Annotated in this window: 52 protein-coding genes and 2 pseudogenes (2 of these 54 cut by a window edge); 23 read left to right on the forward strand and 31 right to left on the reverse strand. The window is 59.7% G+C overall.

The genetic code is table 11. The annotated features are described in order from the left end of the window. The 3 genes in view from ACRQ1B_RS03665 to ACRQ1B_RS03675 are tightly spaced (at most 11 nt apart) and all read left to right on the forward strand, a layout consistent with a single transcriptional unit that may run on beyond the window. Positions 1–229, forward strand: partial view of a heavy metal translocating P-type ATPase gene (locus tag ACRQ1B_RS03665; protein ID WP_432292308.1) — the final stretch only. 2,213 nt of this gene lie to the left of the window's left edge; 229 of the gene's 2,442 nt are visible here — the last part of the coding sequence; the start codon falls outside the window, past its left edge; the stop codon is at positions 227–229. Next, positions 226–657 (forward strand): Cu(I)-responsive transcriptional regulator, encoded by a 432-nt coding sequence (gene cueR / locus ACRQ1B_RS03670; protein WP_432292309.1) that lies wholly within the window; start codon positions 226–228, stop codon positions 655–657. The genes ACRQ1B_RS03665 and cueR overlap by 4 nt, the downstream gene beginning before the upstream one ends. Before the next feature lie 11 nt (positions 658–668). Then, positions 669–866, forward strand: coding sequence for a heavy-metal-associated domain-containing protein (locus ACRQ1B_RS03675; protein WP_432292310.1), 198 nt, complete (start codon positions 669–671; stop codon positions 864–866). A gap of 17 nt (positions 867–883) precedes the next feature. Here the strand turns inward: ACRQ1B_RS03675 and ACRQ1B_RS03680 are convergent, their stop codons facing one another. Further along, on the reverse strand, positions 884–1,147 hold the full coding sequence (locus ACRQ1B_RS03680) for a hypothetical protein (protein WP_432292311.1): 264 nt from the start codon (positions 1,145–1,147) through the stop codon (positions 884–886). A 141-nt stretch (positions 1,148–1,288) separates the two neighbouring features. Next, entirely contained in the window at positions 1,289–2,386 is a 1,098-nt protein-coding gene (locus ACRQ1B_RS03685; protein ID WP_432292312.1) for an AbrB family transcriptional regulator, read from the reverse strand. Positions 2,387–2,706: 320 nt separating this feature from the next. Between ACRQ1B_RS03685 and ACRQ1B_RS03690 the strand changes: the two genes are divergently transcribed. Beyond that, positions 2,707–3,315, forward strand: a complete 609-nt coding sequence (locus ACRQ1B_RS03690) for a DUF2026 family protein (protein WP_432292313.1) — start codon at positions 2,707–2,709, stop codon at positions 3,313–3,315. Between the two features lie 140 nt (positions 3,316–3,455). Then, a complete protein-coding gene (locus tag ACRQ1B_RS03695; protein ID WP_432292314.1) occupies positions 3,456–5,003 on the forward strand; it encodes an MFS transporter in 1,548 nt (515 codons plus the stop codon). A 69-nt stretch (positions 5,004–5,072) separates the two neighbouring features. Here the strand turns inward: ACRQ1B_RS03695 and ACRQ1B_RS03700 are convergent, their stop codons facing one another. Then, positions 5,073–5,741: an outer membrane protein gene (locus tag ACRQ1B_RS03700; protein WP_432292315.1), complete on the reverse strand. Its 669-nt coding sequence runs from the start codon at positions 5,739–5,741 to the stop codon at positions 5,073–5,075. Positions 5,742–6,114: 373 nt separating this feature from the next. On the opposite strand from ACRQ1B_RS03700, the gene ACRQ1B_RS03705 reads away from it, so the two are divergent. After that, a complete protein-coding gene (locus ACRQ1B_RS03705; protein WP_432292316.1) occupies positions 6,115–7,008 on the forward strand; it encodes a DMT family transporter in 894 nt (297 codons plus the stop codon). Positions 7,009–7,099: 91 nt separating this feature from the next. Here the strand turns inward: ACRQ1B_RS03705 and ACRQ1B_RS03710 are convergent. After that, a pseudogene (locus tag ACRQ1B_RS03710) lies at positions 7,100–9,021 on the reverse strand (methyl-accepting chemotaxis protein). A gap of 334 nt (positions 9,022–9,355) precedes the next feature. Further along, positions 9,356–11,314 (reverse strand): methyl-accepting chemotaxis protein, encoded by a 1,959-nt coding sequence (locus tag ACRQ1B_RS03715; RefSeq protein WP_432292317.1) that lies wholly within the window; start codon positions 11,312–11,314, stop codon positions 9,356–9,358. A gap of 393 nt (positions 11,315–11,707) precedes the next feature. Between ACRQ1B_RS03715 and ACRQ1B_RS03720 the strand changes: the two genes are divergently transcribed. The 3 genes from ACRQ1B_RS03720 to ACRQ1B_RS03730 all read left to right on the forward strand — a co-directional run bounded on the left by ACRQ1B_RS03720 (position 11,708) and on the right by ACRQ1B_RS03730 (position 14,538). Then, positions 11,708–12,751, forward strand: a complete 1,044-nt coding sequence (locus ACRQ1B_RS03720; RefSeq protein ID WP_432292318.1) for an SMP-30/gluconolactonase/LRE family protein — start codon at positions 11,708–11,710, stop codon at positions 12,749–12,751. 126 nt (positions 12,752–12,877) lie between these two features. Beyond that, on the forward strand, positions 12,878–13,267 hold the full coding sequence (locus tag ACRQ1B_RS03725) for a YciI family protein (RefSeq protein WP_432292319.1): 390 nt from the start codon (positions 12,878–12,880) through the stop codon (positions 13,265–13,267). Continuing rightward, complete coding sequence (locus ACRQ1B_RS03730) at positions 13,264–14,538, forward strand: RNA polymerase sigma factor (protein WP_432292320.1); 1,275 nt, start codon at positions 13,264–13,266, stop codon at positions 14,536–14,538. Before ACRQ1B_RS03725 ends, ACRQ1B_RS03730 begins: the two co-directional genes overlap by 4 nt. A 2-nt stretch (positions 14,539–14,540) precedes the next feature. On the opposite strand, the gene ACRQ1B_RS03735 is transcribed toward ACRQ1B_RS03730, so the two are convergent. Continuing rightward, complete coding sequence (locus ACRQ1B_RS03735) at positions 14,541–16,388, reverse strand: ABC transporter ATP-binding protein (protein ID WP_432292321.1); 1,848 nt, start codon at positions 16,386–16,388, stop codon at positions 14,541–14,543. Between the two features lie 100 nt (positions 16,389–16,488). Further along, positions 16,489–16,734: pseudogene (locus tag ACRQ1B_RS03740) on the reverse strand (DUF1905 domain-containing protein); the annotation flags it as partial. A gap of 221 nt (positions 16,735–16,955) precedes the next feature. Between ACRQ1B_RS03740 and ACRQ1B_RS03745 the strand changes: the two are divergent. The 5 genes from ACRQ1B_RS03745 (at position 16,956) to sbmA (ending at position 22,227) form a co-directional block, all read left to right on the forward strand. Next, the gene (locus tag ACRQ1B_RS03745) at positions 16,956–17,417 is read left to right on the forward strand and encodes an SRPBCC family protein (RefSeq protein ID WP_432292322.1); all 462 of its coding nucleotides are present in this window, start codon (positions 16,956–16,958) and stop codon (positions 17,415–17,417) included. Positions 17,418–17,681: 264 nt separating this feature from the next. After that, entirely contained in the window at positions 17,682–18,743 is a 1,062-nt protein-coding gene (locus tag ACRQ1B_RS03750) for an LLM class flavin-dependent oxidoreductase (protein ID WP_432292323.1), read from the forward strand. A 54-nt stretch (positions 18,744–18,797) separates the two neighbouring features. Next, the gene (gene map / locus ACRQ1B_RS03755) at positions 18,798–19,553 is read left to right on the forward strand and encodes a type I methionyl aminopeptidase (protein ID WP_432292324.1); all 756 of its coding nucleotides are present in this window, start codon (positions 18,798–18,800) and stop codon (positions 19,551–19,553) included. A 104-nt stretch (positions 19,554–19,657) separates the two neighbouring features. Further along, a complete protein-coding gene (locus ACRQ1B_RS03760; RefSeq protein ID WP_432292325.1) occupies positions 19,658–20,827 on the forward strand; it encodes a YbfB/YjiJ family MFS transporter in 1,170 nt (389 codons plus the stop codon). 128 nt (positions 20,828–20,955) lie between these two features. Further along, positions 20,956–22,227 carry a peptide antibiotic transporter SbmA gene (gene sbmA / locus ACRQ1B_RS03765; protein ID WP_432292326.1) on the forward strand — a complete coding sequence of 424 codons (1,272 nt, stop codon included), beginning with the start codon at positions 20,956–20,958 and terminating at the stop codon, positions 22,225–22,227. An 84-nt stretch (positions 22,228–22,311) separates the two neighbouring features. On the opposite strand, the gene ACRQ1B_RS03770 is transcribed toward sbmA, so the two are convergent. Both ACRQ1B_RS03770 and ACRQ1B_RS03775 read right to left on the reverse strand, forming a co-directional pair. Continuing rightward, the gene (locus ACRQ1B_RS03770; RefSeq protein ID WP_432292327.1) at positions 22,312–22,665 is read right to left on the reverse strand and encodes a VanZ family protein; all 354 of its coding nucleotides are present in this window, start codon (positions 22,663–22,665) and stop codon (positions 22,312–22,314) included. 54 nt (positions 22,666–22,719) lie between these two features. Next, on the reverse strand, positions 22,720–23,760 hold the full coding sequence (locus ACRQ1B_RS03775) for a polysaccharide deacetylase family protein (RefSeq protein WP_432292328.1): 1,041 nt from the start codon (positions 23,758–23,760) through the stop codon (positions 22,720–22,722). Positions 23,761–23,988: 228 nt separating this feature from the next. On the opposite strand from ACRQ1B_RS03775, the gene ACRQ1B_RS03780 reads away from it, so the two are divergent. From ACRQ1B_RS03780 to ACRQ1B_RS03790, 3 genes are all read left to right on the forward strand, one after another. After that, positions 23,989–24,660 carry a tetratricopeptide repeat protein gene (locus ACRQ1B_RS03780; protein ID WP_432292329.1) on the forward strand — a complete coding sequence of 224 codons (672 nt, stop codon included), beginning with the start codon at positions 23,989–23,991 and terminating at the stop codon, positions 24,658–24,660. Between the two features lie 48 nt (positions 24,661–24,708). Further along, positions 24,709–26,133: a ribosome biogenesis GTPase Der gene (der, locus tag ACRQ1B_RS03785; protein WP_432292330.1), complete on the forward strand. Its 1,425-nt coding sequence runs from the start codon at positions 24,709–24,711 to the stop codon at positions 26,131–26,133. Between the two features lie 347 nt (positions 26,134–26,480). Beyond that, positions 26,481–26,834, forward strand: a complete 354-nt coding sequence (locus tag ACRQ1B_RS03790) for a hypothetical protein (protein ID WP_432292331.1) — start codon at positions 26,481–26,483, stop codon at positions 26,832–26,834. Between the two features lie 347 nt (positions 26,835–27,181). On the opposite strand, the gene ACRQ1B_RS03795 is transcribed toward ACRQ1B_RS03790, so the two are convergent. Then, positions 27,182–28,222, reverse strand: a complete 1,041-nt coding sequence (locus tag ACRQ1B_RS03795; protein ID WP_432292332.1) for a glycosyltransferase family 4 protein — start codon at positions 28,220–28,222, stop codon at positions 27,182–27,184. Between the two features lie 198 nt (positions 28,223–28,420). Here ACRQ1B_RS03795 and ACRQ1B_RS03800 point away from each other — a divergent pair, with 198 nt between their 5' ends. Beyond that, complete coding sequence (locus ACRQ1B_RS03800) at positions 28,421–28,969, forward strand: fused DSP-PTPase phosphatase/NAD kinase-like protein (protein ID WP_432292333.1); 549 nt, start codon at positions 28,421–28,423, stop codon at positions 28,967–28,969. 328 nt (positions 28,970–29,297) lie between these two features. On the opposite strand, the gene ACRQ1B_RS03805 is transcribed toward ACRQ1B_RS03800, so the two are convergent. The 7 genes from ACRQ1B_RS03805 to ACRQ1B_RS03835 all read right to left on the reverse strand — a co-directional run bounded on the left by ACRQ1B_RS03805 (position 29,298) and on the right by ACRQ1B_RS03835 (position 36,502). Continuing rightward, complete coding sequence (locus ACRQ1B_RS03805) at positions 29,298–29,813, reverse strand: hypothetical protein (protein ID WP_432292334.1); 516 nt, start codon at positions 29,811–29,813, stop codon at positions 29,298–29,300. Between the two features lie 44 nt (positions 29,814–29,857). Continuing rightward, positions 29,858–30,769: a sugar kinase gene (locus tag ACRQ1B_RS03810; RefSeq protein WP_432292335.1), complete on the reverse strand. Its 912-nt coding sequence runs from the start codon at positions 30,767–30,769 to the stop codon at positions 29,858–29,860. A gap of 154 nt (positions 30,770–30,923) precedes the next feature. Next, the gene (locus tag ACRQ1B_RS03815; RefSeq protein WP_432292336.1) at positions 30,924–31,934 is read right to left on the reverse strand and encodes an ABC transporter ATP-binding protein; all 1,011 of its coding nucleotides are present in this window, start codon (positions 31,932–31,934) and stop codon (positions 30,924–30,926) included. Beyond that, the gene (locus tag ACRQ1B_RS03820) at positions 31,927–32,934 is read right to left on the reverse strand and encodes an ABC transporter ATP-binding protein (protein WP_432292337.1); all 1,008 of its coding nucleotides are present in this window, start codon (positions 32,932–32,934) and stop codon (positions 31,927–31,929) included. Before ACRQ1B_RS03820 ends, ACRQ1B_RS03815 begins: the two co-directional genes overlap by 8 nt. 1 nt (position 32,935) lies before the next feature. Continuing rightward, positions 32,936–33,853 (reverse strand): ABC transporter permease, encoded by a 918-nt coding sequence (locus ACRQ1B_RS03825; protein WP_432292338.1) that lies wholly within the window; start codon positions 33,851–33,853, stop codon positions 32,936–32,938. Beyond that, the gene (locus ACRQ1B_RS03830; RefSeq protein WP_432292339.1) at positions 33,850–34,773 is read right to left on the reverse strand and encodes an ABC transporter permease subunit; all 924 of its coding nucleotides are present in this window, start codon (positions 34,771–34,773) and stop codon (positions 33,850–33,852) included. Before ACRQ1B_RS03830 ends, ACRQ1B_RS03825 begins: the two co-directional genes overlap by 4 nt. 148 nt (positions 34,774–34,921) lie before the next feature. After that, positions 34,922–36,502, reverse strand: coding sequence for a peptide ABC transporter substrate-binding protein (locus ACRQ1B_RS03835; protein WP_432292340.1), 1,581 nt, complete (start codon positions 36,500–36,502; stop codon positions 34,922–34,924). A gap of 287 nt (positions 36,503–36,789) precedes the next feature. Between ACRQ1B_RS03835 and bglA the strand changes: the two genes are divergently transcribed. Continuing rightward, positions 36,790–38,433 (forward strand): beta-galactosidase BglA, encoded by a 1,644-nt coding sequence (gene bglA, locus ACRQ1B_RS03840; protein WP_432293800.1) that lies wholly within the window; start codon positions 36,790–36,792, stop codon positions 38,431–38,433. 3 nt (positions 38,434–38,436) lie between these two features. On the opposite strand, the gene ACRQ1B_RS03845 is transcribed toward bglA, so the two are convergent. After that, a complete protein-coding gene (locus ACRQ1B_RS03845; protein ID WP_432292341.1) occupies positions 38,437–39,342 on the reverse strand; it encodes an AraC family transcriptional regulator in 906 nt (301 codons plus the stop codon). Between the two features lie 232 nt (positions 39,343–39,574). On the opposite strand from ACRQ1B_RS03845, the gene ACRQ1B_RS03850 reads away from it, so the two are divergent. Next, positions 39,575–39,697: a hypothetical protein gene (locus tag ACRQ1B_RS03850; RefSeq protein WP_432292342.1), complete on the forward strand. Its 123-nt coding sequence runs from the start codon at positions 39,575–39,577 to the stop codon at positions 39,695–39,697. A 90-nt stretch (positions 39,698–39,787) separates the two neighbouring features. On the opposite strand, the gene ACRQ1B_RS03855 is transcribed toward ACRQ1B_RS03850, so the two are convergent. The 4 genes from ACRQ1B_RS03855 to ACRQ1B_RS03870 form a co-directional block, all read right to left on the reverse strand. Further along, a complete protein-coding gene (locus ACRQ1B_RS03855) occupies positions 39,788–41,029 on the reverse strand; it encodes a saccharopine dehydrogenase family protein (RefSeq protein ID WP_432292343.1) in 1,242 nt (413 codons plus the stop codon). 66 nt (positions 41,030–41,095) lie between these two features. Beyond that, positions 41,096–42,193 carry a carboxynorspermidine decarboxylase gene (locus tag ACRQ1B_RS03860; RefSeq protein WP_432292344.1) on the reverse strand — a complete coding sequence of 366 codons (1,098 nt, stop codon included), beginning with the start codon at positions 42,191–42,193 and terminating at the stop codon, positions 41,096–41,098. Between the two features lie 108 nt (positions 42,194–42,301). Next, positions 42,302–42,556, reverse strand: a complete 255-nt coding sequence (locus tag ACRQ1B_RS03865) for a type II toxin-antitoxin system RelE family toxin (protein ID WP_432292345.1) — start codon at positions 42,554–42,556, stop codon at positions 42,302–42,304. After that, the gene (locus ACRQ1B_RS03870; RefSeq protein WP_432292346.1) at positions 42,553–42,753 is read right to left on the reverse strand and encodes a hypothetical protein; all 201 of its coding nucleotides are present in this window, start codon (positions 42,751–42,753) and stop codon (positions 42,553–42,555) included. The genes ACRQ1B_RS03865 and ACRQ1B_RS03870 overlap by 4 nt, the downstream gene beginning before the upstream one ends. Positions 42,754–42,944: 191 nt before the next feature. Here ACRQ1B_RS03870 and ACRQ1B_RS03875 point away from each other — a divergent pair, with 191 nt between their 5' ends. Beyond that, the gene (locus ACRQ1B_RS03875; protein WP_432292347.1) at positions 42,945–43,787 is read left to right on the forward strand and encodes an alpha/beta fold hydrolase; all 843 of its coding nucleotides are present in this window, start codon (positions 42,945–42,947) and stop codon (positions 43,785–43,787) included. Between the two features lie 199 nt (positions 43,788–43,986). On the opposite strand, the gene ade is transcribed toward ACRQ1B_RS03875, so the two are convergent. Further along, on the reverse strand, positions 43,987–45,681 hold the full coding sequence (gene ade / locus ACRQ1B_RS03880) for an adenine deaminase (protein ID WP_432292348.1): 1,695 nt from the start codon (positions 45,679–45,681) through the stop codon (positions 43,987–43,989). A gap of 142 nt (positions 45,682–45,823) precedes the next feature. Here ade and ACRQ1B_RS03885 point away from each other — a divergent pair, with 142 nt between their 5' ends. Both ACRQ1B_RS03885 and ACRQ1B_RS03890 read left to right on the forward strand, forming a co-directional pair. After that, the gene (locus ACRQ1B_RS03885) at positions 45,824–46,249 is read left to right on the forward strand and encodes a thiol-disulfide oxidoreductase DCC family protein (RefSeq protein WP_432292349.1); all 426 of its coding nucleotides are present in this window, start codon (positions 45,824–45,826) and stop codon (positions 46,247–46,249) included. Next, a complete protein-coding gene (locus ACRQ1B_RS03890) occupies positions 46,249–47,883 on the forward strand; it encodes a saccharopine dehydrogenase family protein (protein ID WP_432292350.1) in 1,635 nt (544 codons plus the stop codon). Before ACRQ1B_RS03885 ends, ACRQ1B_RS03890 begins: the two co-directional genes overlap by 1 nt. 58 nt (positions 47,884–47,941) lie before the next feature. On the opposite strand, the gene ACRQ1B_RS03895 is transcribed toward ACRQ1B_RS03890, so the two are convergent. From ACRQ1B_RS03895 to choX, 8 genes are all read right to left on the reverse strand, one after another. Then, positions 47,942–49,045 (reverse strand): branched-chain amino acid ABC transporter substrate-binding protein, encoded by a 1,104-nt coding sequence (locus ACRQ1B_RS03895; RefSeq protein WP_432292351.1) that lies wholly within the window; start codon positions 49,043–49,045, stop codon positions 47,942–47,944. Positions 49,046–49,331: 286 nt separating this feature from the next. Further along, positions 49,332–51,053, reverse strand: a complete 1,722-nt coding sequence (locus ACRQ1B_RS03900; protein ID WP_432292352.1) for an ABC transporter ATP-binding protein — start codon at positions 51,051–51,053, stop codon at positions 49,332–49,334. A gap of 181 nt (positions 51,054–51,234) precedes the next feature. Beyond that, positions 51,235–51,582, reverse strand: coding sequence for a DUF2185 domain-containing protein (locus ACRQ1B_RS03905; RefSeq protein WP_432292353.1), 348 nt, complete (start codon positions 51,580–51,582; stop codon positions 51,235–51,237). Positions 51,583–51,878: 296 nt separating this feature from the next. Beyond that, the gene (locus ACRQ1B_RS03910) at positions 51,879–52,196 is read right to left on the reverse strand and encodes an ArsR/SmtB family transcription factor (protein ID WP_153359791.1); all 318 of its coding nucleotides are present in this window, start codon (positions 52,194–52,196) and stop codon (positions 51,879–51,881) included. A gap of 137 nt (positions 52,197–52,333) precedes the next feature. After that, positions 52,334–53,068, reverse strand: coding sequence for a HugZ family pyridoxamine 5'-phosphate oxidase (locus tag ACRQ1B_RS03915; RefSeq protein ID WP_432292354.1), 735 nt, complete (start codon positions 53,066–53,068; stop codon positions 52,334–52,336). A 51-nt stretch (positions 53,069–53,119) separates the two neighbouring features. Then, complete coding sequence (gene choV / locus ACRQ1B_RS03920) at positions 53,120–54,208, reverse strand: choline ABC transporter ATP-binding protein (protein ID WP_432292355.1); 1,089 nt, start codon at positions 54,206–54,208, stop codon at positions 53,120–53,122. Further along, positions 54,205–55,047, reverse strand: a complete 843-nt coding sequence (choW, locus tag ACRQ1B_RS03925) for a choline ABC transporter permease subunit (RefSeq protein WP_432292356.1) — start codon at positions 55,045–55,047, stop codon at positions 54,205–54,207. The genes choV and choW overlap by 4 nt, the downstream gene beginning before the upstream one ends. A gap of 77 nt (positions 55,048–55,124) precedes the next feature. Next, on the reverse strand, positions 55,125–56,021 hold the 3' portion of the coding sequence (gene choX / locus ACRQ1B_RS03930) for a choline ABC transporter substrate-binding protein (RefSeq protein ID WP_432292357.1). The gene runs 57 nt beyond the window's last position; the window shows 897 of its 954 coding nt (coding positions 58–954); the start codon falls outside the window, past its right edge — the gene reads right to left on this strand; its stop codon occupies positions 55,125–55,127.

Genomic DNA, 56,021 nt, shown 5'->3' on the forward strand with positions numbered 1-56,021 from the left:
TTCCGCCATCGCCATCAGCCGCGCGACGATGAAGAACATCCGTCAGAACCTGTTCTGGGCTTTCGGTTACAACGTGGCGCTGATCCCGCTGGCATCAGGTCTGTTTTATCCGGCTTTCGGCCTAACCCTGTCGCCGATGATCGGTGCCGCCGCCATGGCGTTGTCCAGCACATTCGTGCTCGCCAATGCGCTCAGACTGAAGACCGTCAGGATTGGAGGCGAAACATGAATATCGGACAGGCTGCCGAGGCTTCCGGCGTTTCGGCCAAGATGATCCGCTATTACGAGGAAATCGGTCTCATCGCGCCGCCCGCCCGCACCGGCAACAATTACCGGGTTTACGGCACGGAGCAGGTGCATGTGCTGCGTTTCATCAAACGTGCCCGTTCGCTTGGATTTTCGCTCGAAGAGACCGAGACGCTGTTGACGTTATGGCAGGACAAGAGCCGCACCAGCGCCGCCGTCAAGGAGGTCGCCACAAGCCATATCAATGACCTCGAGCGCCGTATCGCCGAAATGCAGGGCATGGTGAAGACGCTCAAGACCCTTGCGCATTGCTGCGGTGGCGATCACCGACCTGATTGCCCGATCCTGGACGATCTGGCCGGCGACAGCACCGCATCGGCCGACAATCAATCTCATATCCATTATGCATAAGGAATTTTGACATGACTGCCATCTTTACCGTTTCCGACATGACCTGTGGCCACTGCGAAAAGACTGTGCGTGGAGCGCTGGCGGAAGTCCTGCCGGGCGCGACCGTTACCGTTGATCTGTCCGCTCACAAGGTGACGGTGGAAGGTGACGCGGCGACGGCGGAAGAGGCGATCCGCGAAGCAGGGTATTCACCGGAACGGGCCGGGTAAGCGCAAACCTTCACCCGTCACATCCGCAACATCGTGTAATTCGTATAGGCACTGACAAACAATGCCCGCGCCAACGCACGATCGATTTCGCGGCTCATGCAACGTTCGCAGGCATCGATGGCCAGTTCGTAATTGCTGACCGGCGCAATTGCGGAGCAGTCGCGCAGGTAACGAAGGGCATCATGTGGTCCGAATATCGGCTTTTCGGCGCCGTCGTCACTCAAAACGTAGACCGGCATGCTCCATCTCAGCTCGAAATCTACTCTGACGATAGCGTCCATAGCCGAAACCTCCCCGGGGCCATACGCTTCCAAATCAGTCACTCGCAAATCAGTTGTACCCTTAAAATACCACGGGTTGATTCCGCTGTCTTCTTAAATTCGATTTATCTAATAAATTGCCGAATAAGAGTATTTGTCAGATTATCCGTCGGTCTTCGTGCTGCGGGAAAGTAATCGTGCGGTGGCAGGTCCGGTAATCACAACGAAGATGAAGCGGGTGACCTGCATCGCCATGACAAATGGCACGTCGACATTGGTGGAGGCGGCGATGATGGCGACGCTGTCGGCGCCACCGGGGCTGGTGGCGAGGTAGGCGGAGAGCGGGTCGATGCCGGCGAAGTAGACGAGGCCGGCCGCAAAACAGCCGCAGATGGCAATCAGCGAAAAGACCGAAAGAAGCACGCGAGGCAGGGCGCGCGCGGCGTGCGCCACCACATCGCGGGTAAAGCGCATGCCGATCCCCCAGCCGATCACCGCAAAGCTGAGAGCCAGAATCCAGGGCGGCAGAACGATCGGCATCACGCCGGAAAACTTGATTGCCATGCCGACGGCCAGCGGCAGCAGAAGCGCGCCGCCGGGCAGTTTCAGCCGCATGCCGATCCAGCCTGCGAGCAAGGCCGCCGCAACGGTCGCGGCAAAGGCCAGCCAGTCGACCGCGGGAAACCAGAGGATCGATTGTTCTTCCACCACCGTCACGCCCATGAAACGCGCAACCACGGTTGCCGCCAGCACCACGCACACGACCCGCACATACTGCATGAAGGCGACGAGGCGCATGTCGGCGCCATAACCGGCGGACATCAGCGTCATCGCGGCGGCGGCACCCGGAGAAGAGCCCCAGATGGCAGTCGTGCCGGGAAAAAGCTTGGTGCGCGCCATCAGCCAGCCGAGAAAGGCTGCGGCGGCAACGGTGGAAAACACGCCGACGACAAAGATCGGCCAATCGGACTGCAGTTCGCTGAACAGTGAAGGCGGCATGTTGCTGGCGATCATCATGCCGACAATCCCCTGCGCTGCCGTAAAGCTCCTGCTGCCGATGCGCACACCGCCGCCCAGCGTCGCCATCAGCACCGCCGTCGCCATCGGACCCAGCAGCAGGGCTGCGGGCAGGTGCACCAGTTCAAGCAGGAAAACGAAAACGGCGGATACGAGCAGCAGCGCTGCCCAGCGCAGCCCAACAGGCCAAGTCACAGGGCGCATCATCTGGAAGGCGCGGCCGGCTGGATTTTTGTCTGTCAAAACATGCTCCGTCGGTGGCGGCGGGATCCGGCACCAAGGAGAAACCGGCATTTCGCATCAGCAGGGAAAGCCGGGCTTTCTCCGGTTGCTTTCGTCGTAACCATGTTCTTGGAACAGGCGCAAGGCTGGGATGCGGTGAAATCGATGTCATGCCAACGATCGGGTGTCGGACTGATGCTGCGGCGCCGCAAAATATGTCGTTGTGGTTGTGCCCGCATGCCTGTGCAGCGATTTGCGCGCGCTTTGCTGTTCGGCGGCGTTTACTTCCGCTCTGCTCTCGCATAGTCAGCGCGCTAGAAACAGATTTCTGGATGAAGACCATGTTGATAAAGCAGAGTGATTATCACCGGATCTACAGGGTGATCCACAGCCTGCTGACCGCCAATAACGCCGATCCGGCGACAGCATCCATGTATTTTTCCAGTTTTGGCGCCTTCATTCTGGAGCATCATTTCAAGGTGAAGGCCAAACCGAAGGGCGGGCTTGCTGCCTATAATCTCGGGGGTAAGCTGATGCTGTTTGCCGATCACCGCGAGGACGGCCATGTGACCGGTGCCGGCGAAAACTTTCACTGCTGGGTGGAGGCCGACGGCTGGGCGATCGATTTCATGGCGCCGGCCTTGCCGCAGACTGCTCCAGAATTGCAGGTACCGGCAAAGATGTTCCAGCGACCGCTGTCGGCGATGGCGCAAAGCATCAATGATCTCAAGCAATCCGGTGATTTCTTCTATCAGACGGAGCCGGAGGCGATGGCCCGCCGCTTTGCCGAATGGCACAAACATGCCGCCATCGGCGATCTGGCATCCGTTGCCGCCGGCTGGTTCCGCAAATCGCCGCGCCAGATGCCGGCGACGCTTTCGGTCTCCGATCGCGATGGCAAGGCGCGGATGATTGCGTTGTCGGGCAACATGCTGAGCGGCAGCTGGTAGGCTGCTTGTTTCCCGGTAGTTTTGCTTCTCTGCCTTAACGCGCACCTCGGTTTACTGCTCGCTTATGCCTCGCATTTTGCTGCTTGACCTCAACTGCGGTTGAGGTCGTAGTTTCCGCGGCCTGATCGAAAGGACAGGTCATGGATTTGGTGGAAGAAAGTGTGCGACGGCGTATCAGCGCGCGGAGCGAGCAGCTGACGGCGCGATATCAGCTCGGCGCGGCCGTCGCACAGGCCGAAGGGAGCGAGCGGATGGATGGCGTGGCAGTGGCCAAGCGTGATGGGGTTTCGGTGGAGGAAAGCTGGCCGGTGCTTCTGTCCGGCCGCAATGCCGTCATGCTGGCGCTGGTTTCGACCGGCATTGGCCTGCACGCGTTCAACCAGTTTGCAATCGTTGCGGCCATGCCGCTGGCTGCGGCGGAACTCGGCGGCACACATCTGTTCAGTTGGGCCTATGGGCTTTATTTCATCGGCTCCATTGCAGGTGGCACCGCGGCTGCCGCGTTTCGCGACCGCGCCGGTCTGACAGCATCGATGATCATCTCCTGCCTGATCTTCGCCGTGGGCGGTCTGGCCGCACTGGCGGCGCCGACTTTCGGTTTTATTCTGGCGGGGCGTCTGCTGCAGGGCGTTGCCGATGGTTTGATCGTCGCCATTGCCTATAGCCTGATCCCCGGCAATTTTCGGCCCGGCCTGATCGCAAAGGTGTTTGCCGCCGAAGCAATGGTGTGGGCCGTTGCATCTGTTCTGGGGCCGCTTGTTGGTGGTTGGCTGACCGAAACCTTTTCCTGGCGCATCTCCTTCCTTGCGGTCGGGCCCTTCCTGCTGCTGCTCGTGGTGCTGACGCCGATCGCCAAACCGGCGTCGTCAGGGCAGGCCAGGGTGGCGGTTGCGCCGTTTGCGATCGGCCTGCTGATCGCCGGATCGCTGGTTCTCTCCCTGTCTTCCATCACGTCGATGGGGTTGGGTCAGGCATTGGCGGTGGTGTGTGGCGCGGCATTGTTTGTCGTGGCCATGGTTCTGGATGGGCGCATCGGCCCGAAATTGCTGCCGCCAGGGGCATTCCAGGCAAAGTCTGTCTTCGGTTGCGGCCTCTGGGTGTTGCTGCTGATGTCCGCCAGCCACTCGGTCGGCGCGGTTTATCTGGCGCTGGCGATTTCGGAGATTTGGGCCTATCGGCCGACCATCGTCGGGGCGCTCGTCCTGCTGATGGCGCTGACATGGAGTGTTGTCGCCGTTTTCTCCAGCCGCAACCCCTCGGCAGACCGCCAGGATGCCCGCACCCGCATGGGACCGCTGTTTCTGGTCGTGGGCTTTGTCGCCATTGCTTTTGGCCTGACCGCGCATTCCATCGCGATGGTCGTGATCAGCCAGATACTGATCGGAACCGGTTTCGGATTGGCTTGGGCGAATGTCAACCGGGCAGCGCTCGCCGATACGCCGGTCGATGAGCGCGATCGGGCAGGGGCATTGCTGCCGACCGTCTCCACGGCCGGTTATGCCATTGGCGCCGGTCTTGCCGGACTGGTGGCGATGGCCACGGGTCTGGTGGCAAAGCTGGAAAGCATTGCACCGGATGCGGCACTTGTCCCCTCGATCGCGCTGCCATCGTTGTGGCTTTACGGTCTGGCTGCCGGCGGCGCCGGGATCGCGTTCCTGTTCTCTTTGGGCGTGAAACTGCCGCGATGAACCTTAGGCATTGCAAAAGGGCAGCGAAACCAGTTCGCTGCCCTTCGAGTTTTGACGATCGATCGACGATCAGAATTTCACGCCGATACCGACATTGACGATATGCTGGTCGAAATCGACATTGGTGCCACCGAGGTTGCCGCTACCAAAGTCGTTATAGCGGTACTCGGCACGGCCGAAGATGTTGTCGGTGAAGGCATAGTCGAGACCTGCGCCGATGGTCCAGCCATGCATGGTGTCATCGACATCGACGCCTGAACCTTCAGCCTTGAAGTTGGATGCGGTCCAGCCACCTGCAATGTAGGGCAGGGCGCGGTCCATGGCATAGCCGAGGCGAGCACGCGCAGAGCCGGAAAAGCCGCTTTTGCCATCGATGCCGGGACCAATGCTTTCTTCGTTCCAGTCGTAGTTCACGTCACCTTCGATACCGGCAACGAAGCCGTTCGACATCTGCCAGTTATAACCGACGAAGCCACCGAAACGACCGCCATCGAAGTTTTCCGAAAAGCCGCCGGTAGCGTCATTGAAGTCGCCGTTACCCCAGCCATAACCGCCATGCAGACCGGCATAAGGGCCGCTCCAGGTGAACACCGGTGCCGTTGCCTCGATCGCAGCAGGCGCTTCCGGAATCTGCTCGACGGCATCAGCGGCGCGCGCAGCCGAGGTCGCAGTCATCGCGACGGCAGCTGCAAAAATGCCGGCCAGAGCGGTGCCGGCTGCGGGGGAGAATTTCTTCATGGATTTTTCCTCTCGGGTATCGTGACAGGCAGATGCCTTTGTTGTTCGAACACTCCAACCGCGGCTCCCAAGCCAAGTCGCGACGGACGATCACGGTGCGCTAACTACGTAGGTGGCCATTTGGTTCCATGCCACCAGGATCGCGCTGGTGTGATCAAACGTGCAAAAAGCGGCATTTTTGCGCGCAAAAGCTGAAAAGCAGATCACAGCAAACGCATTGGCGAACTGATCGATAGGGAAAAGACAGGCGGGGTGTACCCTTTGCAGGGGCTGTGAACTGGCGCATCATGTTCGGAAGGTATAGGGGCAGGATCAGTAAACCCGGGTCGCTTCCTGCCCCTATATCGTATCCTCCGTTGCAAGTATCTCACCCATGAACAGCAAGACACTGGGCTATCTTTACGTCCTTCTGGCCATCACGATCTTCGCAGGTCAGGATGCCTTTTCAAAACTGCTGGGCGATAAATACCCGCCGATCATGGTGACGATGATCCGCTTCTGGGCTTTCGCTGTGTTCGTGACATTGCTGGCCGCCACTTCTCCCGGTGGCCTGCGCCGCGCTGTCGTGACCAGACGGCCGGTGCTGCAGGTCATTCGCGGCATGCTCCTTGTCAGCGAAGTCGTGGTCGTGGTGATTTCGTTCACGATTGCCGGTCTGGCGATGACGCAATCGATCTTTCAGGCGACACCGCTGATGATCACGCTCCTCTCCGTGCCTTTGCTTGGCGAAACGGTGGGCTGGCGCCGCGGCGTGGCGCTCGGCGTTGGTCTTGTCGGCGTGCTGATCATCCTCAACCCGACCAATGTGCATTTCGACATTCGCCTGCTTCTGCCATTGGGGGCCGGGTTCATGTTCGCCCTCTACAGCATCGCTACACGCGCGGTCAGCAGCACGGACAGTGCTGTAACGAGCGTGTTTTATGCGGGTGTTGCCGGTGCGGTTCTCGCCACCGTCATAGGTCCATTCTACTGGACACCGATTGCCATGGAAGATTGGCCGGCCATGGCGGCGCTGTGCATCTGTGGCGCCACCAGCCATTATTTCATGATAAAGGCCTATAGCCTGCTGAGCGCTGGCGAAGTTCAGCCGCTCACCTATCTGCAGCTGGTCATGGGCGCTGCGGTGGCAGTCATTTTCTTTGGTGAGACCATCACCATCAATATGGCAATCGGCGCAGTCATCGTCGTGGGCGCCGGACTGTTCACCGTCTGGCGTGAACATCGCCTTGGCATCCGCAAGGAAGAGGCCGAGATTTCCAAGGCGTGAAGACGCCAGGGTGCAGGCGTTTGAATAACGAAAAGGGCCGCGGTTTTTCATCCGCGGCCCTTTTCCGTCTGACTTTCACGACTGTCGCCGATTAGTCCTGATCGTCGATCGCCAATGCGGCATTGCCCGAGAAGGCTGAAGTCAGCCTGCGGCCAGCATGCGCGCAGGGGAGGCGACCGGTGCCTCACGTCTGTCTGCGGGACGAACCGTTGTACTTTTCTGTGTGCCGTAACCCGACAGGTCGAATTGCGAAAGAAGCGCGTTCAGAGACACCACATCGCGGGCGAGGCCGTGGCTGGCTGCCGTCTGCTCTTCCACCATGGCGGCGTTTTTCTGGGTGTCCTGATCCATCGCGTTAACGGCGGTGTTGATCTGCTGCAGACCGGAAGACTGTTCCTGCGCGCTCTCGACGATCGATGCCACGTGGCGGTTGATCTCCTGCACCTCGGTGACGATGGTTTCCAGCGCCTTGCCGGTTTCACCGACAAGGTGCACGCCGTTCTGGACCTGCTCGTTGGACGTGTTGATCAGCGCCTTGATTTCCTTGGCGGCGTTGGCCGAGCGCTGGGCGAGTTCGCGCACTTCCTGTGCGACGACCGCAAAACCCTTGCCGGCTTCACCGGCGCGCGCGGCCTCGACGCCTGCGTTCAGGGCCAGAAGATTGGTCTGGAAGGCGATATCGTCGATGACACCGATAATGTTGCCGATCTCGCCCGAAGACTTTTCGATCGCTTCCATGGCCTTGACGGCATTGGCCACGACGTCGCCGGATCTTTCTGCGCCCTGGCGGGTGCGGGCAACGAGATCTCCGGCTTCCTGGGCACGACGGGCGGCATCCTTCACCGTCGTGGTGATCTCTTCGAGTGCTGCCGCGGTTTCCTCAACCGACGCTGCCTGCTGCTCGGTGCGCTTGGCCAGATCGTCGGCTGCCGACTTGATCTCGCCGGATCCGGCTTCGATGCTGCGGGCGTTTTCAGCCACCTGTTCGAGGGCGTGCTGCAGTTTCGATGCAGATGCGTTGAAATCGTTGCGGACGCCGTCGAGGCTTGCCGCGAAACTCTGCTCGATACGATAGGAGACCTTGCCATCCGAAAGGTTGGAAAGTGCTTCGGCGAGATTGTCTACGGCGAACTTGACCTCGGCAGCTTCGCGGGCCTTTGCCGCTTCACGGTCGATACGCTCCTGTTCCGAGAGACTGCGGTTATCTTCGGCTTCCTGCTCCAGACGGATACGCTCCAGCGCATTGTCGCGGAACACGGCGACGGCTTCCGCCATCTGGCCGATTTCGTCCTTGCGCTCCAGGCCATCGATTGGGGCTTCCGTTTCACCCATCGCCAGTGACGACATGCGTTCGCGAAGACGTGTCATCGGCGTCACAACACCCTTCTGAGCGATGAACATGGCCCAGACAACGGCAATAGCGATGCCAACCAGCATGCCGGCCAGAGCAAGCATGATCGTGTTGGACACTTCATCGGACAGTTTTTGGGCACCATCCTTGATCAGGTCGGCCATGGCGCCATTATTGGCGCCCGACTTTGCAGACATATCGACCGTCAGCTGTTCCAGTCGGGCCGACATTTTCGCGAACTGATCCTTGTTGCCGGTAGCATGGGCCTTGATCAGCTCACCGCCGACGACCTTGAGTTCGTCGAAACCGGCAAGCAGTTCATCAATGGCGGCCTTGCGGCTGGGCACGATTTCCGGGATCTGCGCAAGGCGGTTGCGGGCACCGGTCATCTCATTGCTGAACTTGGCGGAGAATTCCGTGAATGCGTCGGATTGCGGATCCTGGGAAACCGCCCGGTTCATCCAGTTAATGGCGGTCCACATTCCGGCAGCGCCACGCGGCCCAAAGGTTGCGGCCATGCTCTCGTTGAGCAGAAAATGAGAATAGGCTTCGTTGGCGGCGTTGAAACGTTGGGTCACGAAGGTCAGGCCTGCCAGCGATATCAGGCTGAGGATGGCGATTGCCATCAGGAATTTTGTCTTGATCTTCAGATTTTTGAGCATGAGGTAACCTCTTAAAGGCGCGAAAAGGGTGGAGGCTTTTTGCGAGATTAAAAGCAGGAACCGTCGTGAAAGGAGACGGCGCGCATCATGCGCGCGAAGAGAAAAGGAGGTGTCTCCCATGTCCTGGAGGCGGACCGTAGAAGTGGCCTTATAATAAATTCTTACGTTTAATGATGTGTGGCCGTTTTCGACAAAATGTCGCAGTATCAATGACTTAGATTTGACTGTTGTCAATTCTAAGTCATTGATATGGTCAAGCAAAACGGCCGCAGACTTTCGCCTGCGGCCGTTTTGATTCTGGTTCAGCCGGTAGCAGAGCCGCCGGTCGGGTGTCTTAGAATTCCTGCCAGTCGTTCGCCTGGTTATCGACGGCGAGAGCGGCATTGCCGGAAAACGCGGTCGCGACCTTGTTGGCCAGCTTGCGGGCAGGCGACGCAACCGGACGGGCCGACTGCTGTGCTGCCTGCGGCGCGGCCGGGCGGGTGACTGCTGCAACCTGCTGCATGCGGGCATGCGACAGCTTGAACTGGGCGAGCAGGGCGTTCAGCGCGGCGGCATCCCGGGCGAGGCCGTGGCTGGCTGCGGTCTGCTCTTCCACCATTGCCGCGTTCTTCTGGGTGTCCTGGTCCATCGAGTTGACGGCGGTGTTGATCTGCTGGAGACCGGAAGACTGTTCCTGCGCGCTTTCAACGATGGCGTTGACGTTGCGGTTGATCTCCTGGACTTCGCCGACGATGGTCTCGAGGGCCTTGCCGGTTTCGCCGACGAGGTGAACACCGTTCTGGACCTGTTGGTTCGAGGCGGTGATCAGCGTCTTGATTTCCTTGGCGGCGTTTGCGGAACGCTGGGCCAGTTCTCGGACTTCCTGGGCGACGACGGCAAAACCCTTGCCGGCTTCACCGGCGCGAGCCGCTTCGACGCCTGCGTTGAGGGCGAGCAGGTTGGTCTGGAAGGCGATGTCGTCGATGACGCCGATGATGTTGCCGATCTCGCCCGAAGACTTTTCGATCTGCTCCATGGCCTTGACGGCATTGGCAACGACTTCGCCGGACTTTTCTGCGCCCTGACGGGTGCGGGCAACCAGTGCGCCAGCTTCCTGAGCGCGGCGGGCGGCGTCCTTCACCGTGGTGGTGATTTCTTCCAGAGCTGCTGCTGTTTCTTCGATCGAAGCGGCCTGCTGTTCGGTACGCTTGGCCAGATCGTCAGCGGCCGACTTGATCTCGCCGGAACCGGCTTCGATGCTGCGCGCGTTTGCGGCGACGTCTTCAAGCGCTGCCTGAAGCTTGGAGGCCGAGGCGTTGAAGTCGTTGCGGACGCCATCGAGCGAGGCAGCGAAGGAGCGGTCGATGCGGTGCGAAACATTGCCGTCCGCAAGGTTCGAGAGCGCTTCGGCAAGGCTGTCGACGGCAAATTTGACGTCGGCGGCTTCGCGGGCCTTCAGGGCTTCGCGGTCGATGCGTTCCTGTTCCGACAGGCTGCGATTGTCTTCGGCTTCCTGCTCCAGACGCTGGCGCTCCAGCGCATTGTCGCGGAACACGGCGACGGCTTCCGCCATCTGACCGATTTCGTCCTTGCGGTCGAGACCGTCGATGTCTGCGCGGGTCTCGCCAGCGGCCAGCGATGCCATGCGTTCACGCAGGCGGGCCATCGGTGCAGTGATACCCTTCTGTGCGATCGTCAGCGCCAGCACGATCGCAACCGCGATGCCGACCAGCATGCCGACGATGGCGAACTGGATGGTCGAGGAGACCTCGGCCGAAAGGGCGTCGCCGCCGTTCTTGATCAGGTCAGCCATCGCACCGTTGCTGGCGCCGAATTTCGGCGACAATTCGACGATGGCCTTGTCGAGATCGGATTCGAGTGCCGTGACGCGAGCCGCATCACCGGCAGCATGGGCCTTCAGCAGTTCGTCGCCGATACCCTTCAGCTTGTCGGCGCCGGCGAGCAGTTCGTCGGTAGCGGCCTGACGGCTTGGGACGAGGCCCGGAACCTGGGCCAGACGGCCACGGGCGCCGGTAATTTCCTTGCCGAAGCGTTCGGCGAAATCCTTGAAGGCCGGGGATTGCGGGTCCTGTGCCAGCGCGCGGCTGAGCCAGGTGGTTGCGGTCCACATGCCGGCGGCACCGCGCGGAACGAAGGTCGCGGCGGTGCTCTCATTCTGCAGGAAGTGCGAGTAAGACTGGTTGGCAGCGCTGAAGCGCTGGGTAACGAAAAGAAGGCCGGCGAGCGAAATGACGCCGAGGATGGCGATCGCCATCAGAAACTTTGTCTTGATCTTCAAATTCTTGAGCATCGGATAGCCTCAGAAGCACGCTGAAGGAACGGAAGCGCAGGGGGCAAAAAAGGAAATGCAGGAATCGTCTTCTATTTAAGACGGCGCACATCATGCGCGCCCCGGCGACCTGACCGATCGCAATGTCCTGACGCGGGAAAATAGGTGTATTGTCATAAGAAAATCTTACACTTGCTGCGGTGCGTCATGAATTTTGACAAATTGTAGCGACTTGCCACTTTTTTGCCTGATTTTCATAACCGCGTAACCATCTGCGCATTAGGCAACCATCTGTTTGTTGCAGTGCAAAAGGTTGAGCCGGTAAATCCCCGATGGGCCATGATTCCGGCTCCGCCGCGCGCTGCGGGCAGATTGATATGAAGTCAAAAATCCGTTTTTGAAGGGCCTTTTACCGTGGATCTTTCCCGCCGTAACATCATGTCGCTGGGCGTTGCCGCCGCTGCGACCGCCGTCACTACCAAGATCGCTTCCGCACAGGCGATCGGTTTTACCCCGAGCCCGATCTATCCGGACCCGGCCATTCAGGTCCTTGACCCGAGCTTTGCCAAGTATCGCGTTGCCAGCGCTTCGCTGGAACAGGTCGCCACCGGCGCCCGCTGGCTCGAAGGCCCGGTCTATTTCGGCGACGGCAAGTACCTGTTGGTCAGCGATATCCCGAACAACCGCGTCATGAAGTTCGACGAGACCAACGAAACCTGGAGCGTGTTCGACGCCAACTCGAACTACGCCAACGGCCATTGCCGCGACCTGCAGGGCCGCCTGATCTCCTGCGAGCACCTGACGCGCCGCGTCACCCGAACCGAGCATGACGGTTCGATCACCGTGCTGGCCGACAAGTTCAAGGGCAAGAAGCTCAACTCGCCCAACGACATCGTCTGCAAGTCGGATGGTTCGCTGTGGTTCACCGACCCGCCGTTCGGCATCGGCGGCATGTGGGAAGGCGAAAAGGCGGAAGCCGAGCTGCCGCATTCCGTCTACCGCATCTCGGCTGAAGGCGAACTGTCGCTGATCACCGACGAGCTGAAGGGCCCGAATGGCATTGCCTTCTCGGAAGACGAAAAGAAGCTTTACGTCGTTGAAGGCCGCGCCCAGCCTTTCCGTATCGTCTGGTCGTATGATGTATCGAAGGACGGCAAGACCGTCTCCAACAAGAAGGCGCTGATCACCGCCGACGACAATGGTGGTCTCGACGGCTTCAAGGTCGATGTTGACGGCAATCTGTGGTGCGGTTGGGGCTCTTCGGGTGCCGCTGGCGCCAAGCCGGAAGACTTGAACGGCGTAAAAATCTTCAACAAGGAAGGCAAGGCCATCGGCTTCATCAAGCTGCCGGAGCGTTGCCCGAATCTCGTTTTCGGCGGTCCAAAGAAGAACCGTCTCTACATGGCGTCCAGCCATTCGGTTTACGCGCTCTATGTCGAGACAAAGGGCGCCGTCTGATCGGTTCCTCTGAATAGCTGACACACGGGGCTGGATCGGTGAATGATCCGGCCCCGTTCTGTTTTCTGATGCGCATTGTCGGTTATGCCGTTACTTCTGCGTCTTCCAACGGAGAAGGAGAGACCGATGCTTTATGCCATTCTGTGTTACGCCCATGAGGAAACCGTCTTCGCCTGGTCGAGGGAGGAGGAGGCCGCCGTCATGGAAAAACTGCATGCCGTGCAGGCGCCGCTGGAAAAGGCCGGAAAGCTCGGCCCGGTCGGGCGGTTGATGCCGACCACGGCGGCAACCACGGTGCGCAAGGGCAAGGATGAGCCGCTTGTGCTCGACGGCCCGTTTGCGGAGACCAAGGAAGTGCTGCTCGGTTTCTATACCGCCGATTTCGAGACGCTGGACGAGGCCGTCACCTTCGCCAAGGATCTGTCAGCCGTCAATCCGGGCTCCAGTTCCTATGAAGTCAGGCCATTCTACGTCTTCCATCCGGGGCAGATCACCGCGTCGGAGGCCATAACATGACCGATATCGGCTGGATCGAATTGGCGCTGACGGCGGCCCGGCCGCAGGCGCTTGGTGCACTCCTGCGTTATTTCCGCGATCTCGATACGGCGGAAGAGGCGTTTCAGGAGGCCTGCCTGCGTGCGATCCGCACCTGGCCGGACAAGGGCGCGCCACGCGATCCCGCCGCATGGCTGATCTTTGTCGGGCGCAACAGCGGCGTCGACCAGCTTCGCAAGCGCGCGAAAAACCAGCCATTACCGGAGGAGGCTGCCTTTTCCGATCTTTCCGATGCGGAAGCGGATATTGCCGACCGGCTCGACAATTCGCACTATCGCGACGACATCTTGCGGCTGATGTTCATCTGCTGCCATCCCGACTTGCCGAACACGCAGCAGATCGCTTTGTCGCTGCGGATTGTGTCGGGCCTCACCGTGCCGCAGATCGCCAAGGCGTTTCTGGTGTCGGATGCGGCGATGGAACAGCGTATCACCCGCGCCAAGGCGCGTATCGCCAAGGCTCAGAGCGAAAATCGGCCGGGCGACAAGGGCGTTGTCGGTTTCGAGGCACCGGATGCCTATGAGCGTGCGGCAAGGCTGAAGACGGTGGCGGCGATGATCTATCTCGTCTTCAACGAAGGATATTCGTCCGGCGTCAACAATCCCGACAGCATCACCTTCTGCGAGGAGGCGATCCGGCTGGTGCGCGTCCTGTTGCGCATTTTCCCGTCCGAGCCGGAAATCATGGGGCTGGCGACCCTGATGATGCTGCAGCATTCGCGTGCGAACGCCCGTTTTGATGAGGCTGGTCAGATCATTCTGCTCGAAGATCAGGATCGCTCGCTGTGGGACAAAAAGATGATGGCCGAAGCGCTGGCCATGCTCGACAAGGCGGTGCGTCACAAGAGCGGCGGTCCCTACCAGTTGCAGGCGGCAATCGCCGCGCTGCATGCGCGTGCGGAAAAAATCGAGGATACCGACTGGTGGCAGATCGAACTGCTCTATCAGGCACTGGAACATCTGCAACCGTCGCCAGTCGTCACGCTCAACCGCGCGGTCGCCGTGTCGAAAGCGGAAGGTCCGGAGGAAGCGCTGGCGCTGATCGCCACCGTGGCGGCTCCGCTCGATGGCTATTTCTATTATCATGGTGTGCGCGGCGGTCTGCTGATGCAGGCCGGGCAGGCAGCAGAAGCGCGCGAAGCCTTTGACCGTGCCATAGCGTTGGCCAATTCGCCGGCCGAGGCGGCGCATATTCGTTTGCAGATCGATAAGCTTGGTCAGATCGGGGCGTAGGATCAATCGTTGCCGATATAACCGCCCGTCTGGCGCTTCCAGAGGCGTGCGTAAAGCCCGTCAAGCATCAGCAGATCGTCGGGCGTCCCCGTTTCGACGATCCGGCCTTTGTCGAGGACGACGATGCGGTCCATGCTGGCTATGGTGGAAAGACGATGGGCGATGGCAATCACCGTCTTCCCCTGCATCAGCATGGCGAGCCTATCCTGGATTGCCGCTTCGGCTTCACTGTCGAGCGCCGACGTCGCTTCGTCGAGAACGAGGATCGGAGCGTTCTTGAGCAGGACCCTGGCAATGGCGACGCGCTGCTTTTGCCCGCCCGAGAGTTTTACGCCGCGATCGCCGACAAAGGCTTCAAGGCCGGTTCGTCCCTCCTTGTCCTTGAGATCGGAAATAAACCCCTCGGCCTGCGCGGCTATGATTGCCGCTTCGATCTCGTCCCGCGTTGCGTCCGGCCGGCCATAGCGAATATTGTCGCCGACCGAACGGTGCAGCAGCGATACATCCTGCGAGATGACGCCGATGTTTTCGCGCAGGCTGGCCTGCGTGATCTGCCGGATATCATTGCCATCGATGGTTATCCTACCGCTCCTGAGATCGTAGAACCGCAAAAGCAGGTTGACCATAGTCGTCTTGCCGGCTCCGGACAGGCCGACGAGGCCCACCTTTTCGCCACCCGCGATAGTCAGACTGAGGCCGTCGATGACGGGTTTGTCGGCGCGATAGTTGAATCCGATGTTTTCGAAACAGATATGACCTCCGGTGATGACGAGTGGTGCGGCTCCGGCTGCATCGGTTATGGTCGGAGGTGTCGTCATGACCGGCATGGCGTCACGCACCGTGCCGACGGCCTGAAAGATGTTCTGGCACATGTCGAGGAATGAACGGGCGTTCGACTGAAGGCGTCCACCGAGATAAAGAGCGGCGACGAACTGGCCGGTGCTGATTGCACCGTTGATCATGTTCAGAAATCCGATTCCCAGCATGGCAATCCAGAACAGGGCGTTGATGGCAATGATGCCTGTGCCGGTTATCAGATAGACACGGCGCTCCTCCTGCTGGCGATCGATGGCACCACCAAATATCTTCCTGAGTGCGCCGGCCTCGCTCTCTTCCGCTGCAAACTGTTTTACCATCTGTATGTTGCTGTAGAGGTCGGTCATGGCACCGACGACAAGGCTGCGTTGACGGGCAGAGTGTTTCGAACGTTCGATGAAATGCGGTACCGCATAGATGGTAACGGCGATGACCGCAGTCATCCAGAAAATCGCGGTCAGCATCAGTTGCCATCCCAGCGCGCCCAGCAGGAGCAGGGTTCCGATGAACTGAATGAAAAAGTGGGGAACGGTCTGGAATGCGATGATGAGCTGCTGCTGGACTGCGGATGCGACCTGAGAAAGCCTTGATGCCACCTGTCCGGCAAAAAGATCGTGAAAAAAGCCAAGATCTTGCCGCTCTACAGCTTTATGCCCCTGCCATTGAATGGCGATCGGCAAGCAGACAGCTGCGATCTGCGAAGACAGCGTGTTGGCGATGAAGGCGAAAAGCGGAATGGCTGGAAACAGCAGAACCGACATCAAAACAAGCAGTTGCCAGTCCTCATGGAGGAAGCCCACGGCGCCCTTGGCGGTTACGCCATCGATGATTCTGCCAAGGCTCCAGATAAGATAGAGATTGATGGCTTCGACCAACATGGCGAAGACCGCGATTGGAATCAAAACCCGGGAGAACATCCGAAGGAAATGCCAAAGCAAGGCAAAGGGGCCGCTGGATGGCAGTGGCGTATAGGGAATATCCAGAGGCCGGATCAGCGTTTCGAAAGGGCGAAAAATGCGGTCTGAAATGGACATGGGTCAGGTGCACTCGAAGTTCGATTGACGATTCGGGGGCCTGTAATGCCTTTATTCAACCACGGATCGTATCGGCTTTGCACCCTCGATACCCATGAGATCACGCTTTTGGCGGTCGCAACGCCACGGTGACCGAAATCATGTCTCCGGCCGTCACTGCGGCTTGTTTGCGCAGGACGTTCGTGAGCGGTACGAGACAGGTGCTATCCCTGCGGAACAGGGCCATATAGAACGTGCAGTCGCCGATCGCGACATCAGCCGGAACCATGCCCCAGCCATAACTGACCAGCTTAGAACGCTGGCAGATTTCGTCGGCCACCGGCCGCGGTGCCCGAGCAAAGAAGTCCGGGGCCGGGCCAGTGGATGACGGATTTGAAGCTGAAAGTTGTCATCTCCGACAGCCTTGCCGGTTGCTTTCGGCAAATTTGCTTATGCGTTTCTGGCAGGCAACCGCGTTCACGACGTCGAACTGAAAAAAATCAATCGTCCTGTCGGTTCTCTATGGTTCCATTCGTCCTAGGTTCATCATCCAATGCGATGGTTTTTGAAACTCGGGAGGAAGAGATCATGACAGCCAGATATCAACTGCAGATCGTGCGTGAATTCGATGTCCCCGCCGAAAAGCTTTTCAAGGTGTGGACGACACCGGAACGGTATGGCGAGTGGTTCTGCCCGCTGCCATGGAAGGTCACGGAGGCGCATATGGACCTGCGTGCCGGCGGTTCCAGCATGGTGGTGATGGAAGGACCGAATGGCGAGCGTTTCGAGAATCCCGGCATTTATCTCGAGGTCGTGCCGAACAGGAAAATTGTCTTCACCGACGCCTACACCTCAGCCTGGGTGCCCTCGGAAAAACCCTTCATGACCGGCATCATCGAGTTCGAGGATCTCGGCGGCGGCCGCTCACGGTATACTGCGAGCGCGCTGCATTGGACGGAAGAGGATATGGAAACCCACAAACAGATGGGTTTCGAAGAGGGATGGGGCATCGTTGCCGGCCAGATGGCGGACATCGCCAGGACGTTCTGATTTTTTTGAAGCTTTTTCAGCGGTTGCCGGACAAAGTTGCCAATCCGGACCAGTTTTTGCGGCGGATGCGCACTGTGTCCGCCGCAGCTGTGTGGTCCTATCTGACGGTGCTGAGAAAGCGATTCCGCCCGCCCGCGCAACGCGCTGAAATCACGCCCAGTTTCGCCCATCGAATTGTTCGAAGGATGACTTCGAAAGTTTCACATTTGTGCCGGCCGTAACCAGTATCTATGTGAGGGCATCGAACAACGGATTTTTGGGCGCATGGAACTTGGTCTTTACACTTTTGCGGATGTCGATCCAGACGCGGTCAATAAGGGCGAGGAGGCGCATCGGCGGCTAAAAAACCTGCTGGAGGAAATCGAACTGGCCGATCAGGTCGGCCTTGATGTGTTTGGTCTCGGCGAACACCACCGCGCCGATTATGCGGTGTCGTCGCCCTCTACCGTGCTGGCGGCGGCGGCGGTGCGGACGAAAAACATCCGGCTGTCCAGCGCCGTTTCCGTGCTCTCCTCGGACGAGCCGGTGCGGGTTTTTCAGCAGTTTTCTACCGTCGATCTCCTCTCCGACGGTCGTGCGGAAATCATGGCCGGGCGTGGCTCCTTCATCGAGTCCTTCCCGCTGTTCGGATATGATCTCGGCGATTACGACCAGCTTTTTTCCGAAAAGCTCGACTTGCTGCTGGCCATCCGCGATCAGGAAGTCCTGAGCTGGAACGAGGGCAAAATTCGCCCGCCGATCAATGCTCGTGGCGTCTATCCGCGCCCGCTTCAGGAAAGGCTGCCGATCTGGATCGCCGTAGGCGGCACGCCGGAATCGGTGGCGCGGGCTGGCGCCATGGGGCTGCCGCTGGCGATTGCCATCATTGGCGGAGAATATCGGCGGTTTGCACCGATGTTCGATCTTTACCGCGAGGCCGCCCGTCGCGCAGGGCAGGACCCGTCAACGCTGAAGACCAGCATCAACGTCCACGGCTTCATCGCCGATACCACGCAGGCTGCTGCCGACCAGTTTTACGGGCCGCAGGCGGAGGTGATGAACCGGCTGGGCCGCGAGCGTGGCTGGGGACCGACCAGCCGGGCGCATTTCGATGCGGCGCGCGGGCCACAGGGCAACCTTTTCCTCGGTGAGCCGGAAGAGGTGGCGGAAAAGATCGTCGCTGCGCATCGGCTGTTCAAGAATGACCGTTTCCTCCTGCAGATGGCGATCGGACTGATGCCGCATGCGCAGATCATGCGTGGCATCGAACTTTATGGCACGAAAGTAGCACCTCTTGTCAGAAAGGAATTGACCGGATCGGCCGATGGCGCGAAACCGGCTGCCTGACAATCTGACCTTTGGGGGAAGGTCGCGCGACACGATGATAGGAAGAATGCAAGCATGGTGATTTCCACAGAAGAAGAGCTGCACAAGCTTAAGGATATCGGGCGTCTCTGCGCCGTGGCCGTCGAAACCATGGCAAAGGCGCTCGAACCGGGCATCACCACTCGCGAACTCGATCTCATCGGCCGCAAGGTGCTGGAAGACAATGGCGCGCAGTCGGCACCGGAATTCTGCTACGAATTTCCGGGTGCCACCTGCATCAGCGTCAACGAGGAAGTGGCGCACGGCATTCCCGGCGATCGCCGCATCGAGGCTGGCGATCTCGTCAATATCGACGTGTCGGCCGTCAAGGACGGTTTTTTCGGCGATACCGGTTCGTCCTTCACCGTGCCGCCGGTCAGCAAACAGATCGAAAAACTGTGCCGCGACGGGCGTCGGGCGCTCTGGACCGGCCTGCAGCAGGTGAAAACCGGCAAGCCGATCGCCGGCATCGGCAATGCCATCGGCGCATTCGCCGCCAAGAACCGCTATACGCTGATTTCCAACCTCGCCAGCCACGGTGTCGGCCGCTCGCTGCACGAGGAACCGAAGGAAATTTCGACCTGGCCGGACCCGGACGAGACCCGGATCATGGAGGAGGGACTGGTTTTCACCATCGAGCCTTTCCTGTCGCTGGGCGGCACCTGGGCAGAAGATGGCGGCAATGGCGATCCGTGGACGCTTTACAGCGATCCGCGTGCGCCGACCGTGCAATACGAACACACGATCGTCGTTACCCGGAATGGCCCGCTCATCCTGACCCTGCCGAACTGATTTTTCCTTGAGACGCCGTTGCTCCATGGCGTCTCAGCCGAACTGATTGCAGCGATCAGAATTTGTGGTTTGTCAGGCAAAAATCCCGGTGCAATAAGCCGGACATGTCATCCTCGTCTTCTCCCGCATCATCGCTCTGGATCGGTCTTGCCGGCGCTGCCGCCATGGCAGGCGTCATGGGTTTCGGACGATTTGTCTATACGCCGATCCTGCCGGGCATGATTGCCGGCATTCCGGTGTCGGCCACTGACGCCGGCACGATCGCGGCCGGCAATTTCGCCGGTTATCTGCTCGGCGCCGTCGTTTCGGCCTATGGCTGGGCAGCGGGCAGGGAGCGCACGGTAGCGCTTGCCGGTCTTCTGGCGAGCGCCGTGCTTTTGGCGGCGATGGGGCTGACGACATCGATCACCGCTTTCACCGTCATCCGTTTTCTGGCGGGCGCGGCAAGCGCGCTTGCCATGCTCTTCACCTCATCGATCGTGATGCTGCATGCGGCGAAGCGGCCAACGATCGGCATGCTGCATTTCGGCGGCGTCGGCGTCGGGATCGCGCTGTCCTCGGTTCTGGTTCTGGTGGTCAATGCGCTGAGCGGCGACGCTGCGCATGGCTGGCGTTTCGATTGGTTTACCTCCGCAGCCGTGGTGCTCGTCATCTTCTTTTTTGTGCAACGCCATCTGCCGAAACCGGCGACCGATACGAAAGCTTTGGCCGAGCCGCCGCTCGTCTGGCGTCTGCCACTGCTTTTGACCATCCTGTCCTACGGACTTTACGGTTTTGGTTATGTCATCACCGCCACGTTTCTCGTGGCGATCGCACGCATGGGCGATACCGGGCCGATAGTCGAGTTTCTGGTCTGGTTCGTGGCCGGTTGTGCTGCGGCGGTATCGCTTTTCGCGTGGAATCCGATCGTCCGCCGCATCGGTCTCGGTGGTGCCTATCTCGCCGCCATCGTCGTGCTTCTGATTGGCGTTGTCGCGTCCGTCGAACTGCCGCCGGTGGCCGGCACGCTGGTGGGCGGTTTCCTGCTCGGCGCAACCTTCATGGTCATCACGGCTTTCGGACTGCAGCTTGGCCGACGTTTTGCGCCGCAAAGCCCGCGCCGCGCCATCGCGGTCGTTACCGCCGCCTTTGGGACGGGACAGATCATCGGACCGCTGGTTGCCGGTTTCGTGGCGGAGCGCACGGGCAGTTTTACGGCGCCGTCTCTACTGGCGGCCGGCGTGCTGGTTGTGGCGATCGCGCTGTCGCTGCCATTGATGCGCGAGCGCAGCTAAAATACCCACGGTTACAAATAGGTAACAAAAGCCAAGAGCCATTGCCGCCCCCTTGGACTTGCCTTAGTTTCGCGCTCTAAGGTCGCCTCGACCATCCTTAGATTCGAACTCAGGAAAGCAGCTGCTCCGTGTTCCACTCCTTCTTCCCTCGACCGAAATTGTTTTTCCTTTCCGGGCTCGCCTGGGCACTTGCGGCAATCCTGGCTTGGTATCTCGTCTTTCAAGGCATATCGGAAGCGCGGGGGTATGTTATGCCCGAACCGTCGCCGGCCGATCTGAGCTATTTCCTAGTTCCGGCAAATCTCTGGTTCTACTCCTATTTCACCATCTGCCTTCTGATCTTTGGTGGGGTGTGGACGATGATTGCCAAGGACAATCCATGGATCGGCTGGTCGATCTGGGGATCTCTGCTGATCATTGCCGTGACCTATTTCGGCGTGCAGATCACCGTCGTGCTCAACAACTGGCGTCGGCCGTTCGGCGATACCCTCATGGAATCTCTGTCCGGCAAGGGCACTGCTACGACCTGGGATTTTTATAGCCTGCAGATCACTTTTGCCCAGATCGCTTTCCTGAGCATGTTCGTCTCGATTCTGACGGACTTCTTCACCAGCCATTACATCTTCCGCTGGCGCACCGCGATGAACAATTTCTACATGTCCAAATGGGAAAAGCTGCGGCATATCGAAGGCGCATCTCAGCGTGTTCAGGAAGACACAATGCGCTTCTCACAGACCCTTGAAGGGCTGGGCATCAATCTCATTAATGCCGTTATGACATTGGTCGTATTCCTGCCAATTCTGTTTGGCCTTTCCAGCTACGTGTCGGAACTGCCGATCATAGGCGCAATCCCTCATGCACTGTTCTGGCTGGCAATATTCTGGTCCGTCTTCGGCACGCTGCTGCTGGCGATTGCCGGTATAAAGCTACCTGGTTTGCATTTCCGCAACCAGCGCGTTGAGGCTGCATATCGCAAGGAACTCGTTTACGGCGAGGATCATGCTGAACGGGCACAGCCGCCGACAGTGAAGGAACTGTATGCCAATGTGCGGAAGAACTATTTTCGCATGTATTGGCACTATCTGTATTTCAACGTCGCCCGCTATTTTTACCTGCAGGCCGATGCTATTTTCCTGACCACGATGCTCATCCCGACGATTGTCGCCGGTAAGATCACCTTCGGCATATACCAGCAGATCGCCACGGCGTTCGGACAGGTTTCGAACTCGTTCCAGTATCTCGTCAACTCATGGACGACGATTATCGAGTTGCTGTCGATCCATAAGCGCCTCAAGGCCTTCGAAGCCGCGATCGACGATCAGCCGTTGCCGACGATCGATCAGAACTACCTAGAGCGCGAAGCCGAAGGTGGCGAGATGGCGGCGAACAAACCGACCTGAACTAACCCCTTCTGATGCAACAGTTTTGGCCGCGCCGGATCAGCAGTATCCGGCGCGGTTTTGTTTTATGATCACAAGGAAAATTTATGATAGCGCGGCAGACCGTGCCCGAAGGCGGTTGACGCTCCAGCCGAGAACGCAGCCGATCGCCGCGCCGCCCGCCTTGATCAACGCATCGTCAGCATGCGCATGGCGACTGGGTGCCAGCAACTGCAACAGCTCGATGCCGCCGGCGCCCAGCAGAAGCAGCAGGGCGCAGAGTTTCCAGTGGCGCGGATAGGCAAGTACGAACAGGAAGGCCATCACGGCAAATGCGCCGGCCCGGTCGACATTGACCGGCAGGAGATCATGCGGCCGCATCTCGATCGGCGAGACGGTGGCAAAAACCACGAAGGTCAGCGCCGACCATGGCAGAATTTTCAGGATCGTTCGTGTCATGACACCGTCATATTCCGGCAAGGCTGCCTTGGAAAACCCTATCGCCGTGCGTGGTTAAAGGCCCGATGACGGCGCCGAGACGGGAAGCGTCGGTCGCAGGTTGGCAGACGTGGTCGTTGCCGGTTCGGACAACATGGCCATCGCTTGCGAATGGGTGACGCAGGCGACATCCTGTTTCGTGCAGACTTCGGTGACCAGCCGTTCCATCGCCCGCCAATAGGCGCCGGCATTCATCTCCACAAAATGAAGGCCGATCTGCAGTGGAATGCGTTCACCTTCATATTGCTTGTCGAAGGCCGCCCTGAAGGCGGAATAGGCGCGCTCCTCGAATTCCGCCGAGCGGCTGGGGTTTTCGATGCCGGCCGAGTGGCGGATGAAAAGATTATAGTCCATGGCGATGATCTGCCGCTGGGCAGGACCTTCCGGAATGGTCGGCAGGCCGAAACGGAAAACGCCGTCCTTTTCCTTCGGCACTTCCGGTCCTCTCGTGACGGGGCTGGCGTCATAAGCAAAACCGGCCTGTCGCTCGGCCTTCATCAGTTCCGGGCCCTGGCTGAGATAGGGTGCGCGAAAACCCTGGATGCCGGTTTTGACAAAATCCTGCCAGCCTGCCGGCTCCTGGTCCGCCGCATCATTAGCCACCCAGGCATTGGACAGCACGTTGCGGAACGTCGTCAGCTCCTGCGTCCACTGTTGCGTCGTCCATTCGCCGCCATCGAAATGGCCGCAAGTATGGCTGGCGATCTCGTTGCCTTCGAGCTTTGCCTGCCAGACGTGACCGAGACGGGTGCGGGCTTCCTCCTTGGTTTGTGCAAAGCCGATATTGGAGCGACCCGGCTTTTGCCCCGGACCCTGATAGGTTTTTGCCGAGGCGCGGTCGATGACGAGAGTGCAGGAGAGGAAATAGGTGAAATGGGCGTTGCTGCGCTTGGCGATGTCGCGGCTGCGCTGCCACAGATCGTTATTGCCGGCGCCATCGAAGGAAATCAGCACCAGCTGTTTCGGCTTTTCTTCCGCCATGGCCGTGCTTGTCAGGCATGTGGCTGACAGGGCGGCAAGCAGGGTGCGGGTGAGCAGAGACGATACGCTGGACATAAAAACCTGTCGAAAATCATTTTCGGATAGAATGTGGCATTCGCTTCTGCGTCGAGATTGCGGCGAAGCTTTGTGCGTGGTGACAAAATTTGGGCTGCGTCCCGGCCTCATCCTGCACGTTCGGCGTTAACAAGCTTTCGTGAATTGCACGAAGGGCCTTACATGAGCGGCAAAATACGCTAGAAGGCGGTCTTTCCGCATTCAGAGGCCGCGCGGCCGGAGACTGGCATGGCAAATAACGACGACACCTTCATTCGCGAAGTGAACGACGAACTGCGCTCGGATCAGATGAACAAGGCGTGGAAGCGTTTTGGCCGTATCTTCATCGGTGCGGCGGTTCTGCTCGTCGTTGGTGTCGCCGGTCATCGCGGTTACGAGTACTGGCACAATAACAACGCTTCGGCTTCCGGTGACCGTTTCATCGCGGCTCTGAACCTTGCCGGTGAGAACAAGGCCGATGAAGCATTGGCCGCTTTCGCCGAAATCGAGAAGGATGGTACCGGTTCCTATCCGGTTCTGGCCAAGCTGCGCACTGCTGCCCTGCAGGCCGAAAAGGGTGACAAGGCCGCCGCCATTGCCAGCTTCCAGGCGATTTCCAGGGACAATGTCGCGCCGGCACTGGTTCGCGATGTTGCCAAGCTGCGCGCCGCCTTCCTGCTGGTCGATACCGCCGGTTATGATCAGGTTGCCGCAGAAGCCGAAGTGCTGACGAGCGATGGCCATGCGCTGCGTTATTCCGCACGCGAAGCGCTGGGCCTTGCCGCCTACAAGGCTGACAACATGAAGCAGGCCAAGGACTGGTTCAGCCAGATCACCAATGCTGCAGACGCGCCGCGCAATGTTGCGAGCCGCGCGCAGATCATGCTCGACAACATCGCCGCATCCGGCAAGGCGCCCTGATTTTTTGGCCAGACCGGCTGAACGCGCCCAAAAAGAGAAAGAAACCACATGAGCTTCACCGTCGCCATCGTCGGACGCCCGAATGTCGGCAAGTCGACGCTGTTCAACCGGCTGGTCGGCAAGAAGCTTGCGCTGGTCGATGACACACCGGGCGTGACCCGCGACCGTCGTCCCGGCGATGCCAAGCTCGTCGACCTGCGCTTCACCATCATCGATACCGCCGGTCTCGAAGAGGCTGGCGCCGATACGCTCGAGGGCCGCATGCGCGCCCAGACCGAAATGGCGATCGACGAGGCCGACCTGACTTTGTTCGTGGTCGATGCCAAGTCGGGCCTGACGCCGCTCGACAAGACGTTTGGTGAACTTCTGCGCCGCAGCGGCAAGCCGGTGGTGCTGGTGGCCAACAAGTCCGAAGCCAAAGGTTCTGACGGCGGTTTTTATGACGCCTATACGCTGGGCCTCGGTGAGCCGGTGCCGATTTCGGCAGAACACGGCCAGGGCATGATCGACCTGCGCGACGCGATCGTCGAGGCGATCGGTGAGGACGCGGCATTCCCGGAAGAGGTCGATGAGGCCGAGACCAATGTCGACGTGCGCGACAGCGATTTCGACGACGAGGATGAAGATGCCGATGGCCTCTACGATGAGACGCTGCCGCTGCGCGTGGCGATTGTCGGCCGTCCGAATGCCGGCAAGTCGACGTTGATCAACCGTTTTCTCGGCGAAGACCGACTGCTGACGGGTCCGGAAGCCGGCATTACCCGTGACAGCATTTCCGTGGAATGGGACTGGCGCGGCCGCACGATCAAGATGTTCGACACGGCCGGCATGCGGCGCAAGGCCCGCGTTCAGGAAAAGCTCGAAAAGCTTTCGGTCGCCGACGCGCTGCGCTCCATCCGCTTCGCCGAGACCGTGGTCATCGTCTTCGATGCGACGATTCCGTTCGAAAAGCAGGACCTGCAGATTGCCGATCTGGTGCTGCGCGAAGGCCGTGCGGCGGTTCTCGCCTTCAACAAGTGGGACATGATCGAGGATCCGCAGGCGGTGCTTGCCGAGTTGCGCGAGAAGACCGAACGTCTTCTTCCGCAGGCGCGCGGAATCCGTGCTGTGCCGATTTCCGGCCAGACGGGTTACGGCCTCGACAAGCTGATGCAGAACATCGTCGAGACAGACAAGGTCTGGAACAAGCGCATCTCGACTGCGCGCCTGAACCGTTGGCTCGATCAGACGACGACGCAGCATCCGCCACCGGCAGTTTCGGGCCGTCGCCTGAAGCTGAAATACATGACGCAGGTAAAGGCTCGTCCGCCGGCCTTCATGGTATCCTGCACGCGCCCTGATGCGCTGCCGGAAAGTTATGTGCGGTACATGACCAACAATCTGCGCACCGATTTCGACATGCCGGGCGTGCCGATCCGCATCCATTTCAAGGCGGGTGACAACCCGTTCGAAGGTCGCCGTAGAAAGCGCTGACCGCGCGAAAAATTATCACGCGTCACCCGTATGGGTGGTGACGCGTGTATTTCCCTCATCTGATATGCCGGAGCCGACATGGCCGAGGCTTTGCGATTATCGCGTCATAACGTCGACCAGCGTGATCCAGCGCGCTGTATCGACATGTGCGATCCATCCCGATGATCCGGCCCCAGCCATGTCCGGCGGCATTTCGCATTCTCATCCACATTCATAATTCTGTCTTGGCATAATTTTGCTTCGGTCTGTGTGCAGTCACACGCCGGGGCACGGATATGTTCAATCGGTTCACAGGGTTAAGGGCTGTGAGCCAGCTCTGGCATGACGCCAGCAGAGAGGGGAATGAAATGGTTCGCATCACTTTTGCGATCTTTCTTGGCATGTCTTCCGGTACGGCCGTACTGGCGGAAGAAGCGGCCTTCACATACCGGCCCAGTATCGCGATCAAATCCGGCAAGGAATTGCTGGTGAAGGGCGTGCGCGGCCGGAACTGCACCGATCCGGCACCGGAATGGGACGATGTCGCGGCAAAGCTGCCGGTCTCGGCCACAGGCACGTTTTCCGATGGCGGCATCGGCACCGTGCGCAGCCGCAAATGCGGCAGGGTGGTACCGGCACGCGGCATCAAGTTCACCGCAACGACAAAGGGCCGTGAAAGGCTGACGGTGTTTCGCGACCGGGTCGCCGTCACCGTCTTCTAAGCCGCTTCAGGCATTAGACGACGACGGACCGCAGATGGAGGGCGCGGGCCTCCGCTTGCTATTTCGTTGCGTCTGTGTTCGAGTGCGACCATGGCTTGTGACTCTGGGAGGGGATATCAAGCCTTGTCGATCCATGGGAGGAGGAAATCCATGATCATTGCAGGTCTCGTCGCCGCCATCTGTCTGGGTATCGGAAGCGTGTTGTTCTTCCACTGGCGGGATGAAAATATCGGCTGATCCTGCCGGTCAAAATCCCATTTTCCTGATGGCGCTCGGATCGTGCGGATGCTTGTGCATGCGCATGGCGATAGCACATTTGTGCCTGAGCGGACCTCGTGGCGCTGGCGTCACTCTGCCGGTGCGGGCAGTGCCTTTGCCGTTTGCGCTTTCAGGACATTCGACAGAAACTGTCGCGACGCTGCTTCCCATGTGAACTTTCGCGCATGGGATCGTGCATCCTCGCGTCGGCATGCAAGTGCCGAGAGGCAGGCTTGACGCAGGTCTTCGTTCAGTGCGCCGGCGCCTGAACCTTCCTCGATAATGTCGATCGGTCCCATCACCGGATAGGCCGCAACCGGGACACCGCTTGCCAGTGCTTCCAGGATGGTATTGCCAAAAGTGTCGGTCTTTGACGGGAAGACGAAGACATCGGCCTGCGCGTAGGCGCGGGCCAGTTCCTCGCCGGTCTTGGTGCCGGTGAACAGCACGTTCGGATATTTGCGCTGCAGTTCGGCGCGGTCCGGGCCGTCACCGACCACCACTTTCGAGCCGGGCAGGTCGAGATCGAGAAAGGCGGGCAGGTTCTTCTCCACCGCCACGCGGCCGACCGTCATGAAGATCGGGCGCGGCAGGTCGAAGGGGCGGTCGTCCTGATCCATCGGGTGAAACACCGTCTGGTCGATGCCGCGGCTCCAGCGCAGGAGGTTCTTGATGCCGAGCTTGGACAGTTCGCGCTCGAGGCTGCCGGTTGCCACCATGCAGCCATTGCCGGCATTGTGGAACCAGCGCACAAAGGCGTTCAGCCATCGCAGCGGGATGGGGAAACGGGCCGCCACATATTCCGGAAAACGGGTGTGGTAGCTGGTGGAGAACGGCATGTGGTTCTTCAGACACCAGCGGCGCGCCATAAGGCCGAGCGGACCTTCGGTGGCAATGTGAACGGCGGTCGGGCCGGATGCCTTGATGGCGGCGGCCACCTGCCAGTAGGTGGCGACCGACAGACGGATTTCCGGATAGGTGGGGCACGGCACGCTGGAAAAATCCTGCGGTGTGACCATGGTCACGTCCACGCCCATGCGTGTCAGCTCGCGATTGGTGTTTTCGATCGAGCGGACGACGCCGTTGATCTGCGGATACCAGGCATCGGAAACGATGGTAATTCTGGTCATGACCGGCTGAAACCCCTTTTGCCCGTCCGTTTGCCGCAATTTCGCCGACTCAGGGCGTTTGTTGCTGGCTGGGTGTTCTATCGCCGAGCTGTGTGACAGGCGAATGTCGGCACGCCGACCGCGCGGCACGGCAGTGTAATTTGCCTGCCCGGCAGCTGTTTCCTATGTGTCTTGCGTGATTTTCAGTTGGTTATGTTCATGCGTATTTTCAGAACTATCGGTTTGACGCTTCTGGCAGGTGTTGCTGCAATCGGCATCCACATGGGCGTCAATCAGCTGATCGGCAACGAGCATGAGGTGATCGCCGGCGAGCTTTACCGTTCGGGACAGCCGGGATCGGAAGAGATCGACAGCCTTGTCAGCCGCCACGGTATCAAGACCATCGTCAACCTGCGCAATGAAACGCGCGGTGCGTGGTATGCGGAAGAAAAGGCGGCAGCGGACCGCAATGGCGTGACGTTGATTGACTATCCGATCAGTTCCGGGGCGGTGCTGCCGGTCGACGACAGCGCGAAACTGGCCGAGATCATGCGCCATGCCGAAAAACCGATCCTGATCCACTGCGAACACGGCGCCAACCGTACCGGCCTTGCCTCGGCGATCTATGTCGGCGCGGTTGCAAAGCGCAGCGAGATTTTTTCGCAGCTGCAGCTGTCACCCTATTACGGCCATGTGCCGATCCCCGGTATCGGCCGTTATGCGATGTGGCAGTCCTGGGACAAGTTCGAGGAAACGATCGGGTTTTGAGGTGGTGGGCAAACCCATGGAGCGTTTGCGCCGCTTCGCTCAGAGCGGTTCATTGTTAGATGGAAGCAGTTCTGTTGGCTCAAACGGAGTCGGATGGTGGCATGGCCGGCGCGCGTCGTAGCCAAAGATACGGCCAAGCCGGCCATGCGATCAGGCGGCCCGTTTCAGCCAACCCCGAAGGGGCCGGGCATCTTTCCGCCGGGATCAGCCGCGATCGGCTCGACCGTACCTTCGGGTATGCCCTTCGCCAATCGCCTCTGCCCCGACGAAAACCTGCTCCGGCAGAACTGTTTCCATTTAACGATGAACTGCTCTAGACCGGAGGCGCCTACTTTCTTATCTTGAAAGGCTGATCAAAGCTGGTGGTCTTGCCACTGGTTTCGTCGTGAACCGTGTAGGTCAACACGTAATCGCCTTCGGGCGCGTTGGTGAGAGACAGTTCGAAGTTCAGGAAAAACTCACGTCCGGTTCGATGACTGAAAACGGAAGACTGATAGAATTTTTTCTCCTCCCGCACGATCTCACCCTTGGTGTCCCTGAGGGTGAGATCTACGGTCAACGCCAGCTCATTCTTGCCATCCGGTAGCGGCTTCCAAGTGTGTCCCAGCACCTCTGCATATGTGATGAGCGTGTCCGTGGGTTTGAATAGGTCAGAGCTTCGCGGTTTGTACATGCCATAGCTGGTCGGCTCTTGGTCGGCGAAGAGCGCGTTTTGCACCATTAGAGGTAATTTTTGCCAGGCCTGCTGGGCTTGCGCATCCGCTTTTTGCCAGTCTGTCAGCGGATCGGCTTGGGCGACGATCGGGAGACTTGCAAGGATCATTCCGGTCAAAGCGGCGCGCATGTGTCTTCCCGGCAATTCAGGTAAAGAAAAACGTTTGTCTGCATTTACCGCGGCAACAAGCCCGGATCGATCAGCGCGCCGTGATGGCCGATGACCGTGGTTGCGACAGCGGCACCATGGGCGGCGGCTTCTGCCGGTGTCGCGCCGGTCAGCAGACGGGAGAGAAAACCGCCGTTAAAACTGTCGCCGGCGCTGGTCGTATCGACCACGGCTTTTGCCTCGACAGCGGGGACATGCTCGACTTTGCTGTCGAAACTCAGCGTCACGCCGTTCGGTCCGTCCTTGACGACGACCGTGGGCACACCGAGTACATGGTAACGGGCGATGGTGGCTGCCACGTCGACATCACCGAAATGGGCCTTTTCATCATCGAAGCTCGGCAGGACGAGAGAGGCGGCGCGGGCACCGGCTTCGATCGTCTTCAGCATGATGTCCTTTCCGGCCCAGAGGCGGGGGCGGATGTTCGGATCGAAGGCGACGATCTTGCCCAATGCCTTGGCGCGGCGCAGTTCAGACAACAGCGTGTCGATCGCTTCCGAGGACAGAATGCCGAGCGTGATGCCGGAGAAATAGACGATGTCCGAGGCTTCGATTGCCTTGCGCAGATGGTCGGCATCATCGGCCAGTTTTTTGGCGGCGGCGGTGTCGCGCCAGTAGCTGAACGTGCGTTCGCCGTCTTTCAGGGTGATGAGGTAGAGGCCGGGTGTCTTGCCGGGAATGCGGCGAATCTGGCCGGTGCCGATGCTGGCCTTTGCCATCATCGCCAGCATTTCGTCGGACATCGGGTCATCGCCGAGGGCGGTGAAATAATCGACGGACCAGTCAGGGGATAAGCAGGCACGCATATACCAAGCGGTGTTGAATGTGTCGCCGGCAAAGCCCTTGCGCAGCAGGCCGTCACCCGCCTGCGACAGTTCCACCATGCATTCGCCGATCGATAGAAACTTTCCGCCCAAAACCGTTCTCCCAACAATTTTCGTCATTTGGCGATACGCGATGAGGGAGGGGGAGGCAAGAGTGGTTGCTGCCGCAGACGTTGCGTTTGAGGCTTTTGCCCCTCATCCGCCTGCCGGCACCTTCTCCCCGCACGCGGGGAGAAGGGAGCAAGCCTTAAACCTCCGGCGGCCGGTCCATGTGGTAACACGCGGCCGACTGACCCGGACGCACCAACTCGGTTGGCGGCATGGCGGTGCGACAGATGTCCGTCGCCTTCCAGCAGCGCGGCTGGAAAGGGCAGCCCGGCGGCGGGTTCATCGGCGAGGGCGGATCGCCCTGAAGGCGTATGCGGCTACGCTGGCGGGCGAGTTTCGGGTCCGGGATGGGAGCCGCCGAAAACAGTGCCTGCGTATAGGGATGCGCCGGGTGGTTAAACACCGTGGCGCAATCACCGGCCTCGACTATACGGCCGAGGTAGAGCACCAGAACATCATCCGAAATCAGTCGCACGACGGACAAGTCGTGGCTGATGAAGATCAGCGTGAGGCCGAACTCCTTGCGGAGTTTGCGCAGGAGCGTGATCACCTGTCCCTGGATCGACACGTCGAGCGCCGAAACCGGCTCGTCGCAGACGATCAGTTTTGGCCGGGTGATGACGGCGCGGGCGATGCCGATACGCTGGGCCTGACCGCCGGAAAACTCGTGCGGATAACGGTTGATCATTTCCGGCACGAGGCCGACGGCGTTCATGATCTCGCGGACGCGCTCGGTGCGCTGGGCGCGGTTGAGCTTCGGTTCGAACACGGTCAGCGGTTCGGCTATGATATCGCCCACCGTCATGCGCGGATCGAGCGAGGCGATCGGATCCTGAAAGATGATCTGCATGTCGCGGCGCGCCATGCGGATCTGTTCTTCTGACAGGTCGAGCAGGTTCTTGCCCTGCCAGACGACCCGGCCTTTCTGGGCGCGGATCAATTGCAGGATGGAACGGCCGAGCGTGGATTTTCCGCAACCGGATTCACCGACGATGCCGAGCGTGCGGCCCTCCTTCAGCTCGAACGACACGTCGTTGACGGCCGTCAGCATGGTCGGTTTCTTGAAGAAGGACTTTGCCTGAATCTCGAACTGGGTGGTGAGGTTTTCGACCTTGAGCAGGGTCTGGCCCGAAGTGGTCTGATCAAGCATGGGTCAACAGCTCCTCACGACGCGGGAAGGGGTGGAAACAGGCGGCGCAATGCTGCGGCGCCAGCGTTTCGAGCTGTGGCGGACGATCGATGCAATCGTCCTGAACCTGCGGACAGCGCGGTGAGAAATTGCAGCCCTTTGGCAGATGCTGCAGGTTCGGCGGGCGGCCGGGAATGACGACGAGTTCGTCGACATCCTGGTCCGGGCGCGGGATCGCCGCATGCAGAGCCGCCGTGTAAGGGTGCGCTGGCTTTTCGAACAGTTCGTCGACCGGGGCTTCCTCGACGATATTGCCAGCATACATCACGGCCACACGATCGGCGAGGCCGGCGACGACGCCAAGATCGTGGGTGATCATCAGCAGCGCGGTGTTCATCTCGGCAGTCAGATCGTTGAAAAGATCAAGAATCTGCGCCTGGATGGTGACGTCAAGTGCGGTGGTCGGCTCGTCGGCGATCAAGAGCTTCGGTTTGGTCAGAAGCGCCATGGCGATAACGATGCGCTGGCGCATGCCGCCCGAGAGTTCATGCGGGTAAAGATTGAATCGGCGGGTCGGGTCAGGGATGCCGACGCGCTTGAGCATATCCAGCGCCTCGACCGATGCGGCGCGGGCGGTGAAGCCGCGATGAATCTCAAGCTGTTCCGTCAGTTGCCGGGAAATCTTCAGAGATGGATTCAAGGCCGTCATGGGGTCCTGGAAGACCATGGCCATGTCCTTGCCGCGCACCTTGTCGAGTTCGCGTGGCTTGAGCGCCAGCACGTCGCGGCCTTCGAGCAGTGCCTGACCGGAGGTCTGGCCGTTCTTAGCGAGCAGGCCCATCAGGCCAAGGAATGTCTGGCTTTTGCCCGAGCCCGATTCACCGACGATGGCGATGCGCTCTCCGCGACGGACGGTGAGGTTCATGTTCGAGACGGCCTTCACGTCGCCATCCGGCGTCTTGAAGGTGATCGAATAGTCCTTCAACTCGAGAAGGACGTCTTTTTGCGTCTGATCTGTCATGTCAGCGATCCTTCGGGTCGAACGCGTCGCGCAGGCCATCGCCGATGAACAGCAGGCTGAGCAGAAGCGAGACGAGGAAGATGGCCGGGAAGGCGAGCAGCCACGGCATGCTTTCCATGGCATCGGTGCCTTCCGCGATCAGCGTGCCGAGCGAGGTCAGCGGTTCCTGAACGCCGAAGCCGAGATAGGACAAGAAGCTCTCGGTCGCGATGATTTCCGGCACGGTGAGGGCGGCAAAGATGACCACCGGCCCGACGAGGTTCGGGATGATGTGTTTGGTGATGATTTTCAGCGGCTTCTGGCCCGACGCACGGGCAGCCTCGACGAATTCGCGGTGTTTGAGCGACAGCGTCTGGCCGCGCACGATACGCGCCATGGTCAGCCATTCCAGCGCACCGATCGCCGCGAACAGCAGGTAGACGTTGCGGCCGAAAATGACCATCAGCAGGATGACGAAGAGGATGTAGGGAAGCGCGTACATGATATCGACGAAGCGCATCATGATGGCATCCAGACGTCCGCCGAAATAACCGGAGATCGCGCCATAAAGCACGCCGATGACCACCGAGACAAGGGTGGCGACGAAGGCGACGGCGAGCGAGACGCGGGTGCCGTACAGCACGCGGGCAAGCAAATCGCGGCCGTTCGGGTCGGTGCCGAAATAGTGGCCATCTTCCCACGAGGGGGGCGCGCGGAATGCGGCCCAATCCGGGTCTTCGTAACCGTGGGGGATAAAATAGGGGCCGAGGAAGGCGGCGAGGATGAGGAGCGCCAGGACAACGATCGATACGACCGCCGCCTTGTTGCGACAGAGCCTGCGCATCGCGTCTTTTGTCAGCGAACGACCTTCCGGGGAAAGACCTTCCGCTTCCAGCAGTTCGGCTGCGAGCAGCTCTCTTTTTGCGGGATTGAGGATCATCTGTTTCTCACTTTCGGGTCAAGCCAGGCATAGGCGATATCGACGATGAGGTTCAGGAAGACGATCAGCACCATGTAGAAGATGACCGTGCCGAGAACCATGCCGTAGTCGCGGTTGAGGGCGGCGTTGATGAAATAGCGGCCGATGCCGGGAAGCCCAAAAATGCTTTCGACGACCAGCGAGCCGGTGAGAAGGTAACTTGCCGCCGGGCCGAGATAGGACACGACCGGCATCATGGCGGGTTTCAGCGCGTGACGCATGACGGTGAGGCGGGGGCCGATGCCCTTGGCCTTGGCGGTGCGGATGAAATTCTGGTTCATCACCTCGATCATCGAACCTCGGGTGATGCGCGAGATGCGCCCCGCATGCGGCAGCGCCATGACGACGACGGGCAGGACAAGGAATTTCAGCGAGCCATCCCCCCAGCCGCCGACGGGCAGCCATGCCAGCTGGATGCCGAACACGAGCTGAAGGATCGGAGCGATCAAAAAATTCGGGAAGACGACGCCCACCAGAATCATCGCGCCAAGGACATAGTCCGGCATCTTGTTCTGATAGAGCGCCCCAAGACAGCCGACGGCGACGCCGATGATGATGGCGAGCAGGAAGGCGGTCATGCCGAGCGTGAACGTGTAGGGCAGACCGATCATGATCTGCTGGGCAACGTTGAAGTCTTCACTCGAGAAGGAAGGGCCAAGGTCACCGCGCAGCAGATCGCCGACGTAGTAGAGGTACTGCTGGATCAGCGGCTTATCGAGATTGTAGTGCGCCGCAAGGTTTTGCAGGATCACCGGCGGCAGCGAGCGTTCCCCATCGAAAGGCCCGCCGGGGGCGAGACGGAGAACGAAGAAACAGGCTGTCACGGCGATCCACAAGACGGGGATCGTCGACAGCAATCGACGGAAGGCGTAACTGAGCATGATGGATACGGATCGGGCCTTGTCGCTCTGTCATCAGCTCGAAAACGCGATAGTTTCTGCAAGCTGATGAGTAGCATCCTAAAGTGCTACAGCGTCGTGCACGATAAACGTACACGACGCTGCGAGGGATAAGCGCCTGGACTCCCTGTTATTCTTTGATCGAGAGCCAGCGCGTGCGGTGGATGTCCTTCACGTTGTCTTCGAAACCGGAAATCTTCGGCGACACAACATTCTTTGACACATAGTAGTAGATCGGCAGCGCCGCGCTGTCATCAAGCGCGATCTTCTCGGCCTGCTTGAACATCTCGGCGCGTTTTTTCATGTCCTTTTCCAGGTTGCCGTCCTTGATCAGCTTGTCATAGTCGGCATTGGACCAGCGGCCGTAGTTCATCGGAACGCCGGTCACGAGCAGGTTCAGGAAATTGTCCGGGTCATTGTAGTCGGCGAGCCAGCCGGCACGGCCGACCTGCACATCGCCGCGCTGCAACTGGTCGTAATGGACCTTGGTTTCGGCGTTGACGAGTTCGACATTGACGCCGAGCGGCTTCCACATGGCGGCGATCGCAACCGCGATACGCTTGTGGTTGTCGTTGGTGTTGTACTTGAGCTGAAGGGTGAGCGGCTTGTCCGGACCGAAACCGGCTTCGGTGAGCAGCTTTTTGGCTTCCTCGACCTTCTGCTTGTAAGGCTCGTCCTTCCAGGAGACATAGGCCGGCTCATCATAGTTGGCTGTGCCCGGCGGAACCCATGAATAGGCCGGCAGTTCGCCGGTGCCCAGAATCTGCGGGCCGATCACTTCGCGGTTGATCGCCATGGACAGAGCCTGACGGACGCGCTTGTCCTTGGTCGGTTCGGTCTGCGAATTGATGACGTAATAATAGAGGCCCGAGAACGGGGCGACATGCGCCTGGCCCGGCAGGTTCTTCTGCATCCAGGCGTATTGGTCGGTCGGGAAGTCGGTGAGGATGTCGAATTCGCCGGCACGGTAACGCTTCAGTGCGGCTTCCTGATCTTCCAGCACGAAGAATTTCGCACCATCGATCTTCAGGTCGGCCGTGCCGTAATACTGATCGTTCTTGGCGGTGGTGACATGGCTGCCCGGAACCCATTCGACCGGCTTGTACGGGCCGTTGGTGACGATCGTGCCAATCTTGACCCAATCAGCGCCCTTTGCTTCGACCAGATGTTTCGGCAGCGGATAAGCCGTGTAATGGGTCAGCGAGTCGAGGAAATAAGGGGTCGGGTTTTCAAGGGTGATCTCGAGCGTCTTGTCGTCGATCGCCTTGACGCCAAGCTGGTTGGCATCGGTGATTTCGCCCTTGTTGATCTTTTCAGCATTCTTGATCGTGTATTGCAGATAGGCGTAGTCGGCGGCAGCTTTCGGGTCCATCAGGCGCTGGAAAGCGAAGACGAAATCGCCGGCGGTGACCGGCTGGCCATCGGACCACTTGATGCCGTCGCGCAGCTTGAACGTATAAACGCGGCCGTCGTCCGAGACCGTCCAGCTTTCGGCCTGGCCGGGGATCGGGTTGACCTTGGCGTCTTCGGTCACGAGGCCTTCGAAAATATCGCCGGCAATGCGGTTTTCCCAGTCACCCGACAATTTCTGTGGATCGAGCGACTGCGGGTCGCCGCCATTGTGGATGTTGATCGTCGCCGCCTGGGCGGAACAAGCCAGCAGCGCGCCGAGCACTGCGGTCGCCATCAATTTCTTGCTGAAATGATACATGGGAAAACCCCCACCTTTCTAAGGCCTTGTCGCCTCTTTATTGATTCATGTTCCCGTTTTCCGACTGGCGGAAAGGCGGCACACTAGAGCCGCAATACCGACATTGTAACCCCCCGATTTTTTGGGGTCTATGCGTAGTCAATCAGTGATGTGTCATCGAGATTGCATCCATTGCGATCAAAATGCCGTTCAAAACTCTGTTACGGAGGCTTTGGCCACCCTTGGTTGCCTTTTGCGGGAGGGGCCTTAGTTTGTCCTGAACCAGACATTTAGAGAGGTATATGCTTATGATTTCGCAGGCAGACATCCGATCCGATTGGTGGCGCGGAGCCGTGATTTATCAGGTCTATCCACGCTCTTTCCAGGACACGACGGGTGACGGGATCGGCGATATCAAGGGCATTACCGAAAGGCTGGGGCATATTGCCTCGCTCGGCGTCGACGCGATCTGGCTATCCCCGTTTTTCACATCTCCCATGGCCGATATGGGTTATGACGTCTCGGATTACTGTAATGTCGATCCGATGTTCGGCACGCTCGCCGATTTCGACGAGATGATGACGGAGGCGCATCGGCTGGGCTTGAAAGTTATCATCGACCAGGTGATATCCCATACGTCCGACCAGCATCCTTGGTTCATCGAAAGCCGGTCGAGCCGCACCAATGCCAAGGCGGACTGGTTTGTCTGGGCCGATCCCAAGCCCGACGGCACTGCGCCGACCAACTGGCTGTCGATTTTCGGCGGGCCGGGCTGGGAATGGGATGGCGTGCGCAAGCAATATTACATGCACAACTTTCTCATCTCGCAGCCGGACCTGAACTTTCACAATCCGGATGTGCAGGATGCCATGCTGGACACGGTAAAGTTCTGGCTCGACCGCGGCGTCGACGGTTTTCGCCTCGACACGGTGAACTACTATTTCCACGACAAGCAACTGCGCAACAATCCGCCGATGGTCTACGATACCGACGGCGCGGGTATGGAAACCGACACCAATCCCTATTCGATGCAGAACCACCTCTATGACAAGACGCAGCCGGAAAACATCGACTTCCTGAAGCGTTTTCGGGCACTGCTCGATAGTTACGAGGGCAGGGCGAGTGTCGGGGAGGTGGGTGATGGTCCGCGCTCGCTCAACACGCTGGCACTCTATACGACCGGCAATGACAAGCTGCACATGTGCTACACGTTCGATCTTCTCGGCCCGGCGTTTTCGGCAAGCTATATCCGCAAGGTCATGCAGACCGTGCTCGATACGGTGGTCAATGGCTGGGTGTGCTGGGCATTTTCCAACCACGACGTCATCCGTCACGTCACCCGCTTCATCGAAACGCCGGAAGAACAGGATCGTGTCGCCAAGATTTCTGCGACGCTGATCGCGACCCTGCGCGGTTCGATCTGCCTCTATCAGGGCGAGGAGCTGGGGCTGACGGAGGCCGAGCTTTCCTTCGAAGATCTGCGTGATCCCTATGGCATACGTTTCTGGCCTGCCTTCAAGGGCCGCGACGGATGCCGCACGCCGATGGTGTGGGACAGTGCCAAGCCGCATGCCGGCTTCACCGAGGGTGGCAGGACATGGCTGCCGGTGCCGAAGGAACATGCGACGCGTGCGGTGGATGCGCAGGAAAAACTGGCGGATTCTGTGCTGGCGCATTACCGCGCGACAATCGCATTCCGCAAATCGCATGCCGCGCTGATCGATGGCGACATGACATTCCTCGAAACCAATCAGGACCTGCTTGCCTTCGTGCGCGAGAAGGGCGGCGAAAAACTTCTGTTCGTCTTTAATCTCACGCGTGAGGCCCAGAATTTCACGCTCCCGAAGAGGCTGGGTGATGTGATGCCGGTGGACCTGCCGGGCTTCGTGTCGAAACTCGAGGGCGGTATCGTCAAGCTGGATGCCATCGACGTGTTTTGCGCGCGGGTTTGAGGCTCAGGCGTCTGCATAACTGTTCGGCTCACCCCGCACCCGCGAAATATCGCGGATCGGCGGGGCGCCGAATAGGCGGCGGTATTCGCGGCTGAACTGCGACGGGCTGTCGTAACCCACGCGATGGGCAGCGGTGGCGGCGTCGAGTGCTTCGGCCAGGATCATGCGGCGGGCTTCCTGCAGGCGCAGCTGTTTCTGGTATTGCAGCGGGCTCATGGCCGTCACTTCGCGAAAATGTTCGTGCAGCGAGGACGAACTCATGCTGGCTTCGCTCGCCACCCGATCGATGGAAAACGGCTTGTCATAATTGTCGCGGATCCAGGTGATGGCGCGGTTGACCTGTTGCAGGCGGCTTTCCGGCATCAGCATACGGCGCACCTTGTGGGCCTGCTCGCCGCGCATGAGCCGGTAGAGCAGTTCGCGTTCGGCCAAAGGGGCGAGAAAATCGATGTCCTCCGGCGTGTCGAGAAGATGTGTGAGGCGCAGTGCCGCGTCGAGAAGACCGGGTGAGGCTTCACTGACGCAAAGGCCGGTGCCGCAGCGGGCGGTGCCCGTCTCGGCGGCGCGCGGCATTTGCATCAGCATCGAGCCGAGGGCCGGCATGTCGAGCGCCAGAAGCAGCGACATATAGGGTTTTTCCGGGCTTGCCGCGACGATGCGATTGACGACCGGCAGCTCGACAGACGCGACGAGATGGTGGCCGGCACCGTATTCATAGGTGTGGTCGGCGAGCGTCACATGTTTGGTGCCCTGCACGACGATGCAGAGCGAGGGCTGCGTGACGCCACGCACCGGTTCGGTGGGATTGGAGATCCGGATCAGCGACAGGTTCGGGATTTTTGTCGGGTGAACGCCGTCGCAATCGGTGTGTTGTGCAATTTTTGTGACGAGCGTTGCGAGGTGATCCATTGCATTGTCTCCGGTCCGTATCGCGAATATCCGCCGATTTCGATGATCTTCTTTACCGCCTGCTGCGCTGCGGCGCCAGAGGTTCGAAATGGCTTTCGGAGAAATGTGCAATCATCCCGGAGGTCTGGTCTACCGCATCAGACGCTGACGGGCGCATAAAACAGCCACCGGTCAACGCAACCCGGTGCCTTCGCTCAACACAAACCCACCAAACCAACCAGAGGAGACGGTCATGACCGCATGGAACCAGTTTTTGCAAACCGCTCGCCGGATGGTGAGCAATCCTGTCCAGTTCATCGCACGCCAGATCGGCGAGCGCCGTGCCGCAAAGCCGCGCCGTTATATGAACGGCTGAGCCGCTTTGACGGTGGCGGCGACTAAACGAAAAGGCCCGCGATCGCTCGCGGGCCTTTCGTCATTTCAGTGATCAGGCAATGCCCGCATCTCAATCGAAATGCAGTTCGCGCTCGCCCTGTTCGTCGCGGATGCAGGTCTGCAGGCCGATCTTGTTGAGAATGTTGAGGAACGGGCGCGGCGCCAGTTCTTCTACGTTTGCCATCTTCTTGACGTCCCATTCACCCGTTGCCACCAGCATGGCGGCCGCGACCGGGGGAACGCCTGCCGTGTAGGAGATGCCCTGCGAACCGACTTCGTTGAAGGCTTCCTTGTGGTCGGCGACGTTGTAGATGAACACCGTGCGTTCCTTGCCGTCCTTCGTGCCCTTGACGAAGTCACCGATGCAGGTCTTGCCTTCGTATTCCGGCGCCAGCGAGGACGGATCAGGCAGGCAGGCCTTGACGACCTTGAGCGGCACGACTTCCGAGCCGTCAGCCAGTTTTACGGGCTGTTCGGACAGAAGGCCGATGTTTTTGAGAACGGTGAAGACGTTGATGTAGTGATCACCAAAGCCCATCCAGAAGCGCACGTCGGCGCCTTCCATGTTTTTCGCCAGCGAATGGACTTCGTCATGACCGCAGAGATAGGCGCGGCGGGTGCCGACGACCGGCAGGTCGTAGTCCTTGCCGATTTCGAACATCTTGTTGACGTTCCATTCGCCGCCCTGCCACGAGTAAACCACGCCCGTGAATTCGCGAAAGTTGATTTCCGGGTCGAAATTGGTGGCAAAGTATTTGCCGTGGCTGCCGGCATTGATGTCGACGATATCGACGTCGGTTACGGTGTCGAGATATTCGTCCTTGGCCAGACGCGCATAGGCGTTGACGACGCCCGGATCGAAACCGGCGCCGAGGATGGCGGTGATGCCCTTTTCCTCGCATTCGGCGGCGCGCTTCCACTCGTAGTTACCGTACCACGGCGGGGTCTCGCAGATCTTGTTCGGCTCTTCGTGGATGGCGGTGTCGATATAGGCGACGCCGGTATCCATGCAGGCGCGCAGCACCGACATGTTGAGGAAGGCGGTGCCGACATTGATGACGATCTGGCTGCCGGTCTTGACGATCAGAGCCTTGGTGGCTTCGATGTCGAGCGCGTCGAGCGCGTGACCTTCGAGCACGCCTTCCTGCTTCATCGCCTTCTTTTCGTGAACCGAAGCGATGATGGCGTCGCATTTCGACTTGGTGCGCGATGCGATATGGATGTCACCGAGGACATCGTTGTTCTGCGCACACTTGTGGGCAACGACCTGTGCGACGCCGCCGGCGCCGATGATGAGCACGTTCTTTTTCATTCTGGGGACCACTCCTTGCGTCCAATCGTCAGAAAGTCTGTCCTGTGGGCCTTTGGCCCTTTCTGATCAGGAAAGGCTCTGTTCGTAGTCCGTGTAGTCAAACTCACGGACCGTCCTGAGGCTGCCATCCAGTTCCCGGATGGCGATTGCCGGCATTTTCACGCCGTTAAACCAGTTTTTCTTGACCATCGTGTAGCCGGCAGCATCCTGGAACGAGATGCGGTCGCCGACCTTTACCTCTTCGGGGAAATCGAATTCCCCGAAAATGTCTCCGGCAAGGCATGACTTGCCGCAGACCATCGCACGATGGGGTCCCTGGTTGGGGTGAACCTTGGCATTCTCACGATAGATCAGGAGATCCAGCATGTGCGCTTCGATGGACGAATCCACCACGACAAGGTTCTTGCCGTTGTAAAGTGTATCGAGGACGGTGGTTTCCAGCGTCGTCGACTTGGTGATCGAGGCTTCTCCCGGCTCAAGATAGACCTGAACGCCATATTCGCCGGAAAAACGCTTGAGGCGCTCGGCAAACAGGTCGACCGGGTAATCATCGCCGGTGAAATGGATGCCGCCGCCGAGCGAGACCCATTCGGCCTTTTTCAGAAGCGGTGCGAATTTCTCTTCGATATCGCCCAGCATCCGGTCGAACAGGGCAAAATCCTTGTTCTCGCAGTTGTTGTGGATCATGAAGCCGGTGATCATGTCCATGACCGGATCGACTTTTGCGAGATCCCATTCGCCCAGCCGCGAGAACGGGCGGGCCGGGTCTGCGAGATCGAAGCTGGAAGACGAAACGCCCGGGTTCAGGCGCAGGCCGCGGGTGATGCCCGACGACTGGCTTTCAAAACGCTGCAACTGGCCGATCGAGTTGAAGATGATCTTGTCGGCATGGGACACGACCTCGTCGATCTCGTAATCCGCATAAGCGACGGAATAGGCGTGGGTTTCCTTGCCGAAACGCTCATGGCCGAGGCGGACTTCATTCAGCGACGAGGAGGTGGTGCCGTCCATGTAGTCGCGCATGAAATCGAAGACCGACCATGTGGCGAAACATTTTAGCGCCAGCAATGCCTTGGCGCCCGACTTCTCACGTACAGCGGCAATCCGTTCCATGTTCTGGAGCAGTTTGGACTTGTCGATGAGGTAGTAGGGTGTTTGCAGCATTTCGTTCGGAAGGCCTTCTTACGGTTATTCTAAAAGGTAAGGGGGCCTATTGCCTGACGCAGATGACATCTTCAAGACCCAACACACGATTGTTTGGCCGAAACGGCACTACTTCACGAGCTTGTCGTAATCGGCATGCGATCCGATCCAGAACCAGATGAGGTCCTCGCCGTCTTTGATGGCGAGCGCTCGCCATGATTTTCCCACTCGTGCCGACCAGAAACGCCCCAGCGACTTGAAATGCAGCGAGGGGTGTCTGGGGTCGGTTTTAAGCAGTTCGAAATTCGCGTCGGCGAGGTTTTGCACCTGTTGCGGCAGCCGGTGGTATGCGTCCCAGAAACCGGCTGTCGCGTGATGGTTCACAGAGGCAGTGTCCTTCCGGCCAGAAATTCCGCAAGGGCGCTCTCGGCCAGACTGTCGAGCTTTCCGCTCGCGCTATCATTTTCGATCCGTTGATCCCAGCGAGCAGCCTGAAAAGCATCAAACCAGTCGGAAAAGGCTTCCAGTTCCTCGCCGGTCAGTTCGGATACGGATTTCTCGATCTGTTCGAGCTTGGTCATGTCGGAACTCTCAATCGTGCAGGTGAACACGATATAACAGAATGCCCGGCTCTGTTGAAGTTCAGCCTTTTGGGCGATTTGCAAACTTGACAGTTCGTCATATCGTGGCGCCGCGCCCGGGCACTGATATCCATGCTCCGGTCGCCTCCAAAACATCCGCATGCATTTGCCACATCAACCGAGGGATAGTCATGAGCAGCAGTTTCATCACCACCAAGGACGGCACGCAGATTTTTTACAAGGACTGGGGTTCGAAGGATGCCCAGCCGATCGTTTTCCATCACGGCTGGCCGCTTTCGGCCGATGACTGGGATGCGCAGATGCTGTTCTTCCTCCATGAAGGCTATCGCGTCATCGCACATGACCGGCGTGGCCATGGCCGCTCCAGCCAGACCGATACCGGCAATGAAATGGATACCTATGCCGCAGATGTGGCAGAGCTCGCCGCGCATCTCGATCTGAAAAACGCTATCCATGTCGGTCACTCGACCGGTGGTGGCGAGGTGACACGATATGTCGCCAAATTCGGCCAGCCGCAGGGCCGTGTGGCGAAGGCGGTGCTGATCGGCGCCGTGCCACCGGTTATGGTGAAATCGGAGAAGAACCCCGGCGGGTTGCCGCTGGACGTGTTCGATGGTTTTCGCAAGGCGCAGGCGGCCAACCGGGCGCAGTTTTTCCTCGAGATCCCGACCGGGCCTTTCTACGGTTATAACCGGCCGGGTGCGGACGTGTCCGAAGGCGTCATCCGCAACTGGTGGCGGCAGGGGATGATGGGCGGCACAAAAGCCCATTACGATTGCATCAAGGCGTTTTCGGAAACGGATTTCACCGAGGATTTGAAGGTGATCGACGTGCCGGTTCTGGTGATGCACGGCACGGATGACCAGATCGTGCCCTTCGAGGATTCCGCTCCGCTTTCGGCCAAGCTTTTGAAGAACAGCACGCTGAAGGTTTATGACGGCAAGCCGCATGGCGTGGCAACGACCGATCCGGACCTGGTCAACGCGGATCTGTTGGCGTTTTTCAGGGCGTGAGCTTGATTTCGAGCACACGGTAAGTTTGCCCCTCACCCTAGCCCTCTCCCCGTAAGAACGGGGAGAGGGGACTTGCCATGCTCGACGTTAGGGATTGGCTAAGAGGTCGCGGCTCATGTCCTTCTCCCCGCGTGCGGGGAGAAGGTGCCGGCAGGCGGATGAGGGGCATTTCGCTGGGGCGTGCTGCCCCTCATCCGCCTCAAATCAGCTGAAACTTGTCCACATCCACCATGCCCATATCCGAAATTTTCAGATGCGGGATGACCGGCAGCGGCAGGAAGGCGACCTGAAGGAATGGTTCTTCCAGCGTCGTTCCAAGGGCATAGGCGGACTTTCTCAAGTCGTGCAGCGTGTCGCGCACCCATTCATAGGGTTCAAGGCTCATCAGGCCGGCGACGGGCAGCGCGATCTCCCCGGTCACCTTGCCGTCTTCCACCACGACAAAACCGCCCTTGATTTCACCCAGCCGATTGGCGGCCAGTGCCATGTCGTCTTCGGAGACGCCGACCACGCAGATATTGTGGCTGTCATGGCCGACCGTCGAGGCGATGGCGCCTTTCTTCAGCCCGAACCCCTGCACGAAACCGTTGGCATGGTTGCCGTTCTTGCCGTGGCGTTCGATGACCGCGACCTTGATGATGTCGCGGTCGAGATCAACGCCGGTCTGGTTGCCGGAAGCGGGCAGGCGGTAGCGGCGATGTTCGGTGATGATTTTGCCCGGCATGACGCCGATCACCGGCGTTTCGCTTTCTGAATAGGGAACTCCGAAATGCATGGCCTGCACAGGCCGTGCCTTGACGCTGTCGAGGCCGACCGGGGCGACCGGCTTGCGGGTGGCAAAAAGGTCATCCGTCACCTTGTGACCGGCGGCAAACACCATGTCCGCCTTGCAGTTTTCAAGGCTGTCGATAACCACGAGATCGGCCCGCCAGCCGGGGGCGACAAGACCGCGGTCGCGCAGGCCAAACGCCTTGGCGGCAGAGATGGAGGCGGCGCGGTAAACGGCGAGCGGCTCGGCACCGGCTGCGATTGCCGTGCGGATCATGTAGTCGAGATGACCCTGTTCGGCGATGTCGAGCGGATTGCGGTCGTCGGTGCAGAGCGCCAGATAGGGCGACAGGCGTTCGGTGAGGATCGGCATCAGCGCGTGCAGGTCCTTGGAGACCGAACCCTCACGCACCAGAATGTGCATGCCCTTGCGGATCTTTTCGAGTGCTTCTTCGGCCGTCGTGCATTCATGTTCCGTGCGGATGCCGGCCGACAGATAACCATTCAGGTCGTTGCCTGACAGGAGCGGCGCGTGGCCATCGATATGGTCGCCGTAGAACGCGTCGAGTTTTGCGAGGCAGATCGGGTCCTTGTGGATGACGCCCGGGAAATTCATGAACTCGGCAAGGCCGATGACTTTTGGATGATCGCGGAAGGGCAGAAGCTTTTCGATCGGCAGATCGGCGCCGGCGGTCTCCAGATGCGTGGCGGGCACGCAGGAGGACAGCTGGACGCGGATATCCATGATCGTCTGTTCTGCCGAGTCCAGAAAGAACTGGATCCCCTCGGCGCCGATGACATTGGCGATCTCGTGCGGATCGCAGATCGCTGTCGTGACGCCATAAGGCAGCACGCAGCGGTCGAATTCATGCGGGGTGACGAGCGAGGATTCGATATGCAGATGGGTGTCGATAAAACCCGGAACGACGATCTTTCCGGAAATATCGATCTCGGTCTTGCCCGTGTACTCGCCGCAGGTGCCGACGATGCGATCGCCGCAGATAGCGATATCGGATTGAACGAGTTCGCCGGTAACGAGATCGAAAAATTTCCCACCTTTCAGCACGATATCCGCAGGCTCGCGGCCGGTGCCCTGGTCTATGAGGGTTTCGAGGCGATGGCTCATGGCGGGCTCCTGATACTGAACTGATTCCCCTCTTTAGCCGCTCGAGGCCAAAACGGGGAGGGGGAGGCGGAAGTTTGCGCCTGTTAAGTCCGAAGCCGAATTTCCGTTGTCGAGGTGGTGGGCCAGCGCCTAAGGTGCGATTATGAACGCACAGCAGCCATCAGGCCGGGATTTTGACGGCCCCATCATCGTCTTCGATGCCGAATGTATTCTCTGCTCGGCCAATGCGCAGTTCGTGCTGAAGCATGATCATCAGCGGCGGTTCAGGTTGGCTTCCATGCAGGGTGAGGCGGGAGCAGCGCTTTACCGTCGGTTCGGCATCGATCCAGCCAACCCGGAAACAATGATCATCGTCGAAAAAGGCAAGGCCCTGCGTGACAGCGATGCTGTTCTGACGATCTATCGCGGGCTTGGCTGGCCATGGCGGATGCTGGATGTGCTGCGTCTCGTGCCACGGTTCATCCGCGATCCGCTTTATCGCCTGATCGCCCGCAATCGTTACCGCATCTTTGGTCGGCACGATGTCTGCTGGCTGCCCTCGCCAAAAGATGCCGACCGGTTTTTGTGATGATGGGGCATGGCAAGGTTGTTCTTGTTCTGGGCGGGTATGGCGGTTTCGGCGGCAGGCTTTCGCGGCGGCTTTCGAACGACGGCTGGACGGTTCTTGTTGCCGGCCGCAATCTTGAAAGCGGTCGCGCATTTGCGTCGAAGCTTGTGAATGCACAGGCGATAAAGGCCGATCGCGAGCAGGACCTGACACCCGTCCTCCAGACATATCGACCGCTGCTGCTGATTGATGCAGCCGGGCCGTTTCAGGACAGTGACTATCGTGTCGCCGAAGCCTGCATCGCCTGTGGAGTGCATTATATCGATCTGGCCGATGCGCGTGCGTTTGTGGGCAGCATCGCCGTGCTCGATGATCAGGCGCGTGCGGCCGGTATCGTGGTTCTTTCCGGCGCCTCGAGTGTGCCGGCCATGTCGGGCGCGGTGGTTGAAGAGCTTGCGCAAGGCATGGACGACGTCTGTTCGGTGTCGATGGCGATCAGTGCCTCCAACCGGGCAACGGCGGGCGCATCGGTGGCTGCGGCGATCCTGAGTTATGTGGGCAGGCCGATCCGTCTCTGGCGGGCAAAACGCTGGCGGCGGGTGACCGGCTGGCATTCGCTCAAACGGGTGCGTTATAGCGTTGAGGGTCGTGCCGGCATTTCGCGGCTGGTGGCGCTGTCGGATGTGCCCGACCATGACATTGTGCCGGCGGCCGCGAAGGGAAAACCGGCGACGATCTTTCGGGCGGGACCGGAATTTGCGCTGCAACTGTTGATCCTGTGGCTTTTTAGCTGGCCGGTCAAATGGGGTTGGATCCGTTCGCTATCGCCACTGGCGCGCAGGCTGCGCCCGCTGCAGGCGATCAGTGCCAATCTTGGCACCGATCGTTCGGCGATGATGGTGGAGGTGAAGGGCCGACAGGGCGAGCAATGTATCGGTCGACGTTGGACCTTGATTGCGGAAAACGGACATGGGCCCGAAATTCCGACGATGGCGGCGCAACTTCTGGCAAATCGTCTCGCGGATGGAAAACTCCGTGTGGGTGCAAGGCCGGCTGCCGGGCAATTGTCGCTTGGCGATTTCGAACCCCTGCTGGACGGGTTGTCGACCTGGCGGCAGGTCGATGAGCGAACCTATCTGCCGGTTTACCGGAGGGTGATGGGGAAGGCCTACGACGCGCTGCCGAAGCCGATGCGCGACATGCATGATGTTTTCGGCGATGCCGGGGCCGCGGGCTTCGCGACGGTGACACGCGGTCGCTCACCCATGGCGCGGCTGGTGGCGACGATCATGCGCTTTCCGCCCGAGGGCGAACACAGGCTGCATGTTTCCTTCGCGGAAGAGGGCGGTGTCGAGCGGTGGACGCGAGATTTCGACGGGCATGTGTTCGTCAGCGAACTCAGCCAGAGCAGTCGCCATCTCGTCGAGCGTTTCGGGCAGATGCGGTTCCATTTCGACCTGCCATCGGACGAGGCAGGGCTGACGATGATCATGCGCAAATGGTCGGTGCTGAGGGTGCCGATGCCCTTGTTCCTGGCGCCCAAAAGCGTGGCGCGGGAATGGGCGGAAGGAGAGGATTTCTGGTTCGATGTGCCGATCGCATTGCCGCTGATCGGCGATGTTGTCCATTATCGTGGGCGGTTGCGACGGATCTGATCGCCAAAAACAAACGGGCGCCAAAAGGCGCCCGCTGCATTTCCAGATCCACGTCCGATTATTCGGCAGCGACGATCTTGCCGCCTTCCCACTTGTAGAGCGAAAAGCTCTGCGAGGTGAGGTCGCCGGTTTCGCCATAGGTCAGCTGGCCGATGGCGGTCGGGATGGCGGCACCATCCTTGAGGGCGGTCGCAACGGCTTCAGCGTCTTCAGCGCTCTTGGCCTTTTCGATACCGGCCTTGATGACCTGAACGGCGGCATAGGCGTTGAGCGTGAAGGCTTCGGCCGGGATGTTCTTGGCCTTGAGCGATTCCGCGGCAGCCTTGGAATCGTCGCTCTTGAGCGCGTCCGAAGCGTTGGTGAACAGCGTGCCGGCAGCGGCTTCGTTGCCGATCGTCCAGTATTCGGAGTTCGACAGGCCGTCACCACCGATGATCAGGGCGTTGGCAGAGAGGTCGGCCAGCTGGCGGGCGAGCAGGCCGCCTTCCGGATGGTAACCGCCGAAATAGATCACGTCGACCTTTTCCGACTTCAATTTGGCGGTGAGCGCGCTGAAATCCTTGTCGCCGGGCGTGATGGCATCGTTGACGATTTCGGTGATGCCACCGGCGTTCAGCGTTGCCTTGAAGGCATCGGCGAGGCCTTTGCCATAGGCGCCCTTGTCGTTGATGATGGCGACGCGCTTGTCCTTGAGCTTTTCAAGAACATATTTTGCGGCAACTTCGGCCTGCTGGTCGTCGCGGCCGCAGGTGCGCAGAACGTTGGTCAGGTCGCGCTTGGTGAGGTCAGGTGCGGTGGCCGTCGGGGTGACCATCAGGATGCCGTTTTCGGCAAGAACGTCCGAGACCGGGATGGAAACGCCAGAGGTGACCGGGCCGACGACGAAGCGGATGCCTTCGCCGACGATCTGGTTGGCGGCGGAAACACCCTGCTTGGGTTCGCCGGCATCGTCTGCCAGTTTCAGCACGACCTTTTCGCCGAGAATGCCGCCGGCCTTGTTGATATCGTCAACGGCGGTCTGGGCGCCGTTCTTGACCTGATCGCCGTAAGCGGCGACCGGGCCGGTCAGCGGCGCGATGAGGCCGATGGTGATGTCTGCGTGGGCGAGCGGCGCGAAGGCCAGCGTGGCGGCCAGCGCTGCGGTGATTGTCTTCAATGTCATGTCCATCTCCTTGGGATGCAGGCCTCCCAACCTGCGTCTTGATGATGCGTCGGCCTTGCTCATTCGTCCGCCAGCGTCATGTGGCGTGCCAAGGAAGAGGTGGGGCGTCGCGTTCCTTCCGCTCGACGGCCATGTTTGGCTCGCCCATCGGCAGGCAATTTTTCTAAGAATATTCGGAGGTTTGCGCAAGAAGATAACCGAAAACGGCGACGTTCCGGCGGAATAATTCAACGGTTCTCGCGGGGATGTGAAGGGCCGGCCCGGCCGGCCCTGTCAAAGATCAAATTCAGGCGACGGCGCCGAACTGGGCCTCGTGCAGGCGGGCATAGGCACCGCGCTTGGCGATCAGGCCGGCATGCGAACCTTCCTCCAGAATGCCCTCTGGCCCCATGACGACGATGCGATCGGCATTGCGGATCGTGGCGAGGCGATGGGCAACGACGAGCGAGGTGCGGCCGCGCGAAAGCTCTCCGAGCGCCTGCTGGATGGCGTATTCGGTGGCCGAATCGAGCGCCGAGGTGGCTTCGTCGAGGATGAGGATCGGCGGGTCCTTGAGGAAGATGCGGGCAATCGCCAAGCGCTGCTTTTGGCCACCCGAGAGTTTGACGCCGCGTTCGCCGACCGGCGTGTCGAGTCCTTCCGGCAGCGACAGGATGAACTCGTCGAGGGCGGCACGGCGCAGCGCCTCGATGATTTCCTCGTCGCTGGCACCGAGACGGCCATAGGCGATGTTCTCGCGGATCGTTGAGCCGAACAGGAACACATCCTGCTGCACAAGACCGATCTGATTGCGCAGCGAGCTTTGGGTCATGTCGCGGATGTCGATGCCGTCGATCATGATCGAGCCTGCATCGACCTCGTAGAAGCGGGGCAGGAGCGAGCACAGCGTCGTCTTGCCGGCACCGGATGCGCCGACGAAGGCGATGGTTTCGCCCGCGTTGATCTTCAGGTTCAAATGTTCGAACACCTTTGACTTGCCGTCATAACTGAAGGCGACGTCGCGGTATTCAATGGCGCCGGTCAGGTGCTCGACTTCGCGGGCATCCGGTTTGTCGGCGATATCCGGCGCGGTATCGATCAGCGAGGTAAAACGCGAAAAGCCGGCAATGCCCTTGGGGTAGGATTCGATCACCGAGGTGATCTTGTCGATCGGGCGGAAGAAGACGTTGACCAAGAGCAGGAAGCCGACGAAGCCGCCGTAAGTCAGTTCGCCCTGGATGACCAGATAGGTGCCGAAGATCATCACCATCAGCTGTACCAGACGGGTGCTGAGATAGCTCATGGTGATGCTGGCGGTCATATAGGCATAGGCGCTGAGTTTGGTGGTCTTGTAGCCTTCGTTGTTGGCGGCAAACAGCTGGCGCTCGTAATCCTCGTTGGCGAAGGCTTTCACGACGCGGATGCCGCCGACGCTTTCCTGAACGCGGGTGTTGAAATCGCCGACCTGACGGAACAGCTTGCGCCAGTTGGTGGTCATGCGCGCGCCGTAGCGGCTGACCAGCCAGGTCATGAAGGGCACGATGACCGTGGTCATCATCGCCAGCTTCCAGTTGACCGTGAACATCAGGATGAAGGCGCCGATGAAGGTCATGACGGCGATGAACAGATCTTCCGGGCCGTGATGGGCGATTTCGCCAACCTCTTCCAGATCCTTGGTCACATGGGTGATCAACTGGCCGGTGCGGTTGTTGTCGAAATAACGGAAGGACAGTTTCTGAATATGATCGAAGGCCTGCCGGCGCATGTCGGTCTCGATCGAGATGCCGAGCGCATGGCCCCAATAGTTCACCACCGCCATCAGGCCGGTGTTGAAGACGTAGATGACGAGGAGGGCGGCGGCAGTGGCCGCGATCCAGCCCCAGTGCTGGCCGGGGAGCAGGTCATCGACGAAAAATTTGACCGCGATCGGAAAACCGAGTTCCAGCAGGCCGGCCAGAACCGCGCAACCGAAATCGAGGGCAAAAAGGCCCTTGTAGGGTGCGTAATAGGAAAAGAAACGGCGCAACATGGGGGAACTCCGACGGCAGGACTGTTCGTGCAGAAAAGCCAGGGGTGGTCAGCGCAGTTGTTTGCGCTTCGCCGCCATCGGCGATGTCTTGAGCCCTTAACTTGACCGCACACGTCGCCTTATAGGGGCGCTTAATTGGCCTGTCATCAGTTGTTACGCGGAATATGCCGATCTGCTTACATCAGTCCGGTGGCGACCAGTCATCGACCGCAACAAATTGCACGCCTTCCTCATCGCGTTCGAAGACACTGCCGACCGGCGCGTCGAGGTGGGCGATAATGTCGGGATCGTAATTGGCAATGGTGTTGACGTCGTAGATGGCGTGATTGTCGGCGTCATCCATATAGGCGTCGTCTTCAAGTCCGGTCAGAAACCTCCAGCCGCTGTCGATCTCGTTATCCGGTTTCTGGCGGTAGAAAAATCCGACCGGATGCCCTTCGACGGTGATCATGTCGCTGGCGATGCAGGCGCCATGGCCCCTGGCGAGGGACTTGATGTCATCCGCCGGGATCTTGAATTGTTTTGTCATTGCGCACCCTTGTTTTATCCGAGGTCATAGATGGCGCGGCACATGGCGGGTGCAAGTTATCGGGAAAACAAGTCATTGGGAAAAGTAGGGATGGATAAACGGGCGACGGCAGCTGCCTTGGCATTCAAGCCTGGGCACCTGCCGTGTTGTCGAACCAAAAGAAAAAATCAAAAATATCACGAAGCCGGCAGCGCGGGTTGGGAGCACCGCGCGTGCCGAATTCAGGTCGCCGGCAGATCTGTCGGCATATTAGCCTTTTCGCGCAAAGGTAGATTTACCTTTTGACAGCGCTACCATCAGGCGGCGGTCTTCTTACGCTCCGGAGCGCAGTAGATGGACTCAAGCGTTTCGAGAACCTTGAGCACCGATTCCGACGAGCTGGAATAGTAGATCGTCTGTGCGTCGCGGCGGGTGTTGACCAGCTTCTGTGCGCGCAGCTTGGAAAGGTGTTGGGAAAGTGCAGATTGGCTCAGGCCAACCTGATTGGCGAGTGCGCCGACGGCCACTTCACCCTTGACCAGGCAGCAGAGAATCATCAGGCGTTTCGGGTTGGCCATAGCCGACAGAAGGCCGGCGGCGGATGTAGAATGATCGGAAAGTGACATCGTGTCCATGTCGTTCAAACGTCCCCTCAAATAGGAAAGCAGGTATCAGCTGAGTTGATGCAGGTATCAGTTAGTCTGATCGGTTCGAGACCGGAAATTTAGCAAGCTCTGTGATGGATTGTATATCCCTAAATTTAGCGTAGCGTCTATGATGTTTTAGAAAAATTTGAAATACGATCAATAATCTCATTTGGGTCCAAAATCGGTGCCTCAAATTCGTATCTGAGCAAGATATCGCCCCTAATCAGGTCAAAACCGGCCATATCCACACCAGTAATGGTCCATTCGTCGGTTGCTCTCGCTTTCAGCAAAAGCGCTGCGGCGTCGGCCTCAGCCGTCATAGACCCCACTAATTTTTGGAGGTGTAGCCATTCTGCCTCAAACGAGGAATTGTGAATCGTCAATTCTTCACCCTTGAGTAGATAGGCCTTGCCGAACCCGCCATTGAGGGCCGCGGACGATGGCACCAGTCGGAAGAAACGAAAGTCGGCAAAATCGACGTAGAGTTCCGCCTTGCGGTGGCGGGCGACGAAGCGGGCGCGTATGCGCGCGTGGTCGGCGCCTCCTTGGGCAACCGGCTCGGCCTTGCAGAAGACGGTGATGCGCGCGTGTGCAAGCGGATCGCCCTTGCCTGGCTCGCCCGTCATGATGGAACAGCGGGGATCGTTTCTCAGCGCCACCGTATGGCTTGCGAGATCCGATACGAGGATGACCGGCACGCCGTCGAGATCGAAGCCGAGAAGGGCGCGGCTGACGGCAGGAAAGCCGCTTTCCGTATCGATGACGGCGAGCGAAGCATAACGGGCGCCACGCAGCAGCTTGCGCGCAAGGCGGCGGGCTTGCTCGTCGGTTTCGCGGATGGGGGAGGGCTTGTCCTTCATGGCAGTTCCTTGTCGTGCCGAACCGGGCCGGCACGACAAGGCATGCGGGCTTCAGCGGCGGCGGTGCCGGGTGAGCCCGGCGATCACATCATCGGCGGTGATGGTGCCGACGACTGCGCCATTGTCAATGATGCCTATCAAGCCCGGCTGGCGTGACATGGCATCGAGGATGTCCACCAGCGGCGTTGTCGCCGGAGCTGTGGCGCTGACCGGGACGGATGTATCGGCCACGCCGGGACGCATGACGTCTGCTGCCGTCAGCATGGAGATCGGGTTCATGTTGGCCACGAAATCCGCGACATACTGGTCGGCCGGCGCCTGCACGATCTCCTGCGGCGTGCCGCACTGGATGATGCGGCCGCCTTCCATGATGGCGATGCGGTTGCCGATGCGGAACGCCTCGTCGAGATCGTGGCTGACAAAGAGGATGGTCTTTTTCAGCCGCCGCTGGAACTCCAGCAACTCGTCCTGCAGCTTGGTGCGGATCAGCGGGTCGAGCGCGGAAAACGGCTCGTCCATCAGAAGGATGGGCGCACCGGTGGCAAAGGCGCGGGCAAGGCCGACACGCTGTTGCATGCCGCCCGAGAGTTCGCCGACCTTGCGATCGGACCACTTTGCCAGGCCGACGAGTTCCAGCTGTTCGGCAACGCGTTGTCTGCGCTCGGCTTCCGGCACGTCGGCCAGTTCGAGGCCGAAACCGACATTTTCCGCCACCGTGCGCCACGGCAGCAGACCGAACTGCTGGAACACCATGGAGACCGAGTGCATGCGCAAGTCGCGCAGCGTCTTCGCGTCCGTCGTGTAGGGATTGACGGACCCGTTCGGCGTGGCGACGCTGACACTGCCGCGCACCACCGGTGCAAGCCCGTTGACGGCGCGCAGCAATGTCGATTTGCCTGAACCGGACAGGCCCATCAGCACGAGGATTTCGCCCTCATGGATGGACAGAGAGGCGCCGGCGACACCCATGACGATACCGGTTTCTGCGGCGATCTCGTCGCGTGTCTTGCCCTGATCGACCATGGGAAGGGCACGCTCCGGCTTGTCGCCGAAAATGATGTCGACATTGTCGAACCGGACGCAGTCATTGGATCGGGTCGTCACCGGTGTCTGGACGGCGGCCATAGCGTTGGCGGTCATGATGCGCCTCCCTGCGACGTACGGAACATGCGGTCGAGAATGATTGCCAGGATGACGATGCAAAGGCCGGAATCAAAACCGCGGGCGACATTGACCGTGTTGAGGGCTCGAAGCACCGGCACGCCAAGGCCGTTGGCACCAACGAGGGCTGCGATCACCACCATCGACAAGGACAGCATGATGGTCTGTGTGAGGCCGGCCATGATCTGGGGTGTCGCATAAGGCAGTTCGACCTTGCGCAGCACCTGGGATGGCGTGGCACCGAAGGCGACGGCGGCTTCGGTGAGCGCGCCGGGTGTCGAGATGATGCCCAGCCGTGTGAGACGGATCGGTGCGGGGATCGCAAAGATTACGGTGGCGATCAGGCCCGGCACCATGCCCAGCCCGAACAGGATCAGTGCCGGGATGAGATAGACGAAGCTCGGCAGCGTCTGCATCAGGTCGAGGACCGGGCGCATGGCGTTGTAGAGCCATTCGCGACGGGCCGCGGCGATGCCGAGCGGAATGCCGATCAGCATGCTGACAAAGGTCGCGGCACTGACCAGCGCCAGCGTCTGCGTCGTCTCCTCCCAGTAGCCCTGATTGAAGATGAAGAGAAAGCCGAAGAAGGTGAAAAGGGCAAGCGCTATCGAGCGCCTGAGACAGTATGAGAGTGCGGCGAATGCCGCCATGACGACGAGTGGATGCGGCGTTTCCAGCACCCATAACAATCCGTCGATGACGGAGGACAATACGGCCGACAGCCATCTGAAAAACCAGTAGCCATTGGTGGTCAGCCAATCGACGACGGCCTTGGCCGAGGCGCCGATAGGAATACGGTGATCTTCAATCCAATCCACGAGAAACCTGCCATCCGGAGGGAAATAAAGGGAGGGCGCCGGGACGGCCAGAACCGCCCCGGGTTATGGATCGTTATTCAGAGACCGAGCTCTTCCTTGACAGCGGCAAGACCATCCTTGCCGTCGAGTGTGGTGACGCCGGCGAGCCAGGGTTCGATGACGGTCGGATTGGCTTCGATCCAATCCTTGGCCGCCTTGTCGGCATCCTCGCCGTCGTCGAGGATCTTGCCCATGATGGCGTTTTCCATGTCGAGCGAGAATTTCATGTTCTTGAGAAAGGTGCCGAGGTTCGGGCATTCGGCGACATAACCGCCGCGGGCAACGGTGTAAACGGTCGCGCCGCCGTAGTTGGGGCCGAACACGGTCTCGTCACCGCCAGCGAGATAGGTGATTTCGTGGGCGACGTTCATCGGGTGCGGAGCCCAGGCGAGGAAGACGATCGGCTTGTCCTCCTTGTCCGACCGGGTCACTTCGGTCAGCATGCCCTGCTCGGAGGATTCGACCACCTGAAAACCCTTGAGGTCAAAGGTGTTCTTGTCGATCAGCGACACGATCATGCCGTTGCCTTCATTGCCCGGCTCAATGCCGTAGATCTTGCCGCCGAGCGCATCCTTGTGCTTGGCGATATCGGCAAAGCTCTTGATGCCGAGCTTGGCGCCGGCAGCATTGGTGCCGAGCGTGTATTTTGCGCCTTCGAGGTTGACCGTGATCGTCTCGATCGACTTGTCGGCGATATAATCCTTGATGGCGCCGTTCTGTGCCGGCATCCAGTTGCCGATGAAGACGTCGATATCCTTGTTCTTCATCGAGGAATAGGTGACCGGCACGCCCAATGTCTTCACGTCGGCCTTGTAGCCGAGTGCTTCGAGCACGGTGATGAAGGACGCGTTGGTGGCGGCCAGGTCAGTCCAGCCGACATCCGAGATGCGCACGGTGGCACAGCTCTTGGGGTCGGCTGCATGGGCGGTCTGCGC

It is taken from the genome of Endobacterium panacihumi (assembly GCF_050847465.1).
GTDB lineage: Bacteria > Pseudomonadota > Alphaproteobacteria > Rhizobiales > Rhizobiaceae > Neorhizobium > Neorhizobium panacihumi.

Coding starts and splice junctions, on each gene's coding strand:
- ACRQ1B_RS03690 (WP_432292313.1), top strand. CDS start 2,707: ATGTTGATAAAGCAGAGTGATTATCACCGGATCTACAGGGTGATCCAC.
- ACRQ1B_RS03750 (WP_432292323.1), top strand. CDS start 17,682: ATGGAACTTGGTCTTTACACTTTTGCGGATGTCGATCCAGACGCGGTC.
- ACRQ1B_RS03800 (WP_432292333.1), top strand. CDS start 28,421: ATGCGTATTTTCAGAACTATCGGTTTGACGCTTCTGGCAGGTGTTGCT.
- ACRQ1B_RS03820 (WP_432292337.1), bottom strand. CDS start 32,934: ATGACAGATCAGACGCAAAAAGACGTCCTTCTCGAGTTGAAGGACTAT.
- ACRQ1B_RS03860 (WP_432292344.1), bottom strand. CDS start 42,193: ATGCTGCAAACACCCTACTACCTCATCGACAAGTCCAAACTGCTCCAG.
- ACRQ1B_RS03890 (WP_432292350.1), top strand. CDS start 46,249: ATGATGGGGCATGGCAAGGTTGTTCTTGTTCTGGGCGGGTATGGCGGT.
- ACRQ1B_RS03915 (WP_432292354.1), bottom strand. CDS start 53,068: ATGAAGGACAAGCCCTCCCCCATCCGCGAAACCGACGAGCAAGCCCGC.
- map (WP_432292324.1), top strand. CDS start 18,798: ATGGTGATTTCCACAGAAGAAGAGCTGCACAAGCTTAAGGATATCGGG.
- ACRQ1B_RS03805 (WP_432292334.1), bottom strand. CDS start 29,813: ATGCGCGCCGCTTTGACCGGAATGATCCTTGCAAGTCTCCCGATCGTC.
- ACRQ1B_RS03695 (WP_432292314.1), top strand. CDS start 3,456: ATGGATTTGGTGGAAGAAAGTGTGCGACGGCGTATCAGCGCGCGGAGC.
- ACRQ1B_RS03680 (WP_432292311.1), bottom strand. CDS start 1,147: ATGGACGCTATCGTCAGAGTAGATTTCGAGCTGAGATGGAGCATGCCG.
- ACRQ1B_RS03790 (WP_432292331.1), top strand. CDS start 26,481: ATGGTTCGCATCACTTTTGCGATCTTTCTTGGCATGTCTTCCGGTACG.
- ACRQ1B_RS03745 (WP_432292322.1), top strand. CDS start 16,956: ATGACAGCCAGATATCAACTGCAGATCGTGCGTGAATTCGATGTCCCC.
- ACRQ1B_RS03845 (WP_432292341.1), bottom strand. CDS start 39,342: ATGGATCACCTCGCAACGCTCGTCACAAAAATTGCACAACACACCGAT.
- ACRQ1B_RS03770 (WP_432292327.1), bottom strand. CDS start 22,665: ATGACACGAACGATCCTGAAAATTCTGCCATGGTCGGCGCTGACCTTC.
- bglA (WP_432293800.1), top strand. CDS start 36,790: ATGATTTCGCAGGCAGACATCCGATCCGATTGGTGGCGCGGAGCCGTG.
- der (WP_432292330.1), top strand. CDS start 24,709: ATGAGCTTCACCGTCGCCATCGTCGGACGCCCGAATGTCGGCAAGTCG.
- ACRQ1B_RS03895 (WP_432292351.1), bottom strand. CDS start 49,045: ATGACATTGAAGACAATCACCGCAGCGCTGGCCGCCACGCTGGCCTTC.
- ACRQ1B_RS03885 (WP_432292349.1), top strand. CDS start 45,824: ATGAACGCACAGCAGCCATCAGGCCGGGATTTTGACGGCCCCATCATC.
- choV (WP_432292355.1), bottom strand. CDS start 54,208: ATGACCGCCAACGCTATGGCCGCCGTCCAGACACCGGTGACGACCCGA.
- ACRQ1B_RS03815 (WP_432292336.1), bottom strand. CDS start 31,934: ATGCTTGATCAGACCACTTCGGGCCAGACCCTGCTCAAGGTCGAAAAC.
- ACRQ1B_RS03735 (WP_432292321.1), bottom strand. CDS start 16,388: ATGTCCATTTCAGACCGCATTTTTCGCCCTTTCGAAACGCTGATCCGG.
- ade (WP_432292348.1), bottom strand. CDS start 45,681: ATGAGCCATCGCCTCGAAACCCTCATAGACCAGGGCACCGGCCGCGAG.
- ACRQ1B_RS03855 (WP_432292343.1), bottom strand. CDS start 41,029: ATGAAAAAGAACGTGCTCATCATCGGCGCCGGCGGCGTCGCACAGGTC.
- cueR (WP_432292309.1), top strand. CDS start 226: ATGAATATCGGACAGGCTGCCGAGGCTTCCGGCGTTTCGGCCAAGATG.
- ACRQ1B_RS03835 (WP_432292340.1), bottom strand. CDS start 36,502: ATGTATCATTTCAGCAAGAAATTGATGGCGACCGCAGTGCTCGGCGCG.
- ACRQ1B_RS03705 (WP_432292316.1), top strand. CDS start 6,115: ATGAACAGCAAGACACTGGGCTATCTTTACGTCCTTCTGGCCATCACG.
- ACRQ1B_RS03715 (WP_432292317.1), bottom strand. CDS start 11,314: ATGCTCAAGAATTTGAAGATCAAGACAAAGTTTCTGATGGCGATCGCC.
- ACRQ1B_RS03700 (WP_432292315.1), bottom strand. CDS start 5,741: ATGAAGAAATTCTCCCCCGCAGCCGGCACCGCTCTGGCCGGCATTTTT.
- ACRQ1B_RS03795 (WP_432292332.1), bottom strand. CDS start 28,222: ATGACCAGAATTACCATCGTTTCCGATGCCTGGTATCCGCAGATCAAC.
- ACRQ1B_RS03870 (WP_432292346.1), bottom strand. CDS start 42,753: ATGACCAAGCTCGAACAGATCGAGAAATCCGTATCCGAACTGACCGGC.
- ACRQ1B_RS03725 (WP_432292319.1), top strand. CDS start 12,878: ATGCTTTATGCCATTCTGTGTTACGCCCATGAGGAAACCGTCTTCGCC.
- ACRQ1B_RS03850 (WP_432292342.1), top strand. CDS start 39,575: ATGACCGCATGGAACCAGTTTTTGCAAACCGCTCGCCGGATGGTGAGC.
- ACRQ1B_RS03910 (WP_153359791.1), bottom strand. CDS start 52,196: ATGGACACGATGTCACTTTCCGATCATTCTACATCCGCCGCCGGCCTT.
- ACRQ1B_RS03760 (WP_432292325.1), top strand. CDS start 19,658: ATGTCATCCTCGTCTTCTCCCGCATCATCGCTCTGGATCGGTCTTGCC.
- ACRQ1B_RS03780 (WP_432292329.1), top strand. CDS start 23,989: ATGGCAAATAACGACGACACCTTCATTCGCGAAGTGAACGACGAACTG.
- ACRQ1B_RS03905 (WP_432292353.1), bottom strand. CDS start 51,582: ATGACAAAACAATTCAAGATCCCGGCGGATGACATCAAGTCCCTCGCC.
- ACRQ1B_RS03730 (WP_432292320.1), top strand. CDS start 13,264: ATGACCGATATCGGCTGGATCGAATTGGCGCTGACGGCGGCCCGGCCG.
- ACRQ1B_RS03825 (WP_432292338.1), bottom strand. CDS start 33,853: ATGATCCTCAATCCCGCAAAAAGAGAGCTGCTCGCAGCCGAACTGCTG.
- ACRQ1B_RS03775 (WP_432292328.1), bottom strand. CDS start 23,760: ATGTCCAGCGTATCGTCTCTGCTCACCCGCACCCTGCTTGCCGCCCTG.
- ACRQ1B_RS03830 (WP_432292339.1), bottom strand. CDS start 34,773: ATGCTCAGTTACGCCTTCCGTCGATTGCTGTCGACGATCCCCGTCTTG.
- ACRQ1B_RS03875 (WP_432292347.1), top strand. CDS start 42,945: ATGAGCAGCAGTTTCATCACCACCAAGGACGGCACGCAGATTTTTTAC.
- ACRQ1B_RS03675 (WP_432292310.1), top strand. CDS start 669: ATGACTGCCATCTTTACCGTTTCCGACATGACCTGTGGCCACTGCGAA.
- ACRQ1B_RS03900 (WP_432292352.1), bottom strand. CDS start 51,053: ATGTTGCGCCGTTTCTTTTCCTATTACGCACCCTACAAGGGCCTTTTT.